The sequence below is a fragment of the Streptomyces poonensis genome (assembly GCF_014650915.1).
Taxonomy (GTDB): Bacteria; Actinomycetota; Actinomycetes; order Streptomycetales; family Streptomycetaceae; genus Streptomyces; species Streptomyces poonensis.
The window spans coordinates 1-57,671 of the sequence record NZ_BMVW01000015.1 but is presented as its reverse complement, the minus strand read 5'-3'; the positions used below and the strand labels follow the sequence as shown (position 1 = coordinate 57,671).

38 protein-coding genes and 2 pseudogenes (1 of these 40 running past the window's edge) are annotated in these 57,671 nt (G+C 70.5%); 20 read left to right on the top strand and 20 right to left on the bottom strand.

The genetic code is table 11. From position 1 onward, the window contains the following. The 4 genes from IE242_RS28860 to IE242_RS28845 form a co-directional block, all read right to left on the bottom strand. Positions 1-4,975 carry the 5' portion of a DEAD/DEAH box helicase gene (locus IE242_RS28860; protein WP_189864386.1) on the bottom strand. Its footprint begins 2,033 nt before the window's first position, so 4,975 of the gene's 7,008 nt are visible here — the first part of the coding sequence; it begins with the start codon at positions 4,973-4,975; its stop codon lies beyond the left edge, outside the window. Positions 4,976-5,350: 375 nt separating this feature from the next. After that, positions 5,351-8,821, bottom strand: a complete 3,471-nt coding sequence (locus IE242_RS28855) for a type ISP restriction/modification enzyme (RefSeq protein ID WP_189864384.1) — start codon at positions 8,819-8,821, stop codon at positions 5,351-5,353. Between the two features lie 133 nt (positions 8,822-8,954). After that, positions 8,955-10,232, bottom strand: a complete 1,278-nt coding sequence (locus tag IE242_RS28850) for a DUF262 domain-containing protein (RefSeq protein WP_189864382.1) — start codon at positions 10,230-10,232, stop codon at positions 8,955-8,957. Positions 10,233-10,386: 154 nt separating this feature from the next. Continuing rightward, entirely contained in the window at positions 10,387-10,956 is a 570-nt protein-coding gene (locus IE242_RS28845) for a hypothetical protein (protein WP_229859598.1), read from the bottom strand. A 151-nt stretch (positions 10,957-11,107) separates the two neighbouring features. On the opposite strand from IE242_RS28845, the gene IE242_RS28840 reads away from it, so the two are divergent. Next, entirely contained in the window at positions 11,108-15,775 is a 4,668-nt protein-coding gene (locus tag IE242_RS28840; protein ID WP_189864380.1) for a DUF6531 domain-containing protein, read from the top strand. Position 15,776: 1 nt separating this feature from the next. Then, positions 15,777-16,607, top strand: coding sequence for a hypothetical protein (locus IE242_RS28835; RefSeq protein WP_189864377.1), 831 nt, complete (start codon positions 15,777-15,779; stop codon positions 16,605-16,607). Between the two features lie 79 nt (positions 16,608-16,686). Here the strand turns inward: IE242_RS28835 and IE242_RS28830 are convergent. Together IE242_RS28830 and IE242_RS28825 are read right to left on the bottom strand one after the other, a co-directional pair. Then, positions 16,687-17,082: pseudogene (locus IE242_RS28830) on the bottom strand (expansin EXLX1 family cellulose-binding protein); the annotation flags it as partial. A 366-nt stretch (positions 17,083-17,448) separates the two neighbouring features. Then, on the bottom strand, positions 17,449-17,955 hold the full coding sequence (locus IE242_RS28825) for an ATP-binding protein (protein WP_229859596.1): 507 nt from the start codon (positions 17,953-17,955) through the stop codon (positions 17,449-17,451). Positions 17,956-18,336: 381 nt separating this feature from the next. On the opposite strand from IE242_RS28825, the gene IE242_RS28820 reads away from it, so the two are divergent. Further along, a complete protein-coding gene (locus IE242_RS28820; RefSeq protein ID WP_189864376.1) occupies positions 18,337-18,741 on the top strand; it encodes a RidA family protein in 405 nt (134 codons plus the stop codon). Between the two features lie 147 nt (positions 18,742-18,888). Here IE242_RS28820 and IE242_RS39495 read toward each other — a convergent pair. After that, a pseudogene (locus tag IE242_RS39495) lies at positions 18,889-19,073 on the bottom strand (hypothetical protein); the annotation flags it as partial. Positions 19,074-19,305: 232 nt separating this feature from the next. Between IE242_RS39495 and IE242_RS28815 the strand changes: the two are divergent. Both IE242_RS28815 and IE242_RS28810 read left to right on the top strand, forming a co-directional pair. Further along, complete coding sequence (locus tag IE242_RS28815) at positions 19,306-20,148, top strand: helix-turn-helix domain-containing protein (protein ID WP_373299606.1); 843 nt, start codon at positions 19,306-19,308, stop codon at positions 20,146-20,148. Beyond that, positions 20,145-20,357: a DUF397 domain-containing protein gene (locus IE242_RS28810; protein WP_189864374.1), complete on the top strand. Its 213-nt coding sequence runs from the start codon at positions 20,145-20,147 to the stop codon at positions 20,355-20,357. The genes IE242_RS28815 and IE242_RS28810 overlap by 4 nt, the downstream gene beginning before the upstream one ends. A 63-nt stretch (positions 20,358-20,420) precedes the next feature. Here the strand turns inward: IE242_RS28810 and IE242_RS28805 are convergent, their stop codons facing one another. The 3 genes from IE242_RS28805 to IE242_RS38695 all read right to left on the bottom strand — a co-directional run bounded on the left by IE242_RS28805 (position 20,421) and on the right by IE242_RS38695 (position 29,866). Continuing rightward, positions 20,421-25,508 (bottom strand): DNA methyltransferase, encoded by a 5,088-nt coding sequence (locus tag IE242_RS28805; RefSeq protein WP_189864372.1) that lies wholly within the window; start codon positions 25,506-25,508, stop codon positions 20,421-20,423. 19 nt (positions 25,509-25,527) lie between these two features. After that, complete coding sequence (locus IE242_RS28800; protein WP_189864370.1) at positions 25,528-28,500, bottom strand: DEAD/DEAH box helicase; 2,973 nt, start codon at positions 28,498-28,500, stop codon at positions 25,528-25,530. Positions 28,501-28,570: 70 nt separating this feature from the next. Beyond that, positions 28,571-29,866, bottom strand: a complete 1,296-nt coding sequence (locus IE242_RS38695; protein WP_189864368.1) for a serine/threonine-protein kinase — start codon at positions 29,864-29,866, stop codon at positions 28,571-28,573. Positions 29,867-30,215: 349 nt separating this feature from the next. Between IE242_RS38695 and IE242_RS28790 the strand changes: the two genes are divergently transcribed. The 4 genes from IE242_RS28790 (at position 30,216) to IE242_RS28775 (ending at position 34,725) form a co-directional block, all read left to right on the top strand. Continuing rightward, positions 30,216-32,111, top strand: a complete 1,896-nt coding sequence (locus IE242_RS28790; RefSeq protein ID WP_189864652.1) for an FUSC family protein — start codon at positions 30,216-30,218, stop codon at positions 32,109-32,111. Between the two features lie 97 nt (positions 32,112-32,208). After that, complete coding sequence (locus tag IE242_RS28785; protein ID WP_189864366.1) at positions 32,209-33,615, top strand: amidohydrolase; 1,407 nt, start codon at positions 32,209-32,211, stop codon at positions 33,613-33,615. A 110-nt stretch (positions 33,616-33,725) separates the two neighbouring features. After that, positions 33,726-34,418, top strand: coding sequence for a DUF899 domain-containing protein (locus tag IE242_RS28780; RefSeq protein ID WP_189864363.1), 693 nt, complete (start codon positions 33,726-33,728; stop codon positions 34,416-34,418). Positions 34,419-34,551: 133 nt separating this feature from the next. Beyond that, the gene (locus IE242_RS28775; RefSeq protein ID WP_189864361.1) at positions 34,552-34,725 is read left to right on the top strand and encodes a DUF8839 family protein; all 174 of its coding nucleotides are present in this window, start codon (positions 34,552-34,554) and stop codon (positions 34,723-34,725) included. 21 nt (positions 34,726-34,746) lie between these two features. Here the strand turns inward: IE242_RS28775 and IE242_RS28770 are convergent, their stop codons facing one another. The 3 genes from IE242_RS28770 to IE242_RS28760 form a co-directional block, all read right to left on the bottom strand. Beyond that, positions 34,747-36,609, bottom strand: a complete 1,863-nt coding sequence (locus IE242_RS28770) for an ABC transporter ATP-binding protein (RefSeq protein ID WP_229859607.1) — start codon at positions 36,607-36,609, stop codon at positions 34,747-34,749. A gap of 325 nt (positions 36,610-36,934) precedes the next feature. After that, complete coding sequence (locus IE242_RS28765) at positions 36,935-37,384, bottom strand: hypothetical protein (RefSeq protein WP_189864358.1); 450 nt, start codon at positions 37,382-37,384, stop codon at positions 36,935-36,937. 11 nt (positions 37,385-37,395) lie between these two features. Next, positions 37,396-38,016, bottom strand: coding sequence for an ATP-binding protein (locus IE242_RS28760; RefSeq protein ID WP_373299615.1), 621 nt, complete (start codon positions 38,014-38,016; stop codon positions 37,396-37,398). Between the two features lie 521 nt (positions 38,017-38,537). Between IE242_RS28760 and IE242_RS28755 the strand changes: the two genes are divergently transcribed. From IE242_RS28755 to IE242_RS28745, 3 genes are all read left to right on the top strand, one after another. Further along, a complete protein-coding gene (locus tag IE242_RS28755; RefSeq protein WP_189864356.1) occupies positions 38,538-39,398 on the top strand; it encodes a Sco1979 family transcriptional regulator in 861 nt (286 codons plus the stop codon). Then, complete coding sequence (locus IE242_RS28750; protein ID WP_189864354.1) at positions 39,398-39,658, top strand: DUF397 domain-containing protein; 261 nt, start codon at positions 39,398-39,400, stop codon at positions 39,656-39,658. The genes IE242_RS28755 and IE242_RS28750 overlap by 1 nt, the downstream gene beginning before the upstream one ends. Before the next feature lie 167 nt (positions 39,659-39,825). Further along, a complete protein-coding gene (locus IE242_RS28745) occupies positions 39,826-40,629 on the top strand; it encodes an SAM-dependent methyltransferase (RefSeq protein ID WP_189864352.1) in 804 nt (267 codons plus the stop codon). Positions 40,630-40,799: 170 nt separating this feature from the next. On the opposite strand, the gene IE242_RS28740 is transcribed toward IE242_RS28745, so the two are convergent. After that, complete coding sequence (locus IE242_RS28740) at positions 40,800-41,279, bottom strand: anthrone oxygenase family protein (protein ID WP_189864350.1); 480 nt, start codon at positions 41,277-41,279, stop codon at positions 40,800-40,802. A 114-nt stretch (positions 41,280-41,393) separates the two neighbouring features. Beyond that, positions 41,394-42,092 carry a DUF2293 domain-containing protein gene (locus IE242_RS28735; protein ID WP_189864348.1) on the bottom strand — a complete coding sequence of 233 codons (699 nt, stop codon included), beginning with the start codon at positions 42,090-42,092 and terminating at the stop codon, positions 41,394-41,396. Between the two features lie 48 nt (positions 42,093-42,140). Between IE242_RS28735 and IE242_RS28730 the strand changes: the two genes are divergently transcribed. Then, a complete protein-coding gene (locus IE242_RS28730; protein ID WP_189864346.1) occupies positions 42,141-42,869 on the top strand; it encodes a nucleoside/nucleotide kinase family protein in 729 nt (242 codons plus the stop codon). Between the two features lie 75 nt (positions 42,870-42,944). Further along, complete coding sequence (locus IE242_RS28725; RefSeq protein WP_373299605.1) at positions 42,945-43,805, top strand: methyltransferase domain-containing protein; 861 nt, start codon at positions 42,945-42,947, stop codon at positions 43,803-43,805. On the opposite strand, the gene IE242_RS28720 is transcribed toward IE242_RS28725, so the two are convergent. From IE242_RS28720 to IE242_RS28705, 4 genes are all read right to left on the bottom strand, one after another. After that, the gene (locus IE242_RS28720; RefSeq protein ID WP_229859592.1) at positions 43,802-44,728 is read right to left on the bottom strand and encodes a carbohydrate kinase family protein; all 927 of its coding nucleotides are present in this window, start codon (positions 44,726-44,728) and stop codon (positions 43,802-43,804) included. The two genes, IE242_RS28725 and IE242_RS28720, sit on opposite strands and share 4 nt — an antisense overlap. Positions 44,729-44,808: 80 nt before the next feature. After that, positions 44,809-45,717 carry a pseudouridine-5'-phosphate glycosidase gene (locus tag IE242_RS28715; protein ID WP_189864342.1) on the bottom strand — a complete coding sequence of 303 codons (909 nt, stop codon included), beginning with the start codon at positions 45,715-45,717 and terminating at the stop codon, positions 44,809-44,811. A gap of 115 nt (positions 45,718-45,832) precedes the next feature. Beyond that, complete coding sequence (locus IE242_RS28710) at positions 45,833-46,387, bottom strand: methylated-DNA--[protein]-cysteine S-methyltransferase (RefSeq protein ID WP_189864340.1); 555 nt, start codon at positions 46,385-46,387, stop codon at positions 45,833-45,835. A 123-nt stretch (positions 46,388-46,510) separates the two neighbouring features. Continuing rightward, complete coding sequence (locus IE242_RS28705) at positions 46,511-47,389, bottom strand: glycerophosphodiester phosphodiesterase (protein WP_189864338.1); 879 nt, start codon at positions 47,387-47,389, stop codon at positions 46,511-46,513. Positions 47,390-47,669: 280 nt separating this feature from the next. Between IE242_RS28705 and IE242_RS28700 the strand changes: the two genes are divergently transcribed. The 6 genes from IE242_RS28700 to IE242_RS28675 all read left to right on the top strand — a co-directional run bounded on the left by IE242_RS28700 (position 47,670) and on the right by IE242_RS28675 (position 56,277). Continuing rightward, the gene (locus IE242_RS28700) at positions 47,670-48,545 is read left to right on the top strand and encodes an MHYT domain-containing protein (protein ID WP_189864337.1); all 876 of its coding nucleotides are present in this window, start codon (positions 47,670-47,672) and stop codon (positions 48,543-48,545) included. A gap of 40 nt (positions 48,546-48,585) precedes the next feature. Beyond that, complete coding sequence (uvrB, locus tag IE242_RS28695; RefSeq protein ID WP_189864335.1) at positions 48,586-50,727, top strand: excinuclease ABC subunit UvrB; 2,142 nt, start codon at positions 48,586-48,588, stop codon at positions 50,725-50,727. A 169-nt stretch (positions 50,728-50,896) separates the two neighbouring features. After that, complete coding sequence (locus IE242_RS28690; protein ID WP_189864333.1) at positions 50,897-51,475, top strand: TerD family protein; 579 nt, start codon at positions 50,897-50,899, stop codon at positions 51,473-51,475. Between the two features lie 56 nt (positions 51,476-51,531). Then, positions 51,532-53,709 carry a TerD family protein gene (locus IE242_RS28685; protein WP_189864331.1) on the top strand — a complete coding sequence of 726 codons (2,178 nt, stop codon included), beginning with the start codon at positions 51,532-51,534 and terminating at the stop codon, positions 53,707-53,709. Between the two features lie 297 nt (positions 53,710-54,006). Continuing rightward, entirely contained in the window at positions 54,007-55,002 is a 996-nt protein-coding gene (locus IE242_RS28680; protein WP_189864329.1) for a TerC/Alx family metal homeostasis membrane protein, read from the top strand. 174 nt (positions 55,003-55,176) lie between these two features. Continuing rightward, the gene (locus IE242_RS28675) at positions 55,177-56,277 is read left to right on the top strand and encodes a calcium:cation antiporter (protein ID WP_189864327.1); all 1,101 of its coding nucleotides are present in this window, start codon (positions 55,177-55,179) and stop codon (positions 56,275-56,277) included. 42 nt (positions 56,278-56,319) lie between these two features. Here IE242_RS28675 and IE242_RS28670 read toward each other — a convergent pair whose 3' ends face one another. Further along, positions 56,320-57,615: an MFS transporter gene (locus IE242_RS28670; protein WP_189864646.1), complete on the bottom strand. Its 1,296-nt coding sequence runs from the start codon at positions 57,613-57,615 to the stop codon at positions 56,320-56,322. Positions 57,616-57,671 lie beyond the last annotated feature (56 nt).

Sequence of the window (57,671 nt, the reverse complement as noted above, 5' to 3'; positions counted from 1 at the left end):
GGGCGAGCAGAAGGGGCACGTCCTGGCCGGTGGCGCGGTCGTCCGCCGAGGGGCGGGCCTTGCGGCGCGGGCACCAGAGCATGTGGTGGGCGACGGCTCTGCCGCTCGCGGAGTGCGACGAGGTGAGCGACGCGGCGAGGGACTCGGTGAGCGCGTCGCGCGGCTGGTCGACCACGGGCCGCCCGTCCGCCGTCGCCCCGCCGCAACTGGTGCAGACGTAGAAGGGGTTGAGGCGTACGTCCTCACCGGCAATCGGCACGGTGCTGCCGCCGTCCTGCCGGTCGAGCCCGAGGTTGAGGGTCCGGACGACCGCACGCCGGGTGAAGTCGACGCCGAAGACGGCCGTGTCGTGCCGCCAGGACCCGGGGGCCAGGTGGGCCGGGTCGATGTCGACGGTGGTGAGCACGGCGTAGCGGCGGCGGTCCCGCTCGTCCCGGTCGTCCCGGACCCGGGCGTCGTCCCGCTTGTCGCGGGCCAGGACGCGCTTCGGTTCCATGACGTGCTGGACGCAGCCGGCGTCGGCGATCTCGCGCCCGCCGCAGCGCGGGCACGGGGAGGTGTCCGCCTTGGCGTTCGCGGTGCGGGTGTAGCCGCACGCCGGGCACAGCCGCCACACCGACCAGGCGCGCCGCTCCGGGCTGCCGATGTCCAGCGCGCGTACGACGTGCCGGTAGCCGTTGACGTAGAAGCTGTTGCCCGGGGCGAGCTCGGAGAGGGCCAGTCTGCGGGAGCGCTCGTAGTCCCGTACCTCGCTGCGGTACGTCTTCCTGCCGCCTCCCGCATCCTTGGCGCCGCTCGTGTCCTTGCGGCCTCCCGTGTCCTCGCCGTCGCCCGTCCCCTCCGCCTGCTCCGTCCAGTAGAGCGTGGCCTCCAGCCGGGTCGTCGTGTCGGTGAGGCTGTAGTTGGGCAGCAGGCCGAGGTCGACCAGCGCGCCGTGGGCGCCGGCCTGGCTCAGGTCGCGCAGCAGGTCGCCGGTGGCACGGCGCTCGGCCAGCAACTCCCGGTACTCGCGCTCCTGTTCCGGGTCGGAGCGGACGAGGCCGTCTATCGCCGTGTCGATCGCCGCGATCCGCCGGCGCAGTTCCTCGCGCCGGGAGGTCCAGTCCTCCTCGGCCTCCTGGAGTGCCTGGACGATGCCGCCGGTGGCGTACGCGCGCAGTTCGTCGGCGGCGTGCTCGGACACCCCGGTACCGTCCGTCGGGCCCGGAGCGGAACCGGCGGGGAACAGCGACAGGAACTCCTCCACCAGCCGCGCCCCATGGGTGAGCGCGGCGTCCGCGAGGTCCTGGCACCAGCCGGTCGTGCCGAACAGCGCCGACACCAGGCGTGGCGCGGGCTGGAGCCGTTCCCCGTCCGCCGTGGTCAGCGCCCCGCGGGCGGCGAGGTCCAGCAGGTGCGCGGTGTACTGGCGGCGCAGTATCTCGACGGCGGACAGGTAGCAGCCCGGCGGCACGATCTCCCCGGCGATCATCTCGCGGGGCTCGTCGAGGTAGTACAGGTCGCGGGCGCGCCGCCCGCCGAAGGCGACCACCAGGGCGTTGCCCGTGCTGCGGCCGGCCCGGCCCGCCCGCTGCACGTAGTTGGCCGGCCCCTTGGGCAGCGAGCCGAGCAGCACGGCCGACAGGTCGCCGATGTCGATGCCGAGTTCCAGGGTGGGTGTGCAGGACAGCACGTTGGGGTCGGTGTAGTGCGTGCCCTCCCGGAAGGTCCGCTCCACGCGCTCGCGCTGCGGCCGGGTGAGCATGCCGGTGTGCTCGGCCGTGACCACGCGGAACGTGCCGCCCGTCAGGTACAGCCGCCGGTAGTAGTCGTTCTGGTAGTCGCGTTCCCGGGTGCCGCCGAAGCTGCCCGTGGTGCCGCTCACGGGGACGTCGGCCTGCGGCGGCCGGAGCGTCCCTCGGCAGCGGTAGCGCGGGCACGGGTGCCCGTACCAGCGGGTACGGCGCTCGGGCGGGACGACCTGCTCCCAGCCGCAGTCGTCGCAGCTGACGAAGGCCTTGTTGACGACGGTGTCGTCGAGGAGCCGCACCTCGATGTGGCCGGGCTGGAGCCCGTACACCCGGGTGCTGCGGTCCTGCGCCGTACGCACCGCGAGGACGTGTTCCTCGGCCAGTACGGGCAGCAGCCGCCGCAGGTACTCGGTGGCCCCTGCCGCGTCCAGTCCCAGGCACCGCCGGGTCCAGTCCTGGTACCAGCCGAGCCGGCCGGTGGCCGCGTCGAACGTCGACCTCTCCTTGGGCGCGTCCAGCAGGAACCGCGGCGCGGCCACCCCGTCCGGGAAGGCGGGCATGCCGTCGGGCCGGCCGCCCCACACCTTGAACCGGGTGATCCCGGTGTCCCGCATCCACGGTTCCAGCCACCGGTGCCGGACCCCGCCGCGCAGCCGCACCCGCTCCAGCAGCCCGCGCAGGAAGGCCAGATACCGGTCGGGCGTGGGCAGTGAGCCCGCCGCGACGAGCTGACCGGGCAGGGTGAGGTGGATGTCGCGGGCCAGCGCCACGATGCGGTCCGGGTCTTGAAGAGCGACCTCCGCCGCCACGGTCCGGGTGAGCTCCAGGGTGCGTCCCTGCCGGGAGCGCAGCCCGAACTCCATGACGGTCGCGAAGGCGAGCCGTTCCCCTATGAGCCGCCACGCCCGGGCGTCACCGACGCCCCGCCCGGACAGCACCCGGTCGACACCGGGCTCGTCGTGCAGATCGGGCGGCACCACCGCGGCCAGCGTCTCCGGGTCGTCCACCGAGTCCAGCACGTTCCCGATCAGGTCGTTGAGCGCCAGCGGCTTCGGGGAGTCGTTCAGGGTGTGCGCGAGCAGGGACCGCAGCGAGAACTTGTACGAGGCGTTGGCGACGTACCCCGCGCGGTGCGCGGCGTCCTGCGTCGAGTCGTTGAAGAGCAGCGTCTTGCGCTCCTCCGGGACGAGCGCGATGTCGCCGCCGGTGAAGAGCTGGGTGACCGTGGCGGAGGCGAGCGCGGCGAGGGACGTGCCCAGGAAGCGGATGCCGTTGTCGGTGGTGCAGGCCGGGCAGCGGTCGTCGAGGGCGGCCCGGTCCGCCGACTTCTTGTCGGTGACGGCCAGGGCGAACCAGCCGTCCTGCAGCTCGTCGCGGTCGGCGGCCGTCGGCAGCCGGTACGTGCCCTGCGCGCCGTCCAGCACCACGACGGACAGCGGGTCGACACCGCTCGCCGACGCGCCCGCGGGCCTGGCCCCGGTCAGCGCGTTCAGGGCCTCGTCCCGTTCGGCGGCCGTGGCGGCGATGAAGTACCGGATGCGCCGCTTGTCGCGCCCGACTCCCGCGCGCCACACCTTGTCCTGCGCCATGACGAGCCGCTGCGGGTCCGCCTCCGGGGACAGGGCGGCCCACCCGGACCGCCCGCAGGTGCGGCAGTAGACGGCCGGCAGGTGCACGGCGGCGGGCCGTGGTGCCGTGTCCGACCCGGGCTGTGCCTCGGCGCGGCGCGCGTCGCCGGACGGCCAGCCGCCGGAGCCGCCGGAGCCGCCTGGGCCGGAGACTCCGGACGACCGTTCGTCGTCGTCCGCGGGCGCCGCGGCCAGGGCGGCCCTGCGCGCGGCGGTGCGGTCGTCCTCGTACCAGCGGAACTCCGGCGTCGGCCCGACCCCGCGCAGCACCCGCGTGACCGGCCGCACCCACAGATGCGCCTCGATGTGCAGTAGCGGCCGGGGCCGTTTCGCGTCCGAGTCGGGGTCCCGGGCGGCCGACAGCAGCGCGACGAACCGCGACAGCGCCTGGAGCACGAGCCGCGGGTTCTCCCGGGCGGCCCGCCCCCACGCGTACCCGAACCGGTTCAGCCGGTCCCGCAGCTCCCACTCACTCAGCGGCTCCCCGTCCAGCAAGGACAGCACGCCGTGCGTGTAGTCGTGCCGCCGCAGCAGCCGGCCGAGCTGGAAGGGATCGAGCCCGCGCCGTCCCAGCAGCCGTTCCGCCAGCCCGTCCAGATCCAGCAGATCGGGCCGGGCCTCGACGCCGGGCCCGCCGGAGCAGTCGATGACCTCCCGCGGCCCCGGCGGCTCGGGCAGCTCATAGTCCACTTCACCAGTGAACTGCCCCGGAGTCATGCGCTCTTCACCGATCACGGCATCCGCGGAGAACGGCATCCCGAACACCTGGGCGGCCACGTCGAGGATGCCGCCGCCCTCGGCCGTGCTCCCGCCCAGCGTGGCGGACGTCGCCACCGGACAGATGCTCCCCAGCGGCCGCCCGGGTTCGCTCCGCCCGGTGGCCGCGGCCAGCCGCCGCAGCAGCATCGCGACGTCGGTGCCCTGCGCGCCGTCGTACGTGTGGAACTCGTCGAGCACCACGTACGCGACGTCCGCGCCCTCCCACAGCGGCCGGTCGTCGCCGCGCTGGAGCAGCAGGTCGAGCATCTTGTAGTTGGTGATCAGCACGTCCGGCGGCGACAGGCGCATCTCCTCGCGCCGGGTCAGCACCCGCCGGAAATCGGTGTCGGGCCGGTCACCGATGTACAGGCCCGCGGTGACCTGGGCGAGGTCCGGGTGCGCGAGGTACTCCCCGATGCGCCCGGCCTGATCGGTGGCGAGGGCGTTCATCGGGTACAGCAGCACGGCCTTGATCCCGCGCCGCCCCCGCGCCTTCTCCCGCCGGCAGTGGTCGAGCACGGGCACGAGGAACGACTCGGTCTTGCCGGACCCGGTCCCCGTGGTGACCAGCGTCGGCCGGGCCGGCCCGCGCAGGGTGCTCAACCGCTCCCACGCCTTGGCCTGGTGACGGTAGGGCGGGAACCCGGGATCCCATTCCAGATGCCGCTGCCACCCGTCGTCGGCCTTGTGGAACGGCGTTCTGATGCGGAGGTAGGGGCCGCGGAAGATGCCCGTCTCCGGGTGCCCGAGGAACCGTTCGAGAGCGAGGCGGGTATCGGAATCGGACAGGGCGTAGGTCGTCGTGAGGTACTGCGTCAGACTGCCGCGGACCTGAGCGGCGGCCAGGGTGGGCCTCACGGGTGCTCCTTCGTCCCAGTCGTTGTCCCGTCAACCGTATAGCGGACAACTGACCGGGTCCTAGCACCTCACCGCCCGTCCGGCGGCCATTGACCGGTATTGAACTATTTCGTACTTCAATCGTCCCTTCACCCTGTGACCAGGAGCGATACGACGAGATGGCGTCGTCGTATCAGTGTGGTCGGGCCACGATGGTCGTCGCGGTGCTGCTCGATGGAAGAAGCGCTGGGCAGACGTACGCAGAGCTCGACTCCGTGGTGCAGCGACGAGACGCCTCACTGTGGATGCTCATCCCGCCTGTCGAATCAAGCAGTTCGGACTTGCCGCTCACGCTCAACATGTGATGTCTGCGACGCATCAGTTACGGAGAGAGCGTCATGACGGCCGTTGCTCATCGCGTGGCCCGTGACGTGGGGACGACCGCCGTACGGCACGTCTTTGCGAGCCGCGGCCTCCGGCCGGGTCCGGAGCGGGCCGGAGTGGCACGACCGGGGACGTCTCACGCCCGTCCACCTCGGCCATGCCGGGCAGCATCTCCTCGGCCGGAGCGGCAGGGCGCGGCGAACCGGTGTGGGAGGGAGGCTCCAAGACGTTCCTCCGAGTCAATTCGGCCACAGTGATGAGTGGCCCGGCGATCACCTGTGCCAGCAGCGAGGCTTGTTCGGCCTCGATCTTCGTGAGGTGGCGCAGCACGCTGAGCAAGTCGACCAGTTCATCACTCCACTGGGAACGCCACCGCTCGCTTCGCATCAGGTCCAGTGGGCTGCCGATCCGGCCCGTCGGTCTGCTGCTCCGCGCGGCGAACCACTGGTCGAGGACCTTCCGGTGCCCGACCTCGTAATTCCGCATACGGGCGTCGACTCCCGTGAAGACACCTGTCCCGATGATCACGGCTTGGCGCCGCTCGTCGTAGTCGAAGGCGTCCGGCAGGGGAGTAGGCGCAATCCGCGTGCTGTAGGTAATCGGCGGTGTGACTGCTCGCACCCCGCCCGAGCCCGCCGGGCGACCGTCAGCGGCGTCCACGTACCGGTCACCGAAGGTGGATGCCCACAGAACGCGGCGGCCGAGGCGGACGCCTTCGTGCCACAGATCGCGATCAGCGGTGAGGGGGAGGCGTACACCGGGAGAGTTGAGTTCTTCGGCGAACGTCTCGGTGAACGCTGGATGAGCTGTGACTCCGGCAAGATAGGCGGCGAAGTCCTCCACGGACACCGAGGTTAGGCCGTACGAGTTGGCCAAGTGCTCCAACAGGCCCGGGGCGGTGTTCGGGGTACCGTCCGGGTGTCGCAGCGGGAGCACGCGACCCCCGTTGTTGTTGAAGTAATGCATGTCAGGAACCAAGGACGCGAACACTAGTGCCGGGCCAGACGATATGGGCTGCCTGTGCTGCTCGATGATGAACAGTTGGTCGTCGCGCTCGGCGTGCCACAACTCCGGCCGGGGACGGTCGACAATGCGGCCGTCCGGAATCAGCCACTGACGGTCGAAACTCCGTCGTGCGATACGGACGGGCTCTGGACATGGCCCGCGTTCGGCACTTAGCGGCTTCCGGGGAACAGGGAGCCCGGGAAACGCTCGCACAGGACCGCTCGCGCGCCGGTCAGGTGTCTCTTTCATCAAGGCCCGTTGCATCGAGGCGTCGGGCTCGTGCACGAGCCGGTCCCACCGCTGTCGCAGCACCTCGGGGTCCGGGCCCACCACCCATGTGCGATTGGGCTTGAAGCCGGGCTTGTACCAGGGCAGCAGGGAATCCAGTGCCGGGAAGGTGTCCCAATCACGGTCGGGCGCCGGAGTGAAGAGGGCATACCAGTCGGCTCGGGCGTCCTGCCAACCTGGATCGTGGATGGTCAGTGAGCGTAGGCGGGCGGTCTTCTCCTCACGGCTTCCGTGCAGCGCGATGTAATGAACCGGCGCTTGCTCCGAGGGGTTCGCGTCCCGACGTCGTACAAATATCGCGACAGCGAGTTCTCGTTGCACGGCTGGGAAGAAACGGGTGGCGACGGGAGGCTGTTTGCCTTCTTCGGGGGTGAGGTCGATGATCCAGCCCTCCGAACAAGTGCTGCGCAGATACTCGCGCATGCGCTGGAACGCCGGCCCGCGCAGGAATCCCGCAGTCGACACGAAGGCCACCACCCCTTGCTGGTGCCCGGGGGCGTGCTGCTCGAAGACCTTGTGCGTCGCCCAACGCCAGAAGTACACGTAGAGATTCTTTAGCTTGAACTCGTGGCGGCCGTTCCGGCCGCCAAGTCTGAAACGGTCCAGGAGGGGAGGGCCATGCCCCTCCGAGCCGGCCTCGATCCAGCCGCCTTCGCCCTGGGCCCGCTCACGGTCGGGAGGATTCCCGATAACGACGGTGAGGCGTTCCTCGCGCTTGATGAGGCTCGCCTTCTCCGCGTCCTTCCGCAGTGGCGCCATCGCGGCGCCCCCCACGTCGAAGAGATCTGAGGGCCGCCAGGGATCGGCCAGCGTGTCGGTGAGATGCAGCCGGAGGTCGCGCAGCGGGACGTGGGCGTCCTGGGCACGCAGCGTCTGCGCGATCCGCATCTGCGCGACGGCGTACGCGGCCATCTGCTTCTCGAAACCGATGAGCCTGCGGGACAGATCCTCAACGGCCTCGGCTCGGAATCCGTCATTGCCGCCGGACGACCGGCGGTCCGCCACGAGATCGATGATGGAGCTGAGAAAAGTGCCGGTTCCCATGGCGGGGTCGATGATCGCGACACGCTCGTCGGCGAACCCTTCGGGACAGTCGAGCTTCAGGCGCAAAATCTCGTCGACGAGGCGGACCATCTCGTCGACCAGGGCTGTGGGCGTGTAGTACGTGCCCGAGGCCTTGCGGAGGGCCGGGTCGTATTCCTGGAGGAAATGCTCGTACAGGTGGACGTGTGCGTCGGGTTCGCGCGTGAGGATCGCCCGCCAGGCGACCGCGTCGACGATACGGACCAGCATGTCGAGGCTGTTCCTGAACTGCCCCTCCACGTGGTCGGTCAGGATTTGCAGGGCCCTGCCCATTACCGTGTGGTCCGCTCCGAGCTCCCTTCCCACCTCGTGAAGGCTCTGGTCGACAAGCGGGATGTCGGTCGCCTTGGCCAGTAGCAGGGCGAAGGTGACCGTCTGGGCGTAGCGGTCGGCGAACGCGGCGTGAGGGTCGCGCTCGTCGGTCTTCGGGAACAGGACGGTCTCCCAGGTCCTGGCCAGCGAGGTGAAGGGGCGCTCGCGACGGTCGGCGGGAACTCGTGCCTCGTCCTCCAGCCGATGCATCACCTCGGTGCGCAACAAACCGCAAAGCGGTGCCACTGCGCTGACCAACTGCCGCACGGTGCACAATGGCTCGGGCTGCCAGTTCAGAAATTCTCGCAGCAGGCGCTCGAACGCGGCGGTGGCCTGACCCGTGGCACACAGCCGTCCTCCTGCCCGATACAGATCACCTGTCAGGCGCACCGTCTCGCCACACTGCTGCCCCAACCGGTACAGCGTCCAGGTCTGTCCGTTCGTGTAAACAAGGTTGGGTAACTTCGACATCCCCTCCCATTGCCTGCGGTCTCTTCCGCGCAGCGCTCCGGGGCTGATGTCGGCCTTACCCGGGCTTTTCAGTTCGACGTACCCGACGATCCGCCGCCGATCACGTCCGACGCGCGCCGCTAGGTCCGGGCGGATTCCGAGGTCGGGGCGTCTCGCCTCAGGATGGAGATGCAGTTCGAGGCCGAAGTGGGAGGCGGCGGCCATCAGCAGGTTCTCCACCGGTCTTCGGATGGCCGCCTCGTCCTCAGAGAAGCGACCCAGAAGCTGCGCGCACTCAGCGCCGAACTCCGCGACGATCCAATCGATCCAGCCTTTGGCCGCCATGCGCGCCACCCCCCGAAGGCTCGCCCACCGGACACACCGGTCTACTCACGGTAAAACCGGATCGGCGTGTCGTCGAGGGTGCGTGTGTGGGATGTGGGGTGGTTGCCTGCTTCAACGGGTGGTGCGCCGTCTATCAGGTGTTTGCGCCAGCACTGGCTTGGAACAGTGTGCGGATCTCAGCGAATCGGGTCATGACCTTGGCTCGGTCACCCGTGCTCACGGACACAGCACGCTCGAACCGCCGGTTTGTCATCAGCGCCTGGAAGCCTTCGACGACTTGATGGCGGGATGTCACCAGCGATGCGTGCTCATGATCTGACAGCTTTGCGAGGTTCACCACGATCGTCTCGAAGATGGCCTTGTTCACCGGGTAACGCAGTGCCTGGCCCTGGTACAGCTTGCGGAAGGCGTTCTCGCCGAAGACCAGACGCGCCACCTTCATGGCCCGCTTGACATCGCTGGCGTGCGCCGCCCGGTCCTCGTCGGACAACCGGTTGATCTGCCGCATGGCGTGGGCGAGGAACTGGTCGAAGTCCTGGGACTTGAAGGAGTCGGGCGGTGTGAGGCGGAAGGCCAGGGCGCGCAGGACCATTTCACGGTCGGCCATACGGGCAGGGGGAACGCTGCCGCCCGTCGCCGACAAGAACTCCTCCGACTCGGCCAACGAGGACAGCAGCTGTCGCGCCGGTCCCGGGATCAGTGCGTGCCGGATCTCCTGCCGGGTGAGGGGGCGGCCGCCGGTGTTGATCCTGGCGAAGATGTTGAACTTGACCTCTTCCGGGGTGCCGGGGCGGATGACGTGGACGACGACCTGCGTCTCGTTCAGCCGGATCTGGAGCCGGCCGGTGAGGTCGTCGTATCCCTTGCCCTCGAAGTCCTTGTACAGGTACTCCAGACCGCGCAGCCGCAGTGGTCCCGCGTCGATGCCCGCGACTTCGGCGAGAGCCCGCGGCGCGATGAACCGGGCGATGGCCGTGAGCCGCTGGATGCCGTCGATGATCGCCCACTCGCTGTCCTCCATCTCGGCCGCGTAGAAGGAGGGGATCGGAATGCGCAGCAGCAGCGACTCGATCAGTCGGCTCTGCTCCTCGTCGGACCAGATCCCGGCATGCCGCTGGAAGTCCGGGGCCAGGTCGATCATGCCGTTGCTGAGGCGGGACATCAGCAGGTTGATCGTGGGGTTGCTGGTCTGGATCTCGATCTTGGAGGGGTCGTACGGCGCGGTGATCCGGTCCGCCGCGTCCTCGGCCTCGGCATCGGGGAGCTCCAGCTCGACATCCGTGCCCCGGCCGTCGGCACCCACCTCGACCCGGAACGCCCCGCTGTCCTCGACATCGTCCATGTAGCGGCTGAACAGTGACGCCTGCTCCCGCGCCGCCCTACGGCTGCCGACGCTGTCCTCCTGCGACATGTGCCCTCGTGCCCCGATCCGTAGCCGGTATGACGTGGTGGTACGTCCGTACGCCGCTGTCGATTCTGCCGGACGAGGGGGCCGTCGGCTGCGGTCGGCCGGTCACTGTTGTCGCCGTCTGCCGACAGGGCTCGGTCCGGCCGTGTCCGGCTGCTCAGCCGGCGAGGCCGGCCCGGCGCAACAGCTTCAGCCAGTCGTCGTACTCCAGCAACTCGTCGTCGATCGACGCGAGCCGTACGTACTCCGGGGCGGCCAGCCGTTCCAGGAAGAACGCCTCCAACCCGGGCGCGAGCTGCTCGAAGCGTTCGGCGTCGATCCAGTCGGAGCCTATGCCCAGGGCGCCGAGGACACCGCCGCCCGCGCGGTCGAGAAAGATGGCGGCCTGGTTGATCATGCCGATGCAGAACAGCTTCTCCGGGGACAACGGCAGCGGGGAGTCGACCACCGGCCCGCAGTAGAACTGGCACTCCTCCGCCTCCTCCAGGCCGAAGAGCCGCACGTCCGGCCCGCAGCTCGCGCCGTCCAGCACGCGGCAGAAGTCCAGGAACTCCCGCGGCACCCCGTCGGTCTCCGCGGCGGCCGCCGTCTCCTCGTCGATCGTCCCGCCGAGCGTGAACGAGAGCACGTCCGGGCTCTCCAGCAGCGCCAGCCGCAGGGCGTCCACCGTCGCGATCAGACGGGTCTCCGGTATGTCGCCGGCCATCCGGCCATCACCTGACTTCATGACTCGATCTTCCTGCCAGTGCTCGCAGTGGTCACAGCCCACCGACGGAAGATTCTGTTCGGTCGTCAGATGTATCCGTTACGGTGCGAGACACACAGGTGTTGCTCAACGGGTTGGTGTTGCGAGCATCGCGTCACGGGGGTGACAGGACTTGGGTTACGTACTGCCCGGCTGGCTGGACGAGATCCTCGATTTCATCGGGATCAACTGGCCGAACGTCGACGAGGACGACTACCGCGAGATGGCGGACGCGATGCGCGAGCTCGCGAACACCTTCGACGATCACACGGGTGAAGCTCATGCGGCGGTGAACCGTCTGCTGTCCTCCAGCGAGGGCTGGGCGGTGGACTCCCTGCAGGAGCACTGGGGCCAGGTGAAGACCTCCCACCTGGAACAACTGCCCGACGCCGCGCGTCTGTTCGCGGACGCCATGGATGTCGTCGCGGACGTCATCTACGGCATGAAGATCAAGGCCGAGATCGAACTCGGAGTGATGGCGGCATCGGTCGGTGTCTCCATCGGCCTGGCCTTCGTCACCGGAGGTCTGTCGGCACTGATCGGCGCGGCGGAGATAACGGCCATGCGGGAGGTGGTCCGCCGGATCATCAGGGAGGCCGCCGACCAGATCGTCGACCAGGTGATGGCGATGGTGACCGAACCGGTCGCCGCCAGGCTCGAGCGCATGGTCACGGACGCGGTCCTCGACCTGGCCTCCAGCGCCGTCTCCCCGACCGACGGCTCCGGTGGCGGCGGGGGCAAGGGCGGACCCGGGATGAGCCTGGCCTCGGCCGGTGGCGGTGGCGGTGGCGGTGGCGGTGGCGGTGGTGGTGGCCGGATGCGCATCGACCACGCCGAGTACGACAAGGCCGCGGGCGATCTGGGCCGTCTCAGCGAGAGCTCGATGACCCGGCTCTCGGGTTCCCTGGACCGCGCGCACAACGCCAACAACCGCACCCGCGGCAAGGACCCTTTCACCCAGGGCATCGACGCCGTGGTGGACGGCGCCACCAAGGGCATGAAGAAGGCCGTAGAACGGATCGTCAAGCACACCGGCGAGACCATCCCGAAGAACCTCCGCAACACCTCGGAGAACCACAGGCGCAACGAGAAGGCGACCGAGGACGCTCTGACGAGGATCACGGGCGGCCAGGACGGGAAGGGGCCAGGAGGGTCACCGTCGAGAGGCCCGGACGGCAACGGCGGCTCGGCCGGCGGCAAGCCGGATCCGCTGAACAAGGCGCTCGACAATCCTCGCCACCACAGCGTGGAACCGAGGAACCGCCACTGCAAGGAAGACCCGATCGACGTCGCCAGCGGCCAGATGCTGCTGGAACAGACCGACCTGACGCTGCCCGGCGTCCTGCCCCTCGCGCTCAGGCGCACGCACCTGTCGGACTACACCTTCGGCACCTGGTTCGGCCGGTCCTGGGCCTCGACGCTGGACGAGCGCATCGAGGTCGACATCCGCAACAAGGCCGTGTGGGCCCGCGAGGACGGCACCCTGCTGGTCTACGACCGGCTGCCCACCCCTCAGCAGCCGGAGGTGTTGCCGTCGGAGGGCCCACGCATACCCCTGCGCCGGACCAGCGAGTTCGGCTCCCAGGAGACGGAGTTCGCCACCACCGATCCGCGTACCGGCCTGACCCGCTACTTCGCCCGCCCGCGTGGGGAGGGCTGGCAGCTGTGGCTGATGGCGATCGAGGACCGGAACGGCAACCAGATCGACTTCCACCGTGACGCGACCGGTCTCCCCACGTCGATCACCCACAGTGGTGGGTACGACATCCGGTTCACCGCCGACCGGGAGCTCGGCCGCGTCACGAGCCTCTCCCTGAACCCGGGAGAAGGGCACGAGAACACCGTACGTGTGACGGCCTACGGCTACGACCCGGTGACCGGTGACCTCGTCGAGGTCGTCAACTCCTCGGGCCGGCCCCTGCGGTTCGGCTACGACGCCGAAGGAAGGGTCACCTCCTGGACCAACCGCAACGGCTCCACCTATCGCTACGTCCATGATCATGCCGGACGTGTGGTGCGGACCGTCGGCCCCGACGGCTACCTCTCCGGCACGTTCGTCTACGACGACGTGCAGCACACCACCCGCTGGACGGATGCGCTGGGGCACGTCACGCTCTACCGGCTCGACGACCGTGGGCGGATCGTCGCGGAGACCGACCCGCTCGGCCACACCACCCGGCAGACACTCAACGCCCGTGGCCAGGTGCTGACCCGCACCGATCCGCTGGGCCGCACCACGGAGTACACCTGGAGCGACCAGGGCGACCTGCTCAGGGAGCAGCGCCCCGACGGCTCGTGGACGGTCATGCGGTACAACGCTCTCGGACTGCTCGTGTCGGTCCGGCGGAACGACGGTGCGCACACCGCCCAGGAGTTCGACGACTTCGGCAACCGGACATCCGTCACCAACTCGGCCGGTGCGACGACGCACTTCACGTACGACGACCGAGGGCGTCTGACGGGGGTCCTGGATCCCCTGGGCGCACGGACGCGTGTGCGGTGCGACGAAGCGGGGCTGCCGGTGGAGACCGTCGGCCCGCAGGGTGCGGTCACCCGCTGTGAACGGGACGCCCTGGGACGCCAGACAGCCGTCACCGATCCGCTCGGCGCGACGACGCGACTCGAGTGGACCGTCGAGGGCAAGCTCGCCCGCCGGACCCGTCCGGACGGCACGGCCGAGTCCTGGACGTACGACGGCGACGGCAACTGCCTGACCCACACGGACGCCATGGGTGCCGTCACCAGCTACGAGTACACGCACTTCAACCTGCAGTCCGCGAGCGTCTTCCCGGACGGCGCACGCTATGCGTTCGACTACGACGCGGAGCTGCGGCTCCGCGAGGTGACCAACGCGCAGGGCCTGACGTGGACGTACGAGTACGACCCGGCGGGACGCCTGGCCAAGGAGACGGACTTCGACGGCCGTGTCGTCGGTTACACGTACGACGCGGCCGGGCAGCTGGCGACCCGCACCACCCCCTCCGGGGCCGTCGTCCGCTTCGAGCGGGACCTGCTGGGCCGTACCGTGGCACGAGACGGGGCCGGTGCCGTCACGACCTATGGCTACGATCCGGCAGGGCGCCTGGCCGAGGCCAGGACCGCCGATTCCGTCCTGTCCTGGGAACGGGACTCGGCGGGGCGTCCGGTCGCGGAGACGGTCGACGGGCGTACCCAGCGATACACCTACGACGTGCTGGGGCGACGCACCAGCCGTACCACTCCGACCGGTGCCACCAGCCGCTGGCAGTACGACGCCGCAGGGCGCCGCACCGAACTGAACGCCTCCGGCCGGACCCTCACGTTCGAACACGACGCGGCGGGTCGGGAGCTGACCAGGCGCATCGGTGAAAGCCTCGTCCTGACCTCCACCTACGATCCCCACGGTCTCCTGCTCGGCCAGGAGCTGACCGGTCCGGATGCCGGGCGCCTGCAGCACCGTGCGTACACCTACCGTCCGGACGGCCATGTGATCGCCATCGACGATCACCTCAACGGTTCCCGCCGGTACAGCATCGACCCGGTGGGCCGGGTCACCGGTGTGCACGCGGCCGGCTGGGTGGAGACCTACGCCTACGACGAGGCGGGCAACCAGACGCAGGCCTCCTGGCCCACGGCCATGCCCGACCAGGGAGCGACCGGGACACGCACCTACACCGGCACCCGTATGCACTCCGCGGGCGGTATCCGCTACGAGTACGACACCGCGGGGCGCGTCAGCCTGCGCCAGAAGACCCGCCTGTCGTCCAAGCCCGACACCTGGCGCTACGAGTGGGACGCCGAGGACCGCCTCGTCTCCGTCACCACGCCCGACGGAACGCGCTGGCGCTACCGCTACGATCCGCTCGGCCGGCGCAGTGCCAAACAGCGGCTGGCGGCCGACGGCAGTACGGTGGCCGAGCAGGTGGACTTCACCTGGGACGGCACCACACTGTGCGAGCAGACCACCCGGGTCATCGGCAACGACCGCGCGGTGAGCCTCACCTGGGACCACCACGGCACCACGCCGCTCACCCAGCGGGAACGCATCCACGGCATCGACACTCCGCAGGACGAGATCGACGCGCGCTTCTTCGCCGTCGTCACCGACCTCGTGGGGACCCCCACCGAACTCGTCGACGAACGGGGAAGCATCGCGTGGCGCTCCCGCTCCACCGTGTGGGGTGGCACTGCCTGGAACCGCGACGCGACGGCGTACACCCCGCTCCGCTTTCCCGGTCAGTATCACGACCCCGAAACGGGTCTGCACTACAACTACCACCGCCATTACGATCCGGTCGGCGCCCGCTATCTCACCCCGGACCCCTTGGGGCTCGCTCCCGCACCGAACCCCGTCACCTACGTCGTCAACCCCCTGCGGGGCATCGACCCTCTCGGTCTGACCGAACTGCCCCTGGGTGAGAAGAAGAACCCGTTCCCGGACCGGGCGAGTGCGGAGCGGGCAGCGTTCGACATGGCGGGAGTGGACTACGGCAGAGTGCCGGACTTCGAATGGGAAATCGGCGACGACGTCACTCGACGAGGCCAGGAACTCTACATCTACGACACCGAACCCACGCACTGGGGAAATATGCGGCAGTACGAGACGCCACATGGTTCGCGCGTCGTCGTGGAACACACCGATGACCCGGCCGGCTCGCACTTCCACGTGGGAGAGCCGAAACACGGCGCGAACCGGGAGGGCGTAAACTTCGGCTGGGCCAGCAAATACCCGTCCGACGAGAATTTCGAGCGGTACGGGAAAGTCAATAAGCCGGGTGGGGATCACCACCTGTTCTACAAGGGCGGAAAGGTGTGCCCCTGACATGAGCGAACCAGCTGTCACGGAACTGCTGGGCCGCTGCGGCCTGGAAGTTCTCGACGAGCCACCGGCCGGTCCCCTGCCCGCACCCCGGCGTGCGGTGGGCATCACCATCGGCGGGACGGAACCGGCCGCGAAGGTTCCCCTGGCCGGACCGGCGCTGAGTGCGCGTGTCGACGCCGCATGGCTCCAGCTCGCCCGTGACCAGCACATCGTGGACACGGACGGCCGTTTCCTGATCACCACCACGATGGACGGGCCGTGGATACCCGTACGTCTGCAAGGTGACGTGCGGATGGCAGAGCACTTGGTGGGGCGCGGCGCGCCGTCCGGGCACGCGGAGTTCGTCACGATGGCTCGGGACGGCAGCGTCATGTGCGGTGTGACGACGGAGGAGTACGACGTGTGGCTGGTGGTGGACCGTGAGCGGATCAAGACGCCGCCTCCGCCCCCTCCGGACATCGAGAAATTCCGCGCCGCCACACGCGCGAAGCAGGAACTCGAGAAGCGGTACGCACCGGAGCGCCTTGAGCAGCCACTCGACGACGGCTGGGTTCTGCTCGCCTTCCACCGTCACACCATGAATCTCCGGCGCCTGCACGAGATCCCTGCCGAATCGAGCCGTGATCTGCCCCCCGAACTCCTCGGTGACACGCGGCCCGGAACCGACGCGCCTCCGCAGCGACTCAGTGAGAGCCAGGCTCAGGAACTAGGTCGACGGCTCGGTATTCCTGTCGACACCCGCGATTTCGGATACTTCCTCGAGTACCAGTCCGCGGAGGCCAAGAGCCGGCAGTCGCAGTCGCGTGCCATCGCTCCCGGTCTTCTCTCCTGAACATCTCTGCTGAACATCTGCGCTGGACATCTCTGCTGGACGGGGTGGGAGCGTCGCACATCCCGTCCCCGCGGTGCCATCAGTGCCGGCCGAACTGGACACCGGTCCGCTGGACGGCGTCCGGGCGTACGGCGATGCCCTCGACGGTCAGCTGCTCGCCGTAGATGTCGGTGAGCCTGAGGGGGCCGCCGCAGCCGGTGCCGTCGGGGGAGAGGAAGTAGTTGTACTCGGTACGGGTCAGCTGCCGCCAGCCGCTGCCCGTGCCGACCTCCAGCCGGGCCGGCGGATTGCGGTGGCCGATCGCCTGGATGCCGCACCAGTACCGCGTGGACCCGGTCTTGTAGCGGATCGAGATCGTGTCGGAGGTGCCGGGGCTCAGCAGGCTCCAGCTGATCCTGATCTCGCCGGCGGAGAGGGCGGCCAGCTTGGCGGGGCGGGAAGGGTTACACGGGCGGCCTGGAGGAGCTGGTGCAGGACTTCGGTATCGAGGTGCGGTAGATCGCGACGCGACGGCGACGTGGAGTCGCGACGCTCCGCGTCGGGTCAGATTTGTGGTGAACGGCCTTTGAGCCCGGTCCTCAACCGTCGAGTGGCTCATCGCTCCACCGGAACCACGCCTCGTCGCCGTCGATGTGCAAGGGGGAAGTCGGTCTCCGTCACGACGATCGTGCCGATCGAGGTGCCCCGGTGCATGACACGCCACGGGGTGTTCTGCTGCGCCATCGTGAGGGCTCGGCTCCTGTCGGTCCTGTGTCCATTGTCCTTTTGTCGTCCCCCTTGGCCGCGGCAGGGGCCTCGGGGGCTCCTTCATGAGTCGCCGCTGTCGCTGTCGTATACGGCTTCAGCGGTGGCCCTCTCGGTCCGGATCCCTTCCGACAGGATCCTGGGAGGCCCGGACCTCGGCCCATACGGTCTTGCCGGGGCCGACGGGGCGGGGTGTGACGTCCCAGGTGTGTGCGAGGGCGTCGACGAGAAGCAGGCCGCGGCCCGCCTCCTCGTCCGCGGTGGGGGTACGGGTGCGGGTGCCGGGGGCGGGGCGCTTCTCGGTACGGGTGTCGGTGACCTCCACGCGGAGCGTGCCGTCCGTCGTCTCGGTGAGCCGTAGGTGGAAGTCCCGGCCGGGGACGTGACCGTGCTGGACCGCGTTCGCGGTGAGTTCGGCGGCGATGAGGGTCACGGTCTCGTTGGCGGGTGTGGTGTACGGGTGACCCCAGTCGTTCAGGCGGTGGGAGACGAGTCTGCGGGCGAGTCGTGCGCCGCGTGGGGTTGAGGTGAACTGCATCGCGAACTCGTGTGCGGGCGCGAGGCTTTGATGAACATGCCGGTCCGGGGGAGTTGCTGACTTCATGGCGTCAACGGTCACGGACTGTGCGTAGCGTTGAACAGGCGCGACGCGAGGACGGTCGCTCGTTGTACGCGGGCGGTGGGTCGTTGTACGCGGGGTGAGCCGTGACCGGCTGCGGGTGTGGGCATCCTGCACAGGGGGCGGGTGCTCATGTGTCGTTCGCCAGGCGAGGGCAGTTCTGGGCAAGTCCTTGTTCGCTCCCCGACAAGCCAGTCTTCTCGGTGCCGCCAGGATTTGAGTGGATGCCGGTTCAAAAGGGCCGCTGATCGAGCACATGCCCGGCAGGGAGAAGCCGGAGTCGAGGCTGCCTCTTCCCGGGACAGCCCGCCATGTGATCGGCGCGCATCGACAACCACCAGCAGGTTCGGGCTCAGGGAGCAGTTCATGACCGTTCGGACGGAAACATTCGGCTTCGGTATGCCGTGGGAATCCCTCTACGGATACAGCCAGGCATTCCAGGTCGACAACACGGTGTACATCTCCGGGCAGCTGTCCCATGACGAGGACGGCAACTTCATAGGCGCCGGCGACTTCGAGCTCCAGACCAGGACGACGCTGGCCAACCTGGACCTGGTGCTGGCGCATTTCGGGGCCGAGCGAAGCCAGATCGTGGAGACAACAGTTCTGGTCAGGAACCTGCGTGAGAACTTCGACGCGGCCGCGCGCCTCCACTCCGACTATTTCGGGGAGCACCGCCCCACCAGCACCGTCATGGGCGTCTCCGATCTCGCGCTGCCGGACCAGCTGGTCGAGATAGGCGCGGTCGTGCGCCTCGACGTGGAGGCGTGACGGGCGCCTCCGTCCACTGCGGCGGCCACGCCCGCCGGAGTCACCGCGAGCCGACGCGCGGGGCGCGGACCGGTCCGCGTGCGGACGCGGCCCGGCGTCTGCCGCGTTGTCTCAGCCACGGCGCCGCCCTGCTCGGCCAGGCGCAGCAGCGCACTTCCGGCTCACCTGAAGGTGCCGGGCGCCTCCAGCGGCTTGATCCTCTGCTCGGACCACTCGGCCGCCTGCCGCCGTACTGCCTCCCGACGCCGGCGTCCCGCAGCGGTCAGTCCGCCCCCATCCGCGTATTGCGCATTTCGCACGCGCACGGGATACAGCCGGCACCCCGGATGCATCAGCCGTATCGACGAAATTCACCCTGATGAGCCGAAATCGGAAACGATCACGGACTGTGCGTAGCGTTGACCAGGCGCGACGCGGCGACGGTCACTCGTTGTACGCGGGCGGTGGGTTGTTGTACGCGGGGTGAGCCGTGACCGGGTGTGGGTGTGGGGCGTTGGGTGCGGCGCGTGGCGTGGTGGCGTGGTGGCGTGGGCGTTGGTACGTACGGGAGGGGCTGGCGTGGGCGTGGATGAGCAGCAGCAGGTGGTGGAGGGTGAGCCGGGCGAGCAGGAGGTCGGGGCGGGTGCGGGGGCGGGCATCCTGCACATGTTCGGGCGGCAATTGAAGTTGTGCCGGGATCGGGCGGAGTTGGGGAGTCGGTCCGGGTACTCCGCGTCGACCATTGCCTCGTTCGAGCAGGGGAGGCGGATTCCGCCGGGCAAGTTCATCGACCGGGCGGATGAGGTGCTGGGTGCGGGTGGGGTGTTGGTGGCAGGGAAGGAGGAGGTGGCGAGGGCTCAGTATCCGGCGTTCTTTCGGGATGCGGCCAGGTTGGAGGCCGAGGCGGATGAGCTCCATGTGTACGACGCCCAGTTGGTCAACGGCTTGTTGCAGACGGAGGAATACGCGCGAGCGGTGTTCGCCATGTGGCAGCCAGTGCTGGACGAGGCGACCATTGGGCAGCGCGTGGCTGCACGGCTGGCGCGGCAGGAGGTTTTCAACCGGCAGCCCGCGCCGCACTTCAGCTTCGTCATCGAGGAAGCTGTTCTGCTCCGGCCGCTCGGTGGGGAGACGGTCTGGCGAGGTCAGGCAGAGCACCTCAGACTGGTCGCGGAGAAGCGGAACGTGGTGATCCAGGTGATGCCGTCGTCCCGTCAGGAGCATGCCGGGTTGGCGGGCCCGTTCACCTTGATGGAGACCAAGGATGGGCGCAGGGTCGCGTACACAGAGGTACAGGGCGACAGTCGCGTTCACACAGAGCGTCGGAAGGTACGAGAGCTGGAGCGTACGTACGGGATACTCCGCGCGCAGGCCCTCACTCCGACGGATTCGCTGGCATTGATCGAGAAGATGCTGGGAGAGAGATGAGCGGGGAAAAGACCCGGCCGGACACCGACGGCCTGGCATGGTTCAAGAGCAGTTACAGCGCTGGGGACGGGGGGCAGTGCGTCGAGGTCGCTACTGGAAGTGGTGTCCTGCACGTCCGTGATTCGAAGGACGAGGCGGGTCCCATAGTGAGCCTTGCGCCGGAGGCATGGGAGGAGTTCGTCGGGTTCGCCGCTTGGCACACCGTGTAGAGCTACGGCCGATCATTTCAGTGCCCCGTGACCGCTGGCTTGGGTCACGGGGCACTGGCTGACCTACGCGGACTGCGGCGGTGACCAGCGGCCGGCCGCAATCTCGGCGTTCAGACGAGCCTGGAAGTGAGCGTGGGCTGCCCGCATTTCTGCTTCGCGGTCGGCCTTGTAGAAGGGGGGTTCGTAGCCTTCGGGGGGTGCTGCGTGTGCGTAGTCGGCCAAGTGGCTAAGGAGGGTTGAGTAGGTCTCCTTCGTCTGCCCATGGCCGTACGCGAAGGAATCGCTGGCGATGCGCCTTCCGTTTGCGTCGAAGTAGATCGCCTTTTCTCGCTCGGCCAGTACAGGGAAGCGAGCTCGGTAAATACTCACGAGTTGGTCGGCGGTAATTCCCAGCCAGACGGAGACCAGGGCGTCGATCTCCACCAAGGCGGCGCGGCGCTCATACTCCGTGCGGAGGGGGGTGTCATGCTGCCAGGTTGGGCTGAGGTGAGCGGTCAGGGGATCGAGAGCCGGCCAAGTGGGATTGGCCCAATCCTCGTAGCCGGGCCATGTGGGATGGTAAAGCTCGGACCAAAGCTCGGCGAAGTGGCTGGTAAGGCAGTTGAGTCGAAGTGTGCGGATAAGAAGGGGGTGAGCCAAAGGGTGTTCGATGGTCGGTGCAGGCATTCCCAGTACGTCTGCTGGGTGTAGATTCGCTTTTCCGGTGATGCGGAGCATGTAATCGAGCGGGAGTGCAGACCAGAAACCTGCGGTGAGCGAGGTCAGTCGATTGTCTGCCGCGGCCATGCTGTAGACGGCATCGATATGCGCAGGGCCTGGTGGGATGAGAGACACAAAGAAGCTTCGCTCGGAATTGAAAGGGATCATTTTTCGCCAGGCTAGGCGGAAATATTCCGTGTAGGGGCGTCCATCCCACATGTCTTGAGCCGCATAATAACGATCTTCGGTGCAGGCGGGCACATAGTTAGTGCGCGGAACGGCGTCAGAGGGGAGAGCGGTGAAATCGTTCGCGACCCAGTCATTGTTGCTTTTGCACGGATTTTTGGGGTACTTGGCGAGTGGGGTCGCGACGGAGAAATGTGGACCTTGGAGCACCAGGTCGGACAGTGCAGTCACGTCAGTGGTGGACCAGCGGATGTAGCCGTTCTCTTTGCCCATCTTCTCGTGGTACCCCGAGCTGATCTTCGGGTCATGGCTGCTTGCTCGCTGATCCGCTGCTGAAAGAGCTGAAATAGCTCCCTGCTCGCTTGTGGTGACGGGATAGAGAAGTGCTGTTTCGGTGTCAGGCGTGTCGCTTGTGCCGGAAAGCCGATTCCATTCAGCCAACAATTCGCTGTCCACGTGGATCAACCGGGCTCTGTGCGGGCGCAAATCCCATGATCCATCGTTCTTGATTCCTGGGATCGGGCCCGCACCTTCATGGTGGAAGGAATCCACCAATGTGCCAGGTGAGAACAGCCAGCTCATGTGTGTGAAGGAGACAGGCGCGGCCGGAGCGTAGATGTGTACGCCGAAGGTAGCGTTATCGCTGATCTCTGGAAACAGCTTCATCTTGTTCATGAAGTGCGCATGCGCTCGTAGGTGACGATAAGCGGCCTTGCGGAGTTGCCCCTCCTTGACTCCACCGAAGTGGGTGTCCGGGTGAATCAGGCCGGCCATCCCCCATCTGCCTAGATTTGCCCACGTTCTGCACATGAACGCCCGGTACAAATCTGGCTGAGTTCCCGTGAGTAGCGGGTAAGTCACCACATTGCCGAGTGTGGCGACGACGCCTGTGTTGGCGGCCAGCTCCTCCAGAAAGTACAGCAAGTTTCGTCTCGATTTCCCGAGTACCTCACTCTTCCGGAGCCGCCACTTGGCGACGCTTGGTCTGTCGGAAAGCATGAACCAGGGTTCTAGTTCGGCCAGCACTGTGTCCTCCTGCCACCGAGGCCGAACCCAAGGTGGATTCCCCACCTGCAAGTCAAACCCACCCCGCACGAAGACCTGCGCGAACTCCAACTCCCAGTGAAAAAACCCCTGCTGCCCCGCAACATCCCGCGCCAGAGCCGCCCACGGATACCGCCCCTCCAAATGATGGGCCGCATCCATGCCCATCAGATCCGGCAACGTGTCCTCATAGGTCTCCAGCTCATCCAGCCGCTCGAACTCCGAGATCAGCGAGTCCTCCGGAACCTCCCGCACACCCAGCAGCGATTCCGCGAAGTCCAGCCAGTCGTCCAGATCCGCCAGCGGAACAACGGCCCGGCGCAGCTCGCGCACCTGCTCCTTGCGGCGGCCAGTCCGACGCCGTTCGACCGACTCCCGCGTCAGGCTCATCTGCTGAGGGACGGCGGTGAACCCCGGCAATGCATCCGCCTCCCAGGCCATCAGCACACCGTCATCCGCAGCCTCGGAGTCCTCGACCTCGGGGGCGACTTCGGGAGCCCCCTCCGCCAGCTCCGCGACCGCCACCCTCCGATACACCTCATGCGTACCGTCCAGCAGCGCAGCGCTATGCACCGGCCAGAACCACAGCGCGCACCAGGCATCCATCAGCGTCTTCAGGCGCCAGTACGGGGTGTCGACGCTCTCCAGGTCCGCCAGCACCTTGTCCCGCTGGACGGCGACCTCGGGTGACCGCAACCAGCCGTCCTCCGCTTCCCACACGTCGATGCGCCGCGAGATGTCCCGTTCGGAGATTTCCAGGCGCCGGACGACCAGGCCCCACAGGTACTCGGCCCGCCGGGCAAGACCCTGCAACCGTTCCGTCTGCTTCTTCGACGGGCTCTTGGTAATCGCCTTGCGCCAGGCGCCCAGGGCCTTCGCCTCCTCCGGGGCTAGCGCTTTGGCCTCCTTCTCGGCGGCCACCGAGCCCCACTCCTTGGCCGGGAGGAGGAAGTGGTGCACCGCGCCCTCCGGCAGACCGGCCGCTCCCGGTGGAGCCTCCACCAACGACACCCGCTCCGGCATCGTCCCCAGCCAGCCGCCCTTCTTCAACTGCTCAGCCGAGTACACCTCCCGCCGGCCACCGATCAGAGAGTTGCCGCGTCTCAGGTGCAGGCCGAACCACGGGGCCTCCATGCCCGGGTGCATGGTGTTCAGCCACAGCGACACCTCCGCCAGCTCGACGGCCGTCGAGTTGAGGTCGACGCCGTAGGAGTTGTGCAGGGCGATGTACGCCTTGGCCTTCTGGAGCTCGACCGCGTACTTCTCCGTGTCGATTGCGGTCTTCAGCTCCTCCTGGCGCAGTCGCAAGTACGCCGCCGCGACCTGGTTGATGGCCTCGTTGAGGAATGCCCCGGAGCCGAGGGCCGGTTCGCAGATTCTCCAGTTGAGCAGCTCCCTGGCCTTGAGGTCCGGGCCACCTTCTTTCAGCCGGTGCTCCAACGCGAGCTGCACCGTCACCTTGGTCAGCGACTCCGGCGTGTAGTACGACGCCGAGGTCTGCCGGTCGCGCCCCGAGAGGCGGTACACGAACGACCCCGGGCGGTACCGGACCCGTACCTCCTCGCCGGTCTCCGCGTCCTTCCTCCGCACGAAGACCGAGTCCGCGTATTCGTCGGCCCGCGAGGCCGGGACCAGCCAGGAGCCGTCCTTGGGGTCACCGCCCTTGGCGACCTCGTACAGCTCCTCGCCCGCCACGAAGCCGGAGTACGACATCAGGCCCTCGTACACGGCACCGAGCTGGTTGATGCCGAGCTGGGCGTACGAGATGAAGCCGCCGCGCTCGCCCTTGCGGCCGCGGGTGAGCATCAGCAGCCGCAGGACGCGATACAGGGTGGCGTTGCGCAGGCGCGTGTCGACGTACCGGACCTCGCCGGTCTCGTCCTCGTCGGAGCTGAGGTCCTTGACGGATCCGATCAGCTCGATGGACGCCGGTTCGAACAGCTTGGAGTGCAGGGGCTCGAAACGCAGGCCGATGTCCTCCGAGGCGGGCGCGGACGCGGGCTCCGCCGAGGACGCGTCGCCATGCCCATGCGTACGCCGCGACCGGTACCCCTCCTGCACCTTCCGGAACAGCAGGTCCAGCGACTCGTACAGGTAGAAGCCCTCGCGCGCCTTCTCGCCCACCAGGTCCCGCTCAGCCACCAGCTCACCCAGCCGCCCGAGCCCGTACCCCTGGTGGTACTCCGGGTAGTCCGACGGCAGGATGCCCAGCTCGGGACGCGCCTCCGCGTACAGGAGGAACAGGATCCGGTACAGGTAGCGCAATGACTCTCTCGTCAGCTGTCTGGACAGCTCCGGGAGTTCCTTCACGTCCTCCGGGCGGACACCTGCCGCCCGCACCCGCTCCAGCACCTCGTTCGCGATCAGTTCCACCGACTCGCGCAGGCCGTCCCGTAGATCGGACGACACGCCCACCGCGTGCTTCGTCGACTTGTCGACGAGCGTGGACAGCGGAGTCTCGCCGCCCTCCTCCGGCGTACGCAACGAGTCCGCGCCGAACAGCGCCGCCAGCGTGTCCAGCTCGCCGCCGGCCTTGGCGTCGTTGCGCTCCAGAGCCGCGTCCAGGGAGGCAGCCAAATACCGACCCTCGCCCCAAGCCGCCCGGTCGGCCAGCACGATCACGCCGCCGACCAGCAGCAGTACATAGCGGGGCGCGTCCTCGCACGCGAACAGGAACGACGCCAGCTTCGAGCCCGTCGCCAGCTCCGCCGAACCCTCCAACGCCACCGGGTGCAGCAGTCGACCCGGGCCGTCCGGGTCCAGGGCCGCGTCCGGTTCCGCCGCCCAGCCGCAGTCCAGGGCCATGAAGCCCGGTTCGGCGTGGGCGACCCGGACCTCGTACGCGTGGTCGGCGCGCTGCACGGTCACGGTGCGCGGCTTGGCGTCGTAGCCGAGGGCGCGCAGCACGGACCGGTTGAGTTCCGCGGCGCGTTCGCGCCAGGCCGGGGAGCCGTACGTCGTGGCGTCGTCCGGTTCGGTCGCCGCCTCCGCGAAAGCCGCGCGGGCCCGGAAGTAGGGGCGGCGCAGTTCACGCAGGCCGACGCGCGGGGTCACCGGGAGAGCGTCCGGGTCGGTCTCCGTCTCCGCCCCGTCGGTACGGGCCGCTTCCTCGCGGTCCTTCCAGGTCGTGAGGAGGCCCGCCTTCAGGTCCTTGGGGAAGACCTCGGCCAGGTAGTGCGCGGAGAAGTAGTCGCCGCGGTTGACCAGGGAGTCGTACGTCATGGCTGGGAACCTCTGGGGATCAGGCGGCGGCGGAGTCGGTGGTGTCGGCGGCGGCGGAGTCGAGGACGGCCAGTACCCGGAGCAGGGGGCGGCCCGTGGTCAGCAGCGAGTCGGCCAGGTCGGCGAGCTGCGACTTGGTGTGGCTGCCCGCGAGCGTCGGCTGCTCCCAGTCGCCCAGGCGCTCCTTGTACTTCTGGATCGGGTCGAGCAGGGCCCGGTCCCACTCGTCGCGGTGGCGGCGCAGGAAGTCCTCGGCGGCCTCCAGGGCGGCGGGGATGCCCGCGCTCAGCGTGTCGAGGTCGTGCGCATGCAGCGGGTTGGCCATCGTCGGGCCGACGCCCGCCCCGCGCAGGACGCCCACCATGTCGTCGGTGACCTCGGCCTCAGTCCCAGCCTCGCCCTCAGCGGCAGCGCCCCGTACCGCCATCCACTTCACCACCGTCGGCCGGCCGAGCGCGTTGGAGAAGATCCCCTGTATCAGGTAGGTGGGGGCGTCCACGTCCGCCGTGATCACCGGGGCCTCCTGGCGGCCGAGGCGCACCAGCACCTTGTCCGTCAGCCACTCCACCACCGGGTGGAGGTCGGTGAGCAGGGAGATCTCCGGCCAGCTCGACGAGGACGACTCCCGGGCCCGTACCAGGGACAGGTCCGCGAGCTTGCGGTTCAGGGTGACGAGGAGACGCTCGTGGAGGCGCTGCTCGCGGCGGTAGTCCGGCGGGAGCGCCTTCATGCGGTGGACCAGGTCCGACGGCGGGCGGAAGGAGAGCAGGCCCTGCTCCGGGTCCTGGTCCAGTTCGAGCTGGCGCTGCGGGTCGGGGAAGACCTCGCGGATCGCCTCGTCGACGAACTCGCGGGTGCCGGTGAACAGGCGCGGTACGTCGGCGGCAGCCGGAGTACCGCCCTCCCCGGCGTCCTCCGGGTCGTCGCCCACCGCGCCGAAGAAGTCCGCGAGGAAGTCGCCGCCGTCGTCCTCGTCCTCGGCGGCCTGCTTGGTCGCGTCCAGGGACTCGTCGACCGTACGGCCGCGCAGCAGGTCCTGGACGAGGGACTTCTCCTCCGCGTCCGCCCGGTACAGGCCCGAGACCGCCTCCGCCGTACCGAGGCTGCGGTGGGCCTCGTCCTCGCGCTCGAGGAGTCGTTCGGCCACCGTGCGGTCGTCCTTGGCGCCGTCGACCTCGCTGGTGAGGAGCAGCGCGCGGAACTCCGGCGGGTGCGACTGGCCGTAGCGGTCGATACGGCCGTTGCGCTGCTCGATGCGGATGAGGGACCACGGCACGTCGTAGTGGATCAGCTGGTGGCACTGGCGGTGGAGGTTGACGCCCTCGGAGGCCACGTCGCCGGTGAAGAGGATGCGGACGGGGGTGTCCGCGAGGCCGAAGTCCTCGACGCACTGCATCTGCTGCTCGTCGGAGAGGCCGCCGTGCATCACGCGGGCGGCCTCGGTGAGGGCCTTGCCCTTGAAGCCGAGGGCTGCCGGAACGGTTCTGCGGAGCCACTCCAGCGTCTGTACGCGCTCGGAGAAGACGACGACCCGGGTGTCGCTCTTCGGGCCGACGCCGATCGCGCGGAGCTGCTCCACCAGGGACCGGAACTTCGCCGAGTCGGCCTCCGTCAGGCCGGCGCCGAGGTCCTTCAGGCGGTGCAGGGCGGCCAGCTCGGCGGCGGGCTCCTTGCCGTCCCCCTTCCAGACGCCGTCCTTCGTCTTGGCCGTCAGCGTCTTGATGCGGGTGTCGACGGTCGCCGTCAGCGCCACGTGCGAGGAGAGGAAGGACTTCAGCAGCGTGTACGGGAAGAGGCGGCTCTCACTCACGGACGGCCGGCCGGTGTCCTGCGGCGGCAGCCACACCTGCGCCAGTTCCTCGAAGATCCGCTCCTCCGCCGGGGTCGCCGCGCAGTACACCGACTCGCTGGGGCCGCGGTCCGCCCACTGCCCCTTCATCTGCTCGCGGACCTCGGGGCTGACCTTCGTACGGCGGATGAAGAGGTGCTCGATGTCCTTGGCCTCGTAGCGCTCCGGGTCGCGGATCGCGGCCGGGTCGAGGAGGGAGATCAGCTCGGCGAAGGAGCGGGCGTCGCCGTTGTGCGGGGTCGCCGAGGCCAGGATCAGGGCGTCGGTCTGCGGGGCGAGGAGGCGGGCGAGCTGGTTGCGGAGCGAGCCGCGGTTGATCAGGTTGTGCGACTCGTCGATGACGACCGCGTCCCAGCGGATGCGCTCCAGGTGGTGCTTGTACTGGTCGGTGTTCTTGAGCGTGTCGATGGAGACGATGACCCGCTTGAAATACGTGAAGGGGTTGCGGCCCGCGGGGATCTCACGCTGGATGCGCTCGATGCCGACCGAGTCCAGGCGGATGAGGGGGATCGCGAATCTCGTCCACAGTTCGTGCTGGAACTGCTCCAGGACGTGCTGCGGGGTGACGACGAGGATGCGCTCGCCGCGGCCCCGGCGGATCAGCTCGGCCAGGGTGAGGCCGATCTCCAGGGTCTTGCCGAGGCCGACCACGTCCGCGATGAGCAGGCGCGGGCGCAGGTTGCGGCCGGAGAGGGCGAGCTGCGCCGGGCGGTGCTGGTAGGGGAGGGAGTCGAGCAGGAAGGTTTCGGCCAGGGCCAGGCCGCGCTCGGACTGGGGCAGCGGCGTCTTGCGCAGGACCGCTTCCAGGAACAGGCGGCTGCGGCGGAAGGTGGGGGAGTCGTCCGGCGTGAGCGTGGTGCGGCGCGGGTCCATCAGCTGCACGTCGTCGAGCGCGGTGAAGAACACCGCCTCCTGGTCGCGGACGAACTCCGACACCCCGACCGCCTCGATACGGTCACCGTCGTGCGCGGTGCGCGTCACGTTCCGTACGAGCCACTCCTCGTCGCGGACCTCGATCTGCGCACCGGGCGGGTACTTGGCCGTCTCCGGAGCCTGCTGTTCCGAGGTCTCCTTCTCCGGGGCTGCCGCCGGAGCGCCGCCCTGCTGGGCGTCCCGGGCGGCGTCGGCCTGGTCGACGGTCACGTGCGCTGCCTCCTGTGCTGATGGTGCGGTGAGTGCGAAGTGGGGGTGCGAGGTGGGGGAAGGGTGCGGGCTAGAACTTGGCGTTCTGGGCGTAGACCTCGCGCAGCTGCTCGGCGACCCGCCTGGCGTGCAGCGAGGTACGCAGCTGCCCGGGGCCCGTGCGCCTGCGCCCACGGTGTGCCGTCGTCGCCGACGGGAGGGCGGGCTGCCGGTCGTAGGGATCGGAGGCGGTCCGCCGTGGCTGGGCGTCCGGTTCGGGTGCCGGGTCCGCCTCGACCGTCGTTGTGTGGCCGGCGCCGTCCTGAGGGAGCGGAGGGAGCGGGACCGTGGGCGCGGTCGAGGGCTCGGGCTGCGGCGCCGTCACGGTCGTCAGGTCCGCGAGCAGGGCGGGCCCCGGCGGTGCGGCCGGGGGCGCCGGGGCCGCCGGGGCCGGCGGAGCGGGCGGACCGGCGTAGGCGGTGTCCCGCACGGTGGTGGCCGAGGTGTGGGTGGCCGAGGTGTGAGTGGTCAGACGGCGGCGCGCCTGGGCGATCTTGAGGCCCTGGCTCTCGATCACTGCCCGGCAGGCCTGGACGACCTCGGGCAGGGCCGGCCGCTGCCGCGGATCGTAGGACAGCATCGAGCCGAGCAGCGGGACCAGCTCCTGTGGCGCCCCCGTCAGGTCCGGCTGCGTGTCCGCCGTGGTGATCAGGTGGAAGAGCGCGTGGATGTTGTCCGCCTGGAACGGGTAATGGCCGGTCGCCGCGTACAGAAGGACGGCACCGAGGGCGTACACGTCGACCGGTGCCGTGAGCGGCTTCACGCCGTTCGCCTGCTCGGGCGCCATGCAGGTGGGCGTGCCGAGCACGGTGTTCGGGGCGGTGAGCGAGGCGCTGGACTCGGTGAACACCGCGAGACCGAAGTCGATGATCTTCGGGCCGTTCGGTCCGAGCAGGATGTTGGCGGGCTTGAGGTCCCGGTGGAGCAGACCCTGCTTGTGGACCCCGGCGAGCGCCTCGGCGAGCGTGGCACCCAGGGAGGCGGTCAGTACCGTGGGCAGCGGACCGTGGCTCTGCACGTGCTTGCGGAGATCCGGTCCGTCGATGTACTCCGTGGCCAGCCAGGGCTGGTCCGCGTCCGCGTCCGCGTCGAGGAAGGCGGCGATGCGCGGGCCCCAGATCGTCTTGAGCACCTCGATCTCCTGCGCGAAGCGCAGCCGGGTCTCGGAGTCGACCACCGACGACTTGACGACCTTCACCGCCGCGGGCTCTCCGCCCGGGGACTCCCCGAGGTAGACCTGGCCCATACCGCCGTGACCGATGCGGCCGAGCAGCTCGAAACCGCCGAGCTCGGCCGGGTCTTCGGGGCTGAGCGGAGCCGCGTTCACGTGGTTGTCCCTTCGCCCTGGTCAGCCGGTGTATGCCGGTGTATGTCAGCAGCCGTAACGGTAGTCCAAAGGAGTGACACACGGCACTGATGTGCTCAGTGGGACCGTCGGCCTCCGTGTGAAGCCCTTCCCGAGTCCTGTGACCGGGAACACAGCAGTCGGTCCCAGGTGTCACATGGCTGACACACTCACGTTCGCTTTTCGGTCAGTGTCCGATTTATCGTGGATCACGCATCCCCGCAGCCCGGCCGACGTCGCCCGAGAGCTACCCCGCCCTCGACAAGTCGACAGGAGCCCTGTGTCCCGACCTGCCCGACCGGCCCGCCCGGCCCGATCCGGTGTCCGCGCGATGATCGCCGCCCTTCCTTCCTGGCTCACGCACGCCCTGCACACCCCCCGCGGCCCGATCCCCTGGAACGCGGTGGTGCGCGCGGCCCTGACCGCAGGCCCGCTGCTGCTCGTGGCCCTCCTCCTCGACCAGGTGTCCCTGGGGGCCTTCGCCGCGATCGGGGCCATGCTGGCCGGGCTCAGTGACCGGCCGGGGAGCCGGCGGTCGGCGGTCAAGCGGATCGGGGTGCCCGTGCTCGTCGGGGCGGCGGGCGTCCTCGTGGGCACGTACGCGGGGGAGTACAGCGGGGCCGGGCCCGTCGCGCTCACCGTGCTGCTCACCCTGGTCGGGCTGCTCGTCGGGTGCGTCAGTGCCGCCGGGCCCGTGGCCTCCGCGTCCGGGACTCAGGCGCTCGTCGCCCTCGCCCTCGGGGCCGGGATGACGGCGACCGACCCGGGGTGGGCGCGGGCGCTGGCGTTCGCCTTCGGCGGCGGGTGGCTGCTGCTGCTGGCTCTGGTGCAGCCCGCACCCGGGGCCGTGGCCGTCGCCGGGACCCTCCGGTCCGCGCTGCGGGCCGAGTACCACCGCTTCGACGGGGAGCGGGCCGCCGTCGCCGCCGTGTACGACGCGATCGCCGCGCTGCTCGACGCCACCGGCACGCCGGGGGCCGTCGCCCGGCGCGCCGCGCTGACCGCCGCCCTCGACCAGGCGCAGGACGCGCTCGCCGGGCCCCGGCTGCGGCGGTACGTCCGGTCCAAGGCCGAGCGGCGGCTGCACGCCCAGTACGCCGCCGCGCTCCCGCTCGCCGAGGCGGCGACCGCGCTCTTCTGGGCCGGGGACCCCGTGCCGGGACGGGCCGCGGAGGGTCCCCGGCGCCTCGCCGCCGCCGTACGGGGCGGCGCTCACACGGGCCCCCTGCCCGCACCGTCCCGCCACGCGCCCGGACTGCGGGCCCTGGACGACGCCCTGCTGCGCGCCGCCGAGGTGTTCGACCGGCCGGAGGACAGCCGTCACCCCGGGCTGCACCGGCGGTACCGGAGCGCCAAGGGCTTCGTGCGCGCCGCCCTCGGTCCCGGCGGGCGGGAGTACGGGGTGCGGGTCGCCGTGTCGTACGGGGTGAGCGCGGCGGTGGCGCAGGCGCTGCACCACGAGTACTGGTACTGGATGCCCGTCACGGCCGTCTTCCTGGTCAAGCCCGACCTCGGGCCGCTGGTCTCCCGGGTGCTGAGCCGGGCCGCGGGCACCGTGCTGGGCGCGCTCGTCTTCGCCGGGTTCGCCGCGCTGCTGCCGCGGCCGGCGGGACTGGTCGCGCTCGTCGCGCTCAGCGGTGCGCTGATCCCCGTCGCGCTGCGGCACTTCGCCGCCATGACCGCCGTCGCCACCGTGATCGTGCTCGCCCTGGTGGAGCTCGGCGGAGCCCCGCAGGCCACCTGGACCCGTATCGGCGAGACGCTGCTGGCCTGCGCGATCGTGCTGCTCGTCGGCCATCTGCCGGTGCCCGGACAGCGCGCCGGAGGCGTGCGGGCCCGGCTGGAGCGGGCGACGGAAGCGGCCCACGCCTACCTCCGCCACGTCCTCGGCGCGCCGGACGACCGCGCGCGGCGGTGGACGCTGCGCCGCGAGGCCTACCGCACACTCGCCGAGGCCCGCGCGGCGATCGACCTCGCCGCCGCCGAGCTGCCGGCCCTGGCCCGGCAGGCGGAGGGCGCCGCCGACGTCGCCGCGACGCTCGAACGCCTCGTCGACACCACCACCGCGTGCGCCGTCCACCTCGACGACGAAGGGCGCCTCGTCCCGGCGTACACCCGACGGATCGACTCCCTGCTGGACGAGCTCGCGGAGCGGCGCCGGCGGATCGGCCTGGACGGCGGGCCGGACGGGGCGGAGGGCTCCGTGGGCCTGCGCCCGGCCGTGTGAGCGGGCCGGGCGGGGAAGCCCGTGGTGAGAGGCGTGGCGGAGAAGTCCGTTCCCGGTTCACCTTCGCGGGGACGCCGCCCCGCCGTACCGTGACCGCATGACGCCCCCTGCGACGACGCGGCAGCCGCAGCAGCAGACGCGGTCTCCCGCCGATCTCGTCATCACCGGATGCACCGCCCTCGTGCACGACGAGGAGGAACGGATCCGGTTCGTCGAGGACGCCGCCGTCGTCGTACGGGGCGGGGTCATCGACTTCGTCGGCCCGGCCACGGACGTGCGCGTCCGGGGCCTGCCCGCCGCCGAGCGCATCGACGCGCGCGGGCAGGTCGCCGTGCCCGGCCTGATCAACTGCCACTCGCACGCGGCGATGGCGGCCCTGCGCGGCGTGGCCGAGGACCTGCCGGCCGAGGAGTGGTTCAACGACGTCGTCTGGCCGATCGAGTCCAACCTCACGCCGAGGGACGTGGAGCTGGGTACCCGGCTCGCCTGCGCCGAAATGATCCGCGGCGGGGTGACGTGCTTCGCCGATCACTACTTCGAGATGGACAGGGTCGCGGCCGTCGCCGACGAGAGCGGGCTCCGCGCCCACCTGGGGGAGGCGTTCTTCTCCTCGCAGGGGCCGGAGGGGCGGGAGAGGTCGCTGGAGTTCGCGCTGCGGCACCGGGGCGCGGCCGGCGGGCGCATCACCACCGCTCTCGCACCGCACGCTCCGTACACCGTCGACGACGCCGACCTCGCCGCCACCGCCGCTCTCGCGCGCGAGCACGGGCTGCCCGTCCACCTCCACGTCGCCGAGAGCCGCGCCCAGACCGACAACAGCCTCGCCCGGCACGGCGTCACCCCCGTCGAGGTGCTGGAGCGCACCGGGCTCCTCGACGTCCCGGCGGGGGTCCTGATCGCGCACGGCACCGGCATCGTCGAGCGCGACCTGCCCGTGCTGGAGCGCGCCCGGGGACCCGTCGGCGTCGCGACCGCGCCCCGTACGTACCTTAAGTTCGGCTGGACCACCACGCCCGTACGGGCGCTGCGCGGCATCGGTGTCCCCGTCGGGCTGGCCACGGACGGGGCCGCCTCGAACAACTGTCTCGACCTGTGGCAGGCGATGGCCCTCACCGCGCTGGTGCAGAAGGCGGCCGAGGGCGATCCGCGCTGGCTGACCTCCCGGCAGGCGCTGCACCACGCCACGCTGCAGAGCGCCCGGGCCGTCGGGCTGGGGGACCGCATCGGCAGCCTCGCCCCCGGCAGACGCGCCGACATCGTCCTCGTGGACCTCACCGGACCGCACACCCAGCCCGTGCACGACCTCGCCGCCACCCTCGTGCACAGCGTCCGCGCGGCTGACGTCCGGACGACGGTCGTCGACGGCCGGGTCCTCATGCGCGACCGTGAGCTGCTGACCGTCGACGTCGCGGAGACCGTGCGGGAACTGGGCGAACGACTGCCCGCACTGGTCGACCGCAGCCACGGAGAGCGGATCCAGGAGTACGACAGGCCACCCGGGTGAGCGGTGGCGCGGCGCCCCGCCGCCCGGCGCCGAAAAAAGTACGCGCCCACCGATGAGTTCCGTTCCTCCACCCGGTCCACCCCGAAGAAGACCGTGTTCCAGGAGGACCGATGACACTTCCGCGGATCGTCCCGCGCGACGAGTGGCGTGCCGCGCGCGAGGAACTGCTCGCGAAGGAGAAGGCCGCCACACGCGCGCGGGACGCGCTGAACGCCGAGCGGCGGCGACTGCCGATGGTCGAGATCGGCAAGGAGTACGTCTTCGAGGGCGGCGACGGCAAGGCGACCCTGCTCGACCTCTTCCGGGGGAGGTACCAGCTCGTCGTGTACCACTTCATGTTCGCGCCCGAGTGGGAGGCGGGCTGCCGCAGCTGCTCGGCGTTCCTCGACCAGATCGGCCACCTCGCCCACCTCCGCGCGCGGGGCACCGAGTTCGCGGCCGTCTCCCGGGCGCCGTACACCCGGCTCCTGCCGTTCAAGGCCCGTATGGGCTGGACGGTGCCCTGGTACTCGTCGTACGCCACCGACTTCAACCAGGACTTCCGGGTGTCGTTCGAGGGCGCCGGGGGCGAGACCGTCGAGCGGCCCGGGCTGAGCTGCTTCCTGCGGGACCGCGACCGCGTCTTCCACACGTACTCGACGTACGAGCGCGGCCTGGACGGGCTCGGCTCCACGACCAGCCTGCTCGACCTCACCGCCCTGGGGCGGCAGGAGGAGTGGGAGGAGCCCAGGGGGCGCGCGTCGGAGCTCGGCGCGGCGGCGGGGAGCGCCCGGATCCGGTACCACGACGAGTACGAGGACTGACGCTGTGTGCTCGCTGCCGTGGCGCATGATGTTGACCATGTGTCAGCTAGGTCTCAGTCCCGTCACTCCGCGAGCCGATCACCCTGTCGTAGGCGTTTAACTCTATGAACGCACCACGACAGGGAGGTGGAAGGTGAACGGCAGAACAGTGCTGGAGCGCTTTCCCGCGGGCGGGCCGCGCGGATCCTGGCCGGCGGAGGAGTTCGCGCAGGCGCGCCGCCTGGAGGGCCAGGCCGCGGAGGTCGTCATGGACCTCGCCACGGACACCTTCCTGGTGATCGTCCGCGGCGGGGACGCCGCGGAGTGACGCCGCGGGCGCCCTGGGGTGTCAGCCCGCCTCCCTGGCCGGCACCTTCGCCGTGAACTGATCCGCCTGCAACGCGTACAGCTCCGCGTAGACGCCGCCCTTCGCGAGGAGCTCGTCGGGGCTCCCCGACTCCACCAGACGGCCCTGGTCCAGTACGTGCACCAGGTCGGCGTGGCGCACGGACGCCAGCCGGTGCGTGATGAGGACGACCGTCTGACCGGTGCCCGCCAGCGCGCGGATCCGCTCGAAGACCTCCAGCTCCGCCCGGGCGTCCAGCGCGGCCGTCGGCTCGTCCACGATCAGGACCTGCCCGCGCCGGTACGCGGCCCGCGCGATGCCCAGCCGCTGCCACTGGCCACCCGACAGTTCGTGCCCGCCGCTGAAATGGCGGGCCAGCAGCGTGTCCAGGCCGCGCGGCAGATCGGCCACCACGTCCTGGGCGCCCGCCTCGGCGACCGCGGAGGCGAGCCGCTCGTCGGTCAGCGGCGCCGAGGGACGGCCGACCGCCACGTTCACCCGCGCCGTGAACGGCCACCGCTTGAAGTCCTGGGCGACCATCGCGATCCGCCCGGCGAGCTGCTGCCGGTCCACGGTCGCCGCGTCCACGTCGTCCCACAGGATCCGGCCGCTGTCCGGCGCGTACAGCCCGGCGAGCAGCTTGACCAGCGTCGTCTTGCCCGAGCCGTTCTCCCCGACCAGCGCGACGATCTTGCCCAGGGGAACGGTGAGGGTGACGTCGGCGAGGGCGGGCCGGCCCTCCTTGCCCGGGTAGGAGAACGAGACGTTCTCCAGCCTGATCTCGCGCGGCTCCTCGGGCAGCGGGTCCCCGCCCGCCGGGATCGCCCGCTCGGCCGCCTCCGCGTACAGGCGCTGCATGTCCCCCACGAAGAGGGCCTCCTCGTGCAGGGAGTTGACCTCCAGGACGAGGGTGTTGAGGCTCGCCGACCCCGTCCTGATCGCGATCACCGCCGTGGCCGCCACGGACAGCGCCATGGCACCCGCGAGCAGCAGCAGGCCCAGGGTCGCGTACGTCGCCACCGTGGCCAGCCCCGTCCAGACGGCCGCGATCAGCCCGGTACGCGCCGCGAGGCGGGCCAGCCGTGCCTGCTCGGCCTCGGCCGTCTCGGACATCGAGCGGTAGTGGCGCAGCAGGAACGGGCCGACGCCGTGCACCCGGATCTCCGGCGCGGACTCCGGCTCGGTGAGCAGCCTGGCGAGCAGCTGTCCCGCGCGCGAGTGCTGCACCCAGACGTGGAAGGACTCGTACCGGCGCCGGGCGATCGTCAGCGCGCTCCAGGCACTGGGCAGGGTCATGGTCACCAGCAGCGGGAGCAGGGCCGGGTGCAGCACCGTCAGCACACCGGCCGCCGCTACGAGCGAAATCGCCGCGTTCACCACGCGCGCGGAGTACATGATCATGCGGCGGGCGGACTGGGCGCCCCACTTCGCGGTGTCCAGCAGCTTGTGGAAGGTGTGGTCCTCGATCGCGGACAGCTCCACGGCCGTGGCGCACTCCAGGTACTGCTCGGTCGCCACCCGCTCCACGCGCGGTTCCAGCCGTCCGGTGGCGTACGTGGAGGCGGCCCGCAGCAGCGCGGCGAGCGACATGACGACGGCGACCGCGACGAGCGCGGGCACCGCGTCCCGCAGCCGGTCCTCGACCGGCCCGTCGGCGATCAGCCGGGCCAGCACGGCGTTGACCGCCAGCAGGCTCACCGCCTGGGCCAGGCCCCGGCCGATCTCGGCGGCCAGCACGGTACGGGCGGCCCGCCGGTCGGCCTGCCAGGCGAGCCGGAAGCCGACCGCCAGCAGGGACGGCAACCGTCGCATCATCGCGCGGAAGTTCAGTTCCAGGAACGCGCCCTGGTGCTGGGACCAGCCCATGTCGTAGCGCAACGGCCCGCCGAAGAGCAGCACCTCCGACTCGGAGACCCCTGACTCGGGGGTCCGGGAGTCGGAGGGGTTCGACTCGGGGACTCCCGTCTCGGAGACCCCCGATGCGGAGACCTTCGGTGCGCGGTTCCGGTGCGCGCTCCTTCGGCGCGGCCTGCCCGTGTGGTTCCTGCCGTCCGGATCGTGTGGTTCAGCCATCCTCGTCCTCCCCCTGGTCGTGGAAGGAGGCCACTATCGCGGGGCGGACGCCGGGGAGCCAGGGCGCACGGCCGTCTCGCGGCGGTTCACCCGGGGTGCGCCGGGCGCGGGCCACCGGTCACACGGGGAGCGGCTCGGTCCAGGCGGGTGTCGTCCCCGTCGCCCGGCACAGTGCCAGGTAGAGCGGGATCGGCGGGGTGTACGGGATCGTCCCGGCCGGCCGGTGGACGAGGCCGGGCACCGTCGGCATGCCGGACAGGAGCGCGCCGGTGGTGTACTGGGCGGGCGCGGGCCAGCGCAGGGCGTAGTCGGAGTCGGCGGGCACCAGCCACCACCAGCGCCTGTCGTCGGCGTACACGCACCCCACGCGGGGCAGCCGCGGCATGATCTCCGGGCCGAGGTCGGCGGGCACCGCGACGGCATCGCACCCCATGGGGGCGGTCATGCCCTCGGGCAGCGTCAGGTGCCGCGTCGCCCTGGGATTCCGTTGCCCGCGGCGCAGGCGGATCAAGGTGTCCAGGCACACCACCGGGGCCGTACGACCCGCCGGACGCACCGGAGTCGACATAGCCGCCGCCCTCACTTCCACTCCGCCCCCGTTCCGCGGGGGGTGCGTGTCCCGTTGCCGCCCCGGTCCTCCGTCGGCGGTTTCTTCGCGCTCCACCCCAGGTCGGAGCGGGGTTCAGGAGCCGGCGCCGCGGCGGCCTCCGCGGGGCCGGGCGTGCGTGGCCCCCGGGGCAGGTCCGCCCAGACCAGCAGCCCCGGACCCGCCTCATGGGCGCCCCAGGCCCGGCACACGGCCTCCACGAGGAGCAGCCCCCTCCCGTGCTCCTCCTCGGGCTGACGCGGCGAGGGGTGCGGAACATCCGGGGCGCATCCCTCGTCCCGTACGGCTATCCGTACGCGGTCGTCGCCGTCCTGCAACTCGCACACGACCCGCTCGCCGGCGGCGTGCACGATCGCGTTGGTGACCAGCTCCGAGACGACCAGCGCGGCCGCGTCGCAGGTGTCCTCGCACAGAGCCCAGCCGGACAGCCGGGCGCGTGTCATCCGCCGGGCCTGGGCCACGGAACCCGGATGCGCGGCCAGCTCGAAGCGGAACCGGCGCTCGGCGGCCGCTTCGGGACGTAGGCCGGCCCCTGCGCCGGAACCTGATCCCGTGGTGGGTGCGGTTCCCGCGCTGGGTCTGGTTCCCGCGATGCCGGAGGCGGTCGCGGTCATGGTGCCGGGGCCGGTCCCCGCGCCGGGCTCGTGGCGCACGACGCCGCTTCTTCCCCCGGGTTCATGGCGCACGGCGCCGGTTCTTCTCGCGGGGTCGGGGCACACTGCGGCTGCTCCCGGACCGGGCGCGAACCGGTCCCGGACGGCTTCTGTGTCTAAGGGCGCGGGCGGAATCACGCTTGCCACTATCGCCCCGTCAAGAACACTTGGCAAGCATCACTCTGAAAATTGCAGAGTGCTGTGCGACTCTCTGACGGGGCGTGGCACACTGCTCCCAACAGCACGGCATGCGGCGCCAGTTGAAGCCTCTGCAGGGGTGCACGCGCGTGAGCACACGAACACGCACGGGCACGGCAAGGCTTCGGACGGGCGCCGCAAGGCTGTCGAGAACCGTCGAGCCGTCGGCAATCCGTCGAGCCGCTCGGAGACAGTCGCAGACAGGCAGTCGCAGACAGGCAGTCGCAGGCAGACAGGCAGCCGCAGGCAGGAGGAAAGTCGGGATGAGCGAGCCGAGGTCCGCACCCACGGTCGGCCAGGTCGTGCTCGGCCGGCGACTGCTGGACCTGCGGGAGCGGGCGGGCCTCAAACGCGAGGAGGCCGCGCGCGTACTGCACGTGGCACCCGCCACCATCCGCCGCATGGAGACCGCCGAGGTCGCCCTCAAGATCCCGTACCTCCAGCTGCTGCTGAGGGCCTACGGCGTTCCCGACGAGGAGACCGAGGCCTTCGTCCAGCTGGCCGAGGAGGCCAACAGGCCCGGCTGGTGGCAGCGTTTCCACGACATCCTGCCGGGCTGGTTCTCGATGTACGTCAGCCTGGAGGGCGCGGCGAGCCTCATCCGCTCGTACGAACCCCACTTCGTTCCCGGACTGCTCCAGACCGAGGACTACGCCCGGGGTGTCATGAAGGCCGGCGCCATCGGCCAGACCCAGCCCGACGACATCGACCGCCACGTGGACCTGCGCATGCAGCGCCAGGCCCTGCTCACCCGTGAGGACGCCCCCCGGCTGTGGGTCGTGATGGACGAGACCGCGCTGCGCCGCCCCGTCGGCGGGCCCGAGGTCATGCGCGCCCAGCTCGACAAGTTGCTGGAGGCGACCGAACTGCCCAACGTGACGCTCCAGGTGGCGCCGTTCGACCGGGGGCCCCACCCGGGCACGTACGGGCCCTTCGTGCTGTTCCGATTCGCCGTGCCGGAGCTTCCCGACATGGTCTACAGCGAGTACCTGACCGGCGCGATCTACCTGGACGCGCGTTCCGAGGTGGCGACCTACCTCGAGGTCATGGACCGCATGGCGGCACAGGCCGCCGCAGCACAACGCACCAAGGAGATCCTCCGGGATCTCCGCAAGGAGTTCTGATGAACCGTACCGAGCCGAAGCCGCGCACCCGCGTCTACAACGGCATGCCCGCCCGCGAGCTGGGCAGCGAGGGCTGGCACAAGCCGTGGAGCGGGGGCAACGGCGGCAACTGCCTGGAAGCCATGAAACTCGCCGACGGCAGGATCGCCGTACGCCAGTCCACCGACCCGGACGGGCCGGCGCTGATCTACACGCCCGACGAGATGAACGCGTTCATCCAGGGGGCGAAGGCGGGGGTGGCCGACTTCCTGCTGACGTGAGGTTTTCTCCAACCGGCTGACACACACCGGTGTTTCGGTCGACTTTGTTGAATTGGCACTGACTAAAACTGAGTACGCCACTGGTCCACTTGACCGCCGGCCATCGCACAGGTTTCCACAGCACCTCTTCCATCGCGTTCCACCGCGCAGAACTTACGGAGTTCCTCATGACCGGGCAGGGCCCCCTGAACATCGACACCAGCAGACCGCATCCGGCGCGGACGTACGACTGGTTCCTCGGCGGCAAGGACAACTATCCGGTCGACGAGGAACTGGGCCGCAAGATGCTCGCCCTCGAACCGCGGGTGCAGGTGCTGGCGCGCGTCAACCGCGCGTTCATGCACCGGGCCACGCGCTGGCTCGCGGAGAACGGGGTGCGGCAGTTCCTGGACATCGGCGCGGGCATCCCCACCGAGCCCAACCTGCACCAGATAGCCCAGCGGGTCGTGCCCGAGGCCCGCGTGGTCTACTGCGACAACGACCCCATCGTGCTGGCCCACGCGGCCGCCCTGCTGCGCGGCACCCCCGAGGGTGTGACCGAGTACGTCCAGGGCGACGTGCGCGACCCGGGCAGCATCATGGAGGCGGCCCGCAAGGTCCTGGACTTCAACGAGCCCGTGGCCCTCTCGCTCGTCGCGCTGCTGCACTTCGTCACCGACGAGGACGGCGCCCACGAGCTGGTGGAGCGGCTGATGTCCGAACTGCCCGCCGGCAGCCACCTGGTGCTGTCCCACGCGACGGCGGACTTCACGCCCGAGACGGCGAAGGAGGCGACCGCGACGTACAAGGCCGGTGGCATCACCCTCGCCCTGCGCTCCCGTGACGAGGTCGCCCGTTTCTTCGAGAACCTCGAACTCGTCGAGCCCGGGGTGTCGCAGGTGACCGACTGGCACCCCGAACTGGGCGAGCCGGTGCCCGGGCAGGACGACGACGTCGTTCCGGGGTACGCGGCGGTGGGGCGCAAGCTCTGAGGCCCGGCCTCTGACGCGTTCCGCACCGTCAGCGGGCGGTTCCCGTCAGACGGCGGGGACCGCCCTCGGGTGGCGTCCCCGGCGACGTACCCGCCGGGGACGTCGCCGGGGACGTCCCCGGCGAACTCCCCTACGACACATCTCGCCCGGCGCGTCCGGAACCGTACCTCTCAGGTGATGGCCAGCAGGTACGAGACCGCCGCGGCGGCCGACGCGATGGTGCGGACGTGGTTCCACGTCGTCCACTCGCCGACGTACGCGGACCAGTACGCGGTGGCCTCCGGCGTGCCCGCCTTCAGCTTCGCCAGCGCCTCGTTGCGCGGCACGTTGGCGGCGACCGTCACCCCGAAGCTGCCGAACAGATACAGCGCGCTGCCCAGCAGCAGTTCCACCGTGCCCTCGTCCGGCCACAGCACGAACGTGACCACCGCCAGCACGGCGCACAGCACCGCCGACCCCACGAACACCACCATGAAGGCGGGCGTCACCGCGGCGACGTTGATCGCCTGCATCGCGGCCACGCCCTGCGCGGGCGGCAGCGCGGCGAGCCCTTTCATGACGAACGTCGAGAACCCGCAGAACACGCCCGCGACCAGGCCCGTTCCGACCACTCCCAGCACCGTCAGCACGAAGTACGGTCCGTCGATCACGTTCACTTCTGCCCCCTGCCCCCTTGATCCCCGAACACTCGAGGCTCCAGCACAGCCGCCCTCTGTCGGCCGTCGTTCTCTGTCAGCCGTTTTCCCCTGTCACTGCAGCACACATCAGGCCTGAACGTGCCGCCACTCCCGTAGCGTTTCTTCCACCGACTCCGCGATCCGCCGCCGCGCCGCGTACCGCGGCACCCCGCTCATCAGCAACTGGTCGTACGGCGTGTCCAGGTGCCGTACGGAGGCGACGACCGCCGAGACCACCGCGCTCTCGGACAGTGCCCGGCCCGCGGCGCTCCGCCCGACCCGGCCGCTGCCGCGCAGGGAGGCGTGCGCGGCGATCGCTCGCGCCCGCCCCGCGGGGCACCCGGGGAACAGCCGCCGTATCTCGGCCGCGAACGCGTCCGTGAACCGCACGTCCTCCGCCGCCCGCCGCTCGGCGTCCCGCGTCCGGCGCCGGCGCCTGGCCTCCTCGTCCGCCAGGCAGCGCCGCTCGGCCCGGGCGAGCGCCGCCTCCTCGACGAGGACGCCCTGCCGCTCGTACCGGCCCTGCCGCCGGTTGAAGCGCACGACGACGGCGGACAGCACGCTCTCCTCCCGCGATCGGCGCGTGAGCGCGGTGTCACCCCGCGGCAGGAACACCAGGTGCCCCAGATCGGCACAGTCGAGGCACCTCGGCACACCCTCCTCCAGCACCAGCAACGTCAACGGCCCGCTCCGGCACTCGGCGCAGTTCTTCCTCCTCCTGAGCGCCTGGACGACGAGGGGGCCGGAGCCGGACGGGCGGGGCGGGGGAGTCGCGAGGGCTGCCATACGCGGTTCATGCCCGGCCCGATCCGCCGTTCATCACGCGGCGGCATCATGGGCCGTGTGCGACTCGAAGCGATCACCTGGGAACGGCTCGGCGATCTTCTCGCGGACCGTCTGCTCGAGCTCAAGCCCGACGGCATGCCCGACGGCAAGTCCGACAGCAAGTCCGACAGCAAGTCCGACAGCAAGTCCGACAGCAAGTCCGACGGCAGGTCCGACGACGACGGCGGCAGCCGGCTGTGCATCGCCTTCGACGGAGCCCCGGCCGCCCGTCCCGGTGACCTCGCCCGGCGTGTGGCCGAGGCGCTGCGCCTGCGTGGGCGCCCTTCACTCGTCGTCGGCACCGAGGGCTTCCTGCGGCCCGCGTCGCTGCGGTTCGAGCACGGGCACGAGGACGTGGAGGCGTACTACGACGGCTGGTTCGACGTCCCCGCCCTGTGGCGCGAGGTCTTCGGCCCGCTCGAACCCGGCGGCACCGGTCGCGTCCTGCCCGACCTGTGGGACCCCGTCACCGACCGCGCCACCCGCAGTCCGTACACACAACTGCCGCCCGGCGGGCTGCTGTTGCTGCACGGGCCGCTCCTGCTCAAGCACTGGTTCCCCTTCGACCTGACCGTCCACGTCCTCCTCTCCCCGGGCGCCCTGCGCCGCCGTACCCCCGAGGCCGAGCACTGGACGCTCCCGGCCTACGAGCGTTACGAGGCGGAGATCGACCCGGCCGCCACGGCGGACGTCCTCGTGCGCGCCGACGACCCCCGGCACCCGGCGTGGAGCGGGTGAACACGAGGGCCTTCGCGGCGGACCGCTGGAGCGTCGCTTGATCGGTACAAGTCGGTCAACTGGGATGATCGCCTCATGATGCGAACTCAGGGACATCTCATCGGCGACCGGCAGACTCAGACAGGAACGGCAACGGGAGCGGGAACCGCAACGGGGACGGGAGCGGGGGTGGGGATGCGGGCGGAGGCGGGGACGTGTCTCGATGCCCTGGCGCCTCTCCTCGACCCCACGACATTCCGGCACATCGAGACCTTCGGCCTCGGGTACGGCTGGCGCTGCTGGGAGGTCGGCGCGGGCGGCACCTCCGTGATCTCCTGGTTGGCCAAGAAGGTCGGCCCGACCGGCAGGGTTCTCGTGACCGGCCTCGACACCTCGTGGATCGCGTCGGTGGCGCGCCCGCCGGTCGAGGTGCACGTCCACGACGTGGGCGCGGACGATCCGCCGGTGGAGGGCTTCGACCTGGTCCACGCCCGGCTCGCCCTCGTCCACGTCCCGGACCGGCAGCGGGCGGTGCGCACGATGGTCAGCGCCCTGCGCCCGGGGGGACGGCTCCTGGTCGAGGACGCCGACCCGGCCCTCCAGCCGCTGGCCTGCCCCGACGAGTACGGGCCCGCGCAGCAGCTGGCGAACCGGGTGCGCCAGGCGTTCCGCACCCTGCTCGCCGAACGCGGCACGGACCTGGCGTGCGGCCGCACGCTCCCGCGCCTCCTCCGTGAGGCCGGGCTGCGCGGTGTGCGGGCCGAGGCGTACTTCCCGGTCGCCTCGCCCGCCTGCGCCGCCCTCGAGTCGGCGACGATCCGCCAGGTCCGCGACGAGCTCGTCTCCGCGCGCCTCGCCACCGGCCAGGACATCGACCGCCACCTGGCGAATGTCGCCTCCGGCGACATGGACCCGCTTCCGGCACCGATGATCTCGGCGTGGGGGAAAAAGGCCTAGAGCGACGGAGACGGCGGCCGGCCGCCCACCCTCCCCACCGCCAGCGCCCCCGCCCCGCACCCCTCGGCCGCGGCCTGCTCGGCCTCCGCCCCCGCGAGCAGTGCGGCGAGGAACGCGCCCGTGAAGGCGTCACCCGCGCCCGTGGTGTCCAGGGGGTCGGCGGGAGCGGCGGGGACACGCGACCGTACGGCGCCCGAGTGGGCGACCAGCGCTCCGTCGGCGCCCTGCTTGGTGACCACCAGGGGAACGTGGCGGCTCAGTTTGGCCGCCGCGTCCACCGGGTCGGGCAGCCCGGTCAGCAGACACGCCTCGGCGCGGTTCGGCAGCAGTACGTCGACGCCCTCGACGAGCTCCAGGAAACGGTCCACGCCCAGCAGCGCGAGGAATCCCGCCGACGCCGGATCCACGCTGACCGGCACCCCACGCGCGCGTGCCGCTGCCACAGCCACCGCCACAAGCGCCCGCCCGGACCCGGAGAAGAACAGATAGCCCGACAGGTGCAGCCGTCGCACGCCGTCGAGCAGCGCGTCCGACCAGTCACCCGGGCCGAGCCGCAGCGATGCCCCGCTGTCGGTGAGGAACGTGCGCTCGGCCGAGGCGGCCGTGTCCACCAGGCAGATCACCGTCGCCGTCGGCGCCTTCGGGTCGATCACCAGACGGGGCCGCACCCCCGCGGCCGTCAGCTCCCGCTCGTGCCACGCCGCCGAGTCCGCGCCGACCCGCCCGAGCAGCCGTATGTCCGCACAGCCGCGGTACGCCGCCCAGCACGCCACGTTGGCGCCCGCACCACCCGGCAGCGTACGGACGGCGGCGGCCGTGTCGGTGCCCGCGGCGAGCGGCCCCCGGTGCCGGGCCACGACATCCGTCACGACGTCCCCGACGACCAGCAGGCCGCCCCCGGGCACGCCCGGCCGAGGCGGCACCGCCCGCTCCCGCCGCACCTCCCGGCTCAGGGACCCTCCCCGCGCGTTCACCTCTCGGCCCCGACCCCCGCCGGGCGCGTTCATCCCTCGGCCCAGGCCGCCGCGATCCGTCCCGCCAGCCGCGCATTGCCGCGCACCGCCGCCAGGTTCGCGCTCAGTGACGCGCCGTCGGTGTGCCGCACCAGGTGGTCCAGCAGGAACGGGGTGACCGCCTGCCCGGTGATCCCCTCCTCCGCGCAGGCACGCAGCGCGCCGGCGAGCACGCGCGCGTGGAGCGCGGGATCGAGCTGCTCCTCCTCGGGCACGGGGTTGGCGACGATCAGCGCCGATTCCGGTCCGCGGAGCGCGTCCTGGGCGCGCATGACACCGGCGACCTCCTCGGGGGAACGCAGGGTCCAGTCCACCGGATGCCCCGAGTCGGACAGATAGAAGCCGGGGAAGCGCTCCGTGCCGTACCCGGCGACCGCGACGCCCAGCGTCTCCAGACGCTGCAGCGTCGCCGGCACGTCCAGGATCGACTTCACGCCCGCGCACACCACCGTGATCCGGGTACGCGCCAGCAGCCCCAGGTCGGCGGACTCGTCCTGCGTCGCCGTCCACTCCCGGTGCACACCGCCGAGCCCGCCCGTCGCGAACACCCGTATGCCCGCGAGCGCCGCCAGTAGCGCGGTCGCCGACACGGTCGTCGCGCCGCTCGCCCCCGAGGCCACCGCGAGCGGGAGGTCCCGGTGGCCCAGCTTGCGGATCCCGTCCTCGTTCGCGATCCGCTCCAGCTGCGTCTTGTCCAGGCCGACGCGGGGCCGCCCGTCGAGCACGGCGATCGTCGCCGGTACGGCGCCCTCCCGCCGTACGGCCTCCTCCAGCTCCCGTGCCACCGCCAGGTTGCGCGGGCGGGGCAGCCCGTGCGCGATGATCGTGGACTCCAGAGCCACCACAGGACGCCGGGCGCGGAGCGCCTCCCGCACCTCTTCGGCCACCATCAGCACCACGCGCCTGCCTCCTGTCCCCTGACGACTGTGCCCTGTGCCTGTCTCGTGGTTCTCCTTCATCCCTGGCGGGCGGCGCGTCCGGTCAAACCCCTTTCGGTCCGCGGCGGCGGGAAACTCAGAACAACGGTTCCGGAAGCACTCCCTCCAAGGCCAGCAGCTTCCGCTTGGTCTCCAGACCGCCCCCGAACCCCCCTATGCCGCCGTCGCTCTCGACGACCCGGTGGCACGGCACCACGACCGGCAGCGGGTTGGACCCCATGGCGATGCCCACCGCCTGGGCCGCGCCCGGCTGTCCGACGCGACGGGCCAGATCGCCGTAGCCCACGACCGAGCCGTACGGGACGCCGGACGCCAGCTCGCGCAGCACCTGGCGGTTGAAGCCGGAGCTCAGCGACCAGTCCAACGGCAGCTCGAAGTCCCGGCGCCCGCCCGCGAAGTACGCCTCGACCTGGCGTATCGCCTCCTTCAGCAAGGGGGACCGGGGATCCTCGACGGGCTCGGCGCCGAACCGGCCGGCGAGCCGGTCCAGCGCCTTGCCGCGGATCTCGTCCGTGGCGTGGAACACCACGTTCACCAGGCCGTCGTGCGTCGCGGCCAGCAGCAGCGGACCGATGTCCGTGCCGACGACGGCCCACACGACCCGCCGCTCGTCCTGCCCATGGCTGTTCATGCGACTCACCGTACGGCGCGCCACTGACAACGCCGGTGGCACGCACGCCGGACGGACCGTAGACGGTGCTGGGGAGACTGGTGAGGCGGAAGGGGAAGGGGAAGGGGAAGGAACTGAGGCGCGTCAGGAGCCGCCCGTCGCCTCGCGGACGACGTCGGGCGTGTTCGTGATGATGCCGTCCACGCCGTAACCGGCGACGCGGCGCGCGGTGTCCGCGTCGTTCACCGTCCAGGTGAGGATCTCCAGCGGCCTGCCGTGGGGCCCTCGGTGCGCGTGGATCGCGGCGACGTATGCCGTGGAGATCTTCGTGTACGTCGAGTTGATCTGGTCGGCGAACGTCGCGTACTCGGGCAGGTCGGCGACGTCCGGGGTGCCCAGGAAGCCGGTGCGGACGCCCGGACGCAGCTCGTGGACCGTGCGGACGCTGTCCGCGCTGAAGCTCTGCACGACCAGCCTGGACCGCAGGTGCTGCCGGCTGAGCCAGCCCTCGTTGGCCAGGACCTTGAGGGTCTGCTGCTCTATGCCCGGGTAGAGGGCGGGGTTCTTGATCTCCAGGACGAGCTTCTGGTGGTTGCGCGACACGCGTGCCATGTACTGCTCCAGCGTCGGCACGCGCGCGCCCGCGTAACGGGGGCTGAACCAGCTGCCGGCGTCCAGGCGCCTGATCTCCCTGGCCGTGAAGTCCTTCACGTTCCACGGGGCCCGGTCCGGGTAGAGCTGCTCGGCGTTCGTCGTCCGCGCCAGGGTCGCGTCGTGGATGACCACGAGCTCGCCGTCCTTCGTGCGCTGGACGTCGTTCTCGACCCAGCGGATGCCCAGGTCGGCGGCCTTGTCGACGGCGGCCAGAGTGTTCTCGGGCGCGTAGGCGGAGGCCCCGCGGTGCGCCACGACGGTCGGGCGGTCGCTGCCAGCGGCCGCCTGAGCGGTGGGAGCAGGGACCAGGAGGGTGGCGGCCGCTCCCACGAGTGCGGAGGCCATGGCGACAACCGAACGCATGTGCATGCGTACTCCTCGCATCGGACGATGACGAACAGCTCAAGCCTGACAGCAGTCCGTCAACGGACAGGGGGTGCAGGATGGCCATGAATTGAATGGTGTTACCCAAGTGCGCTCACGGGCACCGCACAAGTGGGGCAGCTCCGTGTTTCTTTGCCGGAATGTCGTTCGACCATTCCAGTGAGGGTCATACTCTCTGCACTCGGCCATGACCGTTGCCGCGGTCCGGGGCGGGAGCGGTTTCACGGCAATCAGGCACGCGACAGGGCGGGAAGGGCAGCCGCGGATGCAGGGCACGGTCGACGGCTTCAGTTACGGACTCGTCACACCGGTGGTGGCCTATCTCATGGCCTGCCTCGGGGGCGCGCTCGGTCTGCGCTGCACCACGAGATCGATGCTCGTGACCCGGTCCTGGCGGATCGGCTGGCTCGCCCTCGGCTCCGCGGCGATCGGCTCCGGCATCTGGACGATGCACTTCGTCGCGATGATGGGTTTCCACGTCCGGGAGGCCCCGGTCCACTACGACAAAACGATGACTTTCGCGAGTCTCGCCCTCGCGATCGTCATGGTCGGGGTCGGCATCTTCATCGTCGGCCACCGGGGCGCCACCGGAACGGCCCTGTTCACCGGGGGCACCCTCACCGGGCTGGGCGTGGCCTCGATGCACTACCTGGGCATGGCCGGGATGCGCCTCAACGGGAAGCTGGAGTACAACACCCTCACCGTCGGCGCCTCGGTCGTCATCGCCGTCGTGGCCGCCACCGCCGCCCTCTGGGCGGCCGCACAGGTCCGCGGCTTCCTGTGGAGCGTCGGCGCGAGCCTCGTCATGGGTCTCGCCGTCACCGGCATGCACTACACGGGCATGGCCGCCCTCACCGTCCATCTCCACGACGCCGACGGCATCCCGGCCGGCGAGCCGGCCGCCGGCCTGCTCGCGCCGATGCTGATCGGTCCGCTCGTCCTCCTCTGCCTCGCCGGCGTCGTCGTGGTGATCGACCCGCGGATGGTCATGGGCCGGCCCGACCGGCTCCCCGAGGAGCGGCTCCCCGGCATTCCGGCCCACGCCACCGCCTCCCACCTGGGCGGACGCGAGGAGTTCCGGCCCCGCCGGGACCATCACGACCACCGGCGCCCGGGTTCCCGCACCCCGCAGAATCGCTGATCAGGGCCCGTTGTCAGTGCGGGGCCGTACGGTTGATGCCATGCGGCCCGTATCAAAGATCGAACGCACGGGGGCGCCCTTCGAGGTCGTCAGCCCCTACCAGCCGAGCGGCGACCAGCCCACGGCCATCGCCGAGCTCGCCCGGCGGATCGAAGCAGGCGAGAAGGACGTCGTCCTGCTGGGCGCGACCGGTACCGGCAAGTCCGCCACCACCGCGTGGATGATCGAGAAGCTCCAGCGCCCCACCCTGGTGATGGCGCCGAACAAGACACTGGCCGCCCAGCTGGCGAACGAGTTCCGCGAGCTCCTGCCCAACAACGCCGTCGAGTACTTCGTCTCGTACTACGACTACTACCAGCCCGAGGCGTACGTCCCGCAGTCGGACACGTACATCGAGAAGGACTCCTCGATCAACGAGGAGGTGGAGCGCCTCCGCCACTCCGCGACCAACTCGCTGCTCACCCGCCGCGACGTCGTCGTGGTCGCCTCGGTCTCCTGCATCTACGGTCTCGGTACACCGCAGGAGTACGTGGACCGGATGGTCCCCCTCAAGGTCGGCGAGGAGATCGACCGCGACGACCTGCTGCGCCGCTTCGTGGACATCCAGTACACGCGCAACGACACGGCGTTCGCCCGCGGCACCTTCCGCGTCCGCGGCGACACCATCGAGATCTTCCCCGTGTACGAGGAGCTCGCCGTCCGCATCGAGATGTTCGGCGACGAGATCGAGGCCCTCTCCACGCTGCACCCGCTCACCGGCGAGGTCATCAGCGACGACCAGCAGCTGTACGTCTTCCCGGCGTCCCACTACGTGGCGGGCCCCGAGCGCCTGGAGCGCGCCGTCACCGACATCGAGAAGGAGCTCGCCGAGCGCCTCACCGACCTGGAGAGGCAGGGCAAGCTGCTGGAGGCCCAGCGGCTGCGCATGCGCACCACGTACGACATCGAGATGCTCCGTGAGATCGGCACCTGCTCGGGCGTGGAGAACTACTCGATGCACTTCGACGGCCGCGTCCCCGGCTCCCCGCCGAACACGCTGCTCGACTACTTCCCGGAGGACTTCCTCCTCGTCATCGACGAGTCGCATGTCACCGTGCCCCAGATCGGCGCGATGTACGAGGGCGACGCCTCCCGCAAGCGCACCCTCGTGGACCACGGCTTCCGGCTGCCCTCGGCCCTGGACAACCGTCCACTGAAGTGGGAGGAGTTCACGGAGCGCATCGGCCAGACGGTCTACCTGTCGGCGACCCCGGGCCAGTACGAGCTCTCGCGCGCGGACGACCCCGTCGAGCAGATCATCCGCCCCACCGGCCTGGTCGACCCCGAGGTCGTGGTCAAGCCCACCGAGGGCCAGATCGACGACCTGGTGCACGAGATCCGCACGCGCACCGAGAAGGACGAGCGCGTCCTCGTGACCACGCTCACCAAGAAGATGGCCGAGGACCTCACCGACTACTTCGTCGAGCTCGGCATCCAGGTCCGCTATCTGCACAGCGACGTCGACACCCTGCGCCGCGTCGAGCTGCTGCGCGAACTGCGCGCCGGCGAGTACGACGTCCTGGTCGGCATCAACCTCCTCAGGGAGGGCCTCGACCTGCCCGAGGTCTCCCTGGTGGCGATCCTCGACGCCGACAAGGAAGGCTTCCTGCGTTCCGGGACCTCCCTCATCCAGACCATCGGCCGCGCGGCGCGCAACGTCTCCGGCCAGGTCCACATGTACGCCGACAAGATCACCCCGGCGATGGAGAAGGCCATCGACGAGACCAACCGCCGCCGGGAGAAGCAGGTCGCGTACAACAAGGCGCACGGCATCGACCCCCAGCCGCTCCGCAAGAAGATCAACGACATCGTGGCGCAGATCGCTCGCGAGGACGTCGACACGGAACAGCTGCTCGGTACGGGCTACCGCCATCTGAAGGACGGCAAGGGAGCCAAGGCCCCCGTGCCCTCCCTGGGCAAGGCGGACAAGGGGACCAAGGCCGCCCAGGGCAAGGCCAAGGCCGCACAGACGGTGCCGACCGATCGCCCGGCCGCCGCACTCGCCGAGCAGATCGAGCAGATGACCGAGCGCATGCGCGCGGCCGCCGCGGACCTCCAGTTCGAGATCGCCGCCCGGCTGCGCGACGAGGTCTCCGAGATGAAGAAGGAACTGCGGCAGATGAAGGAGGCGGGCCTGGCCTGACGGTTCCCCGCCCCGCCGGGACACAGCCCGTCCCGGCGGGGCGGGTGCGGTGTGTTGCAAGACCGACACAAAGTGCGATCCAGACTTCGGCACTGTCCGTGGCGAACCGTAGGGTGCTGGTCATCCGCAGGTCCCGCGGCACCGGGGGACGGCTCGAGAGGGGAACGGCGTGACGGTCAACATGACCAAGGGGCAGGCCATCGACCTGCAGAAGAAAGACGGGGGCACGCTGACCGCGGTGCGCATGGGGCTCGGCTGGCAGGCCGCTCCCCGGCGCGGGCTCTTCGGCACCCGCACCCGGGAGATCGACCTCGATGCCTCCGCCGTGCTGTTCGCGGACAGGCAGCCCGTCGACGTCGTCTTCTTCCGCCACCTCGTCAGCGACGACGGCTCCGTCCGCCACACCGGTGACAATCTCGTCGGCGGCGTCGGCCAGGGCGGCGACGACGAGGCAGTCCTCGTCGACCTCCAGCGCGTGCCGGTGCACATCGACCAGATCGTCTTCACCGTGAACTCCTTCACCGGCCAGACCTTCCAGGAGGTGCAGAACGCGTTCTGCCGCCTGGTCGACGAGACCAACGGCCAGGAGCTCGCCCGCTACACGCTGGCGGGCGGCGGCGCGTACACCGCCCAGATCATGGCCAAGGTGCACCGCGCGGGCACCGGCTGGCAGATGACCGCCCTCGGTGTACCGGCCGACGGCCGTACCTTCCAGGACCTGATGCCGGCGATCGAGCCGGTCCTGTGAAGCCGCGTCCCTGAAACAGGCACGGCGCACGACGCGACACCAGGGGGACGAGGGCGATGACGGCCGAACTGGTCCGGGGGCAGAACCTCCCGCTCCCCGAGGTCCGACTCGAGGTACGCGTCCGGGCCGACGGGCCGGTCGTGGCGGGAGCCACGCTCGGCGACGAGCACGGCACGGTGACCGGCGGGGAACGGGTGGCCCGTCCGGGCGCGCCCGCCCTGCCCGGCATCGAGGTGTCCGGGCAGGCGGCGGCCGACCACCGCATCGCCGTGGACCTGGCCGCCCTGCCGGGGGCCGTGCACCGGGTGAGCGTGCTGCTCGCGCTGCCGTCGGGTGCCGGGGGACCGGTACGGTTCGGGGCGGTCGCCGCGCCGCTCGTCGCCGTCACCGGCCCCGACGGCACCGAGGTCGCCAGGTACACGATCACCGGTCTGGACACCGAGTCGGCCGTCGTCGCCCTGGAGTTCTACCGCAGACAGGGCGCCTGGAAGGTCCGTGCGGTAGGCCAGGGCTACGCGGGCGGCCTCGCCGACCTCCTCGCCGATCTGGGCCTGCCCGAGGCACGGCAGCTGGCGAACACCATCGACGAGGCGACGGCACAGGGCCCGGCCGACGCCGTGGCCGCCCCGCCGCCCCACCCGCCCGGCACCCCCGGTACCGGCCGCATCCCGCAGGGCACCGCACCCGCTGGTCATGCGGACGAGCCCCCGGGCGCCACCAGGACCGGCGCGGCCGACGCACCACAGAGCCCGTACGGCACTCCGGATCCCAGGAGCAGCGGAGGGGTGCCTTCCGTGGCGTCCGGCGCGCAGGACGCCGCTACTCCGCCCTACGCCGACGTCCCCGGCCCGCTCGACGGCGCGGCCGGCCCGCACGACAGCACGCCGGGCGACCGCACGGCACCCCACCCCGGGCCCGCGCCCACCGCCCCGTACGCCGTCGCACCGCCCTCGGACGCACACGCAGTCGCACCGCCCGCGTCCGCCACCGATGGCCCCGTCGACTACACCCACCCGCACCGGCGTACCGCGCCCCCTCCGCCGTCTCCGCCCACCCGACCCGCCCAGCGCGTCGTGCCTCCGGCCGGGCCGGGGCAGCCGACGCGGCCCGTCGCCGGGGACGCGACCGGCTGGTCTCTGGACGAGCGGCTCTACAACCAGGTCCGGGGCATGTTCGAGGACCTCGCCCGCACCACGGCCGCGTACCGCAGCGCGGTCGACTTCGCCGACTCCCGCAGGGAGCGGGAACTCGACAAGGTCCTCTCCGACCCGCGCGAGCGCACCGGCGGCCGGGCCGACGCCGCGCGCGAGGAGGCCCGCGCCCGGCACAGCCGGCTCGTCGACCAGGCCCGCGAGGCCCTGGACCGGGACCTCGCCCAGCTCAGGGCCGAGGCCGACGTGGTCGAGCCCGCGCTGCCCCCGGCGTACGCCCGCTGGGACAACCCCGTCTGGCAGGGCTACCAAGTGCCGACGGAACATCCGATGGCCCTCCGCCTGGGCGACCTCCACCTGCCCGAGAGCACCGGCCTGCGGATTCCCCTGCTGGTCCGGCTGCCGCTGGAGCGCGGCCTGTGGGTCGACAGCGGACGCACCGGATCCGCGGGCGCCGCACCCGCCGACACCGGCGAGCTGCGCCGTCTCGCCCTGGACACGGCCACCGCGCTGGCCGCCCGCCTCCTGGCCGTCCACCCGCCGGGCGAGTTCACCGTGCACGTCCTCGATCCGGCGGGCAGCGGGACGTCCGCGTTCGCGCCGCTCCTGCACAGCGGGCTCCTCGCCGGTCCGCCCGCCACGGGCGCCGCGGGCGCGGCCGACGTACTGGGCCGGCTCACCCAGCGCGTCGACCTCGTGCAGATGGCGGTGCGCGGCGGTGCGCCGGACGCCCTGCCGCCGGGTTTCGACACCTCCGGGCACCTGCTGATCGTCAACGACTTCCCGCACGGCTTCGACGACCGGGCCGTGACCCGGCTGCGCTACCTCGCCGACGAGGGCCCGGCCGTGGGCGTCCATCTGATGCTGGTCGCCGACCGCGAGGACGCCGTCGGGTACGGTCCGCTGCTCGACCCGCTGTGGCGTGCGCTGCTGCGCCTCACCCCCGTGCCGGACGACCACCTCGCCGACCCGTGGGTGGGGCACGCCTGGACGTACGAGCCCGCGCTCGTGCCGTCCGGCAGTCAGGTCCTGCGGCATGTCCTCACCCGGGTCGCCGCGGCCCGCCGGATCCGGGACCGCTAGGCCGTACGGGTCGCCCGCCCGGCCCGGCCCAGGGCGTTGACCAGTTCACTTGGCTTTTATTTTACTAATCGCTTTACCGTTCCTTGGTGATTCGGGTACTCTCGTTCTCACGGAGGGGAGTACTCCCTACCTGTTGCGGCGTGCCCGTCAGTACGGATCGGACCCGATCGACCGGGTCGGATCCCGGGGCGTCGGCCCGGCGGTTCCAGGCGCGTCCGCGTCATCGGTGCCCCGGGTGGAAGAGACCTCCGGCAGCGACGACGCTGACATCTGCCGTTACGTACTGCCGGAGGCGCAGTGGAAGTTTCCACGACCCTGTGGGTCCTGACCATCGGGGGCCTCGTAGCCCTCATCGCGGCCGACTTCTTCATCGGCCGCAAGCCCCATGACGTGTCCATCAAGGAAGCCGGTATCTGGACGATCGTCTGGATCGTCCTCGCCGCGCTCTTCGGGCTCGGTCTGCTCGTCTTCGGTGACGGCCAGGCCTCCGGAGAGTTCTTCGCCGGTTACATCACCGAGAAGTCGCTGAGCGTCGACAACCTCTTCGTCTTCGTCCTGATCATGGCGAAGTTCGCGGTGCCCTCGCAGTACCAGCAGCGTGTGCTGCTCGTCGGTGTACTGGTGGCCCTCGTGCTCCGCGCGATATTCATCGCCGCGGGCGCCGCGATCATCACCAGCTTCTCCTGGGTCTTCTACATCTTCGGCGCCTTCCTCATCTACACCGCCTGGAAGCTCATCAAGGAGGCCCGCGCCGACGAGGAAGACGAGGAGTGGGAGGAGAACAAGCTCCTCAAGGCCGCCGAGCGCCGCTTCGGTGTGGCCGACCGCTACCACGGCACCAAGCTGTGGATCGAGCAGAACGGCAAGCGCGTCATGACGCCGATGCTGATCGTGATGCTCGCGATCGGCACCACCGACATCCTCTTCGCGCTCGACTCCATCCCGGCGATCTTCGGCCTCACCCAGGACCCGTACATCGTCTTCACGGCCAACGCGTTCGCCTTGATGGGTCTGCGTCAGCTGTACTTCCTCATCGGCGGTCTGCTGAAGAAGCTGGTGCACCTGTCGTACGGCCTGTCGGTCATCCTCGGCTTCATCGGCGTCAAGCTGGTGCTGCACGCGCTGCACGAGTCCGGCGTCCACGTCCCCGAGATCTCCATTCCGGTCTCGCTCGGCGTGATCTGCTCGGTCCTGATCATCACGACGATCACCAGCCTGATCGCCTCCAAGAAGCAGGCGGAGGCCGAGCAGCGGAAGACCGACGCCGCCGACAAGGACAGCGTCGAGGCCTGACGCCTCCGGCTCGCCCCATCCCCACACCGGGAGCGGTGAACGGCACCTCGCCGATCACCGCTCCCGGTGCTCGTTCGTGCGGCGCTCGTGCGGGGCGTGCTCGTGCGCACCGGCACGGCGGACCGCCCGTACGGCCGGAATGCGGAGCTCCCTCACCTCTGCGACGATCCCAGCATGGTCGTTCGCCCCGGACCGCTCCTGCTGCAGTGGACGGCGGTCGCTCCGATGATCGCGGTCGTCCTGCTGATCCTCACGTGGGGCCGCGACCTGCCCGGGCTGCTGGTGATCGTGGTGACGCTGGTGCTCGCCGGGTCCGTACTGGCCGCCGTCCACCACGCCGAGGTGGTCGCGCACCGCGTCGGGGAACCCTTCGGCTCCCTGGTCCTCGCCGTCGCCGTCACGGTCATCGAGGTGGCGCTGATCGTCACCCTGATGATCGACGGTGGGGACAAGAGCGCCAGCCTCGCCCGCGACACCGTCTTCGCCGCGGTCATGATCACCTGTAATGGCATCGTGGGCCTGAGCCTCCTGGTGGCCTCACTCCGCCACGGGGTCGCGGTGTTCAACCCGGAAGGCACCGGCGCCGCTCTCGCGACGGTCGCCACCCTCGCCACGCTCAGCCTGGTCCTGCCCAGCTTCACCACCAGCGCGCCGGGCCCCGAGTTCTCCACGGTCCAGCTCACGTTCGCCGCGGTGACCTCGCTGATCCTGTACGGACTCTTCGTGGCGACCCAGACCGTGCGCCACCGTGAGTACTTCCTGCCGATCACCCGGCACGGCAGGGTGGTCACCGAGGATCAGCAGGCCGAGGCGCCGACCACCCGCACCGCCATGATCAGCCTCGTTCTGCTCGGGCTCGCCCTCGTGGGTGTGGTCGGCCTCGCCAAGGGCGTCTCGCCGACCATCGAGTCGGGTGTCTCGGCGGCCGGGCTGCCGCACGCCGTCGTCGGTGTGGTGATCGCCCTGCTCGTGCTGCTCCCCGAGACCATCGCCGCGCTGCGCGCGGCCCGCCGCGACCGGGTGCAGACCAGTCTGAACCTCGGCCTCGGCTCCGCGATGGCCAGCATCGGCCTGACCATCCCCGCGGTCGCCCTGGCGTCGGTCTGGCTCTCCGGACCGCTCGTCCTCGGCCTCGGGGCCACCCATATGGTGCTGCTCGCACTGACCATCGTGGTGAGCTCCCTCACCGTGGTGCCGGGACGTGCGACACCGCTCCAGGGCGGGGTGCACCTGGTGCTGCTCGCGGTGTTCCTGGAACTGGCGGCCAACCCCTGAGCGGCCCGCCTCCCCGCCACCGCACCCCGTCTTCATCACCCCTCACCCCACCGTGGCCTCCGTCTCTCCCTCCGCCCGCCCCTTCGTCGCCGCCGCCATCCGCACCGGCCGTGTCTCCGGCAGCAGCGCGAAGCACCCCAGGCTGAGCAGTGCGACGCCCGTCAGATAGGCGGCCACGCCCCACGGAACCCGTTCGCCCTGCGCCACGGCCGTCGCCACGACCGGCGTCAGCGCCCCGCCGAGGACCCCGCCCAGGTTGTAGCCCACGGCCGCACCCGTGCAGCGCACCCGGGGCTCGTACAGCTCCGGCAGATACGCGGCGATCACGGCGAACATGGTGATGAACGCGAGCATCGCCACCAGGAAGCCGAGGAACATCAGCGCAGGCTCTCCGGTTGCCAGCAGGCCGATCAGCGGGAACATCCACACCACACAGGCCGCGCTGCCGATCAGGCACAGCGGCCGCCGGCCGAACCGGTCGCCCAGCACCGCCACCAGCGGCGTCAGCGCCCCCTTCACCACCACGGCGGCCATGATGCACATCAGCATGACGGTACGGTCCACGCCGAGGCGTTCGGTCGCGTAGGAGAGGGACCACGTCGTCACCGTGTAGAAGACGGCGTAACCGGCCGACAGCGCCCCGGCCGTCAGCAGCACCAGCCGCCAGTGGCCGCGCAGCACCTCGGCGAGCGGCAGGCGCGCGGGGACGTCGATGTCCAGGAACGCCGGGCTCTCGGCGAGCGAGGAGCGCAGCCACAGACCCGCCACGGCCAGCACGCCCGCCGCCCAGAAGGGCACCCGCCACCCCCAGGACGCGAACTGCGCGTCCGACAGCGTCGCCGACAGGGCCAGCATCACCCCGTTGGCCAGCAGGAACCCCACGGCGGGGCCGATCTGCGGAAAGCTCGACCACAGCCCGCGCCGCTCGGCCGGCGCGTGCTCCGCCGTCAGCAGGACGGCACCGCCCCACTCCCCGCCGAGCCCCAGCCCCTGCAGGAACCGCAGCAGGAGGAGGAGCGCGGGAGCGGTCAGCCCGATCGCGTCGTACGTCGGTACGCAGCCGACGGCGACCGTCGCCCCGCCGGTGAGGAGCAGGGAGGCGACGAGGACGGGCCGCCGCCCGTGCCGGTCCCCGATGTGCCCGAAGAGCACCGAGCCCAGGGGACGGGCCACGAACCCGACGCCGAACGTCCCGAAGGCGGCGAGCGTGCCCGCCACCGGCGAGAACGTGGGGAAGAACAATGGCCCGAGGACCAGCGCGGCAGCGGTGCCGTACACGAAGAAGTCGTAGAACTCGATGGCGGTTCCGGCGAGCGAGGCGCCCGCGAGCCGCAGCATGGAAGGGGGCGAAGTCACGGAGCGTGCTGGATGCATGCTGCGTCAACTACCCAGCG

What these genes read in the sequence shown, in the direction of transcription:
- IE242_RS28855 (WP_189864384.1), bottom strand. Translation starts at nt 8,821, where the DNA reads ATGGCGGCCAAAGGCTGGATCGATTGGATCGTCGCGGAGTTCGGCGCT.
- IE242_RS28850 (WP_189864382.1), bottom strand. Translation starts at nt 10,232, where the DNA reads ATGTCGCAGGAGGACAGCGTCGGCAGCCGTAGGGCGGCGCGGGAGCAG.
- IE242_RS28845 (WP_229859598.1), bottom strand. Translation starts at nt 10,956, where the DNA reads ATGAAGTCAGGTGATGGCCGGATGGCCGGCGACATACCGGAGACCCGT.
- IE242_RS28835 (WP_189864377.1), top strand. Translation starts at nt 15,777, where the DNA reads ATGAGCGAACCAGCTGTCACGGAACTGCTGGGCCGCTGCGGCCTGGAA.
- IE242_RS28825 (WP_229859596.1), bottom strand. Translation starts at nt 17,955, where the DNA reads ATGAAGTCAGCAACTCCCCCGGACCGGCATGTTCATCAAAGCCTCGCG.
- IE242_RS28820 (WP_189864376.1), top strand. Translation starts at nt 18,337, where the DNA reads ATGACCGTTCGGACGGAAACATTCGGCTTCGGTATGCCGTGGGAATCC.
- IE242_RS28810 (WP_189864374.1), top strand. Translation starts at nt 20,145, where the DNA reads ATGAGCGGGGAAAAGACCCGGCCGGACACCGACGGCCTGGCATGGTTC.
- IE242_RS28805 (WP_189864372.1), bottom strand. Translation starts at nt 25,508, where the DNA reads ATGACGTACGACTCCCTGGTCAACCGCGGCGACTACTTCTCCGCGCAC.
- IE242_RS28790 (WP_189864652.1), top strand. Translation starts at nt 30,216, where the DNA reads ATGATCGCCGCCCTTCCTTCCTGGCTCACGCACGCCCTGCACACCCCC.
- IE242_RS28785 (WP_189864366.1), top strand. Translation starts at nt 32,209, where the DNA reads ATGACGCCCCCTGCGACGACGCGGCAGCCGCAGCAGCAGACGCGGTCT.
- IE242_RS28780 (WP_189864363.1), top strand. Translation starts at nt 33,726, where the DNA reads ATGACACTTCCGCGGATCGTCCCGCGCGACGAGTGGCGTGCCGCGCGC.
- IE242_RS28770 (WP_229859607.1), bottom strand. Translation starts at nt 36,609, where the DNA reads ATGGGCTGGTCCCAGCACCAGGGCGCGTTCCTGGAACTGAACTTCCGC.
- IE242_RS28765 (WP_189864358.1), bottom strand. Translation starts at nt 37,384, where the DNA reads ATGTCGACTCCGGTGCGTCCGGCGGGTCGTACGGCCCCGGTGGTGTGC.
- IE242_RS28755 (WP_189864356.1), top strand. Translation starts at nt 38,538, where the DNA reads ATGAGCGAGCCGAGGTCCGCACCCACGGTCGGCCAGGTCGTGCTCGGC.
- IE242_RS28750 (WP_189864354.1), top strand. Translation starts at nt 39,398, where the DNA reads ATGAACCGTACCGAGCCGAAGCCGCGCACCCGCGTCTACAACGGCATG.
- IE242_RS28745 (WP_189864352.1), top strand. Translation starts at nt 39,826, where the DNA reads ATGACCGGGCAGGGCCCCCTGAACATCGACACCAGCAGACCGCATCCG.
- IE242_RS28735 (WP_189864348.1), bottom strand. Translation starts at nt 42,092, where the DNA reads ATGGCAGCCCTCGCGACTCCCCCGCCCCGCCCGTCCGGCTCCGGCCCC.
- IE242_RS28730 (WP_189864346.1), top strand. Translation starts at nt 42,141, where the DNA reads ATGGGCCGTGTGCGACTCGAAGCGATCACCTGGGAACGGCTCGGCGAT.
- IE242_RS28725 (WP_373299605.1), top strand. Translation starts at nt 42,945, where the DNA reads ATGATGCGAACTCAGGGACATCTCATCGGCGACCGGCAGACTCAGACA.
- IE242_RS28710 (WP_189864340.1), bottom strand. Translation starts at nt 46,387, where the DNA reads ATGAACAGCCATGGGCAGGACGAGCGGCGGGTCGTGTGGGCCGTCGTC.
- IE242_RS28705 (WP_189864338.1), bottom strand. Translation starts at nt 47,389, where the DNA reads ATGCACATGCGTTCGGTTGTCGCCATGGCCTCCGCACTCGTGGGAGCG.
- IE242_RS28700 (WP_189864337.1), top strand. Translation starts at nt 47,670, where the DNA reads ATGCAGGGCACGGTCGACGGCTTCAGTTACGGACTCGTCACACCGGTG.
- uvrB (WP_189864335.1), top strand. Translation starts at nt 48,586, where the DNA reads ATGCGGCCCGTATCAAAGATCGAACGCACGGGGGCGCCCTTCGAGGTC.
- IE242_RS28685 (WP_189864331.1), top strand. Translation starts at nt 51,532, where the DNA reads ATGACGGCCGAACTGGTCCGGGGGCAGAACCTCCCGCTCCCCGAGGTC.
- IE242_RS28675 (WP_189864327.1), top strand. Translation starts at nt 55,177, where the DNA reads ATGGTCGTTCGCCCCGGACCGCTCCTGCTGCAGTGGACGGCGGTCGCT.
- IE242_RS28670 (WP_189864646.1), bottom strand. Translation starts at nt 57,615, where the DNA reads ATGCTGCGGCTCGCGGGCGCCTCGCTCGCCGGAACCGCCATCGAGTTC.